Below are 55,900 nucleotides of genomic sequence, written 5' to 3' on the forward strand. Positions count from 1 at the left end.
GATCTACACACCTTCCGGTTCGTCGGCAGCGTCAGATGTGTATAAGAGACAGCCCGCCGCCGCGCCCGCGCCGGCCGCCGAGGAAAAGACCTACGTGCTGCCGACCACCGGCGCCGAGGGCCAGATCATCGACGTCATCAACCGCGTCTGCAAACCGCTCGTGAAGGGCGGAGACTTCAAGGCCCTGGCCGGCGGCATGGCCGGCTACAAGCTGAACAAGCGCGAGGGAACCTATGTCGGGACCCTGGTCGAGAAGCCCTACACCCTCACCATCTGGCCGCAGGGCTCCAACAAGGACGTCTGCCGCCTGACCCTCAGCTATCCGATCGACGGCGAGAAGCCGATCATCGTCGGCCTCAACATCTTCTCGTTCCTGCACAAGCCCGAGCTGGTCCAGCAGCGCAACGACTTCGTGCCGGCCACCGATTTCAAGCGCATCACCAACTCGTGGGAATACTACACCGACAAGGAATCGATCGGTCTGGTGTTCCTGCAGCTGAAGAAGCCGGACGGCACGCCGGCCGGCAAGAACGCCGACCTGGCTGAAGTGCTGTACTCGGAACGCAAGTTCTAGCATCCGGCCGGCGCCCTCCAGGGGCGCGGTGGTCTGTTGCAAGGGCGCGGGAGCTTCTCCCGCGCCCTTTGTCGTCTTGGCCGCAAGAGCGGCGGCGATCGGACGTTGACGGGCAGCGGCGGGCGCCGCCAGGGTCGTCCCAAACCTCGACTGTTTGGAGTACCCCCGATGACGACGCGCGCCCTGCTGCTTGGCACCGTCCTCGCCTTCGCCTGCGCCGCCGCGGCCCCGGCCGCAGAGCCGGCCAAGCGCCAGTCCGGCCAGATCGTCTACGACAACGTGCCTGAGACCCCCGCAGCGCTGAAGGCGGCGATCGCGCCCTACTACAACGCCCGTTCGGCGGTGTTCGAGGATTGGTTGGACGACGGCTCTATCCTGATCGCCACCCGCTTCGGCGACGTGAACCAGATCCACCGCGTGGCCGCGCCCGGCGCGGCGCGCACCCAGCTGACGTTCTTCGCCGAGCCGGTGAACAGCGCCAAGGGGCAGCCCGGCGAGGCCCGCTTCGTCTATCCGCGCGACGTCGGCGGGGCCGAGTACTACCAGGGCTATATCCGCGGCCTGACCGGCCCGGAGGTGCAGCTGACCGCGCCGAAGACCCGCAATTCCAGCTTCACCTTCTCAGGCGACGGCAAGCTGGTGGCCTGGAGCCAGGTGACCCCGGGCGATCCCAACTACGACATCATGCTGGCCGATCCGGCTCAGCCCGAAGGCCGCCGCGTCGTCCACGAGGGCACGGGGGCGATGGCGGTGCTGGACTTCTCGCCGGACGGCGGGCGCCTGCTGCTCAGCCGCTACAACTCGGCGGCGTCGACCGATCTCTTCGTGCTCGACATCGCCAGCGGGGCGTTGACGCCGGTCGGCCCGACCGGCCGCCCGATCGCCTATGTCGGCGGGGCTTTCGCGGCCGACGGCGCACATGTCGTGGTCCTGTCCGACGACAAGTCCGACATGGCCCGGCCCGTGGTGATCGACATCGCCAGCGGCGCGGTCCGCGACCTGGAGCCCGGCGCCAAGTGGCCGGCCGAGGGCTTCGACCTGTCGGCGGACGGGACGCTGATCGCCTACCTGGTCAATGAAGAGGGCTATTCGAAGATCGTCGTGAAGGAGGTCGCGAGCGGCAAGACCCTGCCGACCCCCGCCCTGCCGCTGGGCGTGCTGACCGGCCTCGGCTTCTCGCCCGATGGCAAGCAGCTGGGCTTCAGCCTGTCGACCTCGACCTCGTCGGGCGACGTCTGGAGCTTCGCCCTGGCCGACGGCAAGCTGGTGCGCTGGACGCAGAGCGAGCTTGGCGGCCTCGACCCGGCCAAGCTGGTCGAGCCGACCCTGTTCCGCTACCCGACCTTCGACAAGCGCTCGATCCCGGCCTTCATCTACAAGCCGGCGGCCGAGGCCGGCGAGAAGCTGCCCGTGGTGATCCAGATCCACGGCGGGCCCGAGGGCCAGGAGCAGCCGAGCTTTAATCCGCGCCGCCAGTCGTGGGTGAACGAGGTCGGCGCGGCGGTGATCATCCCGAACGTCCGCGGCTCCAGCGGCTACGGCAAGACCTATATCGGCCTCGACAACGCCGAGAAGCGCGAGGACTCGGTCAAGGACATCGGCGCGCTGCTCGACTGGATCGCCAAGCAGCCGGACCTGGACGCCAGCCGCGTGGCGGTCGTCGGCCAGTCCTATGGCGGCTACATGTCGCTGGCGGTGGCCGCCCACTACAACGACCGCATCGCCGGGGCGATCGACCTCTACGGCATCTCCAACTGGAAGACGTTCCTCGCCAACACCGAGGGCTACCGCCGCGATCTGCGCCGGGCCGAATACGGCGACGAGCGCGACCCGAAGATGGCCGCGGTGTTCGACAAGATCTCGCCGCTCAACATGAGCGCCAAGATGAAGAAGCCGATGATGATCTATCAGGGCGCCAACGATCCCCGGGTGCCGCAGTCGGAATCCGAGCAGATGGTCGCGACGCTGCGGGCCCAGGGCTCCGAGGTCTGGTACGTGCTGGCCCTCGACGAAGGCCACGGGGTCGCCAAGAAGGCCAACGCCGAGGCGGTCCGCGCCAGCGAGATCGTGTTCCTGAAGAAGGTGCTGGGGACGAAGTAGCCCGCGGTAGGGGGCGGCCTACTCGGCCGCCGCCCGCTCGGCGAGCACCTCGGCCTGCGGGGCCTTGAGCGCCATGACGCTAGCGGCCAGACCGGCCGCGACCACGAACAGGGCGATATCGACGATCCAGGCCATCGGATCGCTGAAGTCGCCCAGATTCAGCGCCAGGTGCAGCGCCCCGACGCACGCCAGCACGCCCGCGGTGGCGAGCCGTAGCCGCCGGGAGAGGGCTTGCGGGGGCCAGTACCGGCTGGCGGCGAGGCTCGCGGCGGTCGCCAGCGCCCAGACGGCCAAACCCGGCCAGGGCCCAATCAACGACGCCAGGGCGGCGACGGCGAAGGCGAATGGCTGGCTCCAGACCGTGGCGATCCAGATCCGTTCCCAGCCGGGCGCCGGACGGCCTTTGGCGCGCCGCCGGGCCAGCCAGATCGCCACGCCGCTGGAAGTCACCGCGGTCAGACCCAGGCCGAGCACGGCGTAGACGATCTTGACCAGGCCGCCGCCGAACCAGCCGAAGTGGATGGCGCCGAGGACGTTGATGATCTTCTGGCCGAGGTTGTTCTCGTCGAATCGCGAGGCGCTGACCATCTTGCCCTCGCGGTCGAAGGTGAAGCTGTCGCCGCGGGACAGGGTGTCGGGCCTGATTGCGTTGATCAGCAGGCCTGCGCCGCGCTCGCCGGGATGCTCGACCGCGATGAAGGTCGGCGTCATGCCGGGCGCGGTCGCCTTGAGGCTGGTCAAGGCGGCGGCCAGATCGGGCAGCGGGGCTGGACGGGGATCGTCGATCGGATGCGGCGGCAGGAACAGCGCATAGGCCTTTTCGGTGTCGCCCTTGAACACCGCCAACGCCAGGATGCCGACAATGATGGTTGTGAGGCCGAGCAACGCGCCAGTCAGCGAGATCGCGACGTGGAAGGGCAGCGCCCAGACGCCGATACGGTTGTGCAAATCGGCTTCCTGCAGGCGCTTGGAGCCGCCCCAGCGCAGGTGGAAGGCGTCCTTGAACACCCGCGGGTGGGCCAGGACGCCGGAGATAAGCGAGGACAGCAGCGCCACGCCGGTCAGGCCGACGACGAAGATGCCCCAGGTCTGCGGCAGGTGCAGGTTGATGTGCAGCCGGGTCATGAACTCGGTCCACGGCGTCTCGGCGCGGCCGACGATCTGGCCGCTGGCGTCGGCGGCCCATTCGCTATCGCCGCTCTTGGGGTGATCGACATAGGCGATCAGCGTCGGCGAGGCCGGTTGCGGGGCGTAGATGTAGACGTGCTCGGCGCCGGGCGCCTTGGCCATCGCCTGCGTCAACAGGGTCTGGATCGCCTGCGGAGAGGCCTCCCTCATCTGCGGCGCAGCGGGACGCTCCCAGCGGTGGAATTCCTCGGCGAATACCGCCACCGAGCCGGAGAAGCAGACCAGGTAGATCAAGGCGGCGAAGGCCAGGCCCAGGGCCGAGTGTCCGGCCAGGACGGCGCGGACGAAACCGGACGGGACCTTCGGCCAGATCGGCTTGCTCATGAGAACCCCTTCAGGGCCGATGCGGTGAAGGTCGCCACGGTCACGCCGAGCAGCACCGCGGTGGCGCGTAGGATCTTGTTGTCGGAGAGCGTCCAGGCCATGCCGCCCGCCCACAGCAACGGCGCCAGCAGGCCGCCGATCACCATCCGGGTCTGCGGCTCGCCCGGCATCCAGACCGTGTAGGCGAGGCCCACGCCCATGGCCGCGATGCCGCCCAGCGGCCCGGCCAGGATGCCGCGCAGCCAGCCGCGCCAGGCCTTGGACGGCCGGTCCGACGGCTCGAGGGCCAGCTCGCGCGGCGGCCGCTTCTTCGGATCTCGGATCTGAATGGTGGCGGCGATCAGCGCCAGCACCGCGAACGGAACCAGGGCGACGGCGAGAAAAGGGCCGCGCGCCGCGCCCAGCGTAACGGCCGCCGTCGCGACCGCCGCGGCGACCAGCGCCCAGCCGCCTAGGATCAGCCAGGGCCGCTGGGCGTTGCGCGTGCGCCAGGCGCGGCGCAGGACCACGCCGGCGGCCAGTCCGATGGCCAGGACGACGGCGCAGCCGGAGAGGGTCCCGGTCACCAGCGGGTTTCCAGGATGACGCCCAGCACCCGCGGGTCGCCAAGCATGGCGCGGCTTAGGCTCGGCTGGTTGTACTGGACGTATTCTTCGTTCAGCAGGTTCTTGCCGTAGGCGAAGACGCCCCAGCGGTCCGTCTCGTAGCCGATCTTGCCGTTGACCAGGGTGCGCGCCTTGATCTTGGCGTCGGCCTGCTGCGCGCCGACCTCGCTGTAGGCGTCGCTGCGATAGCCGGCGTTGAGATTGGCGACGAAGCCGTTCCCCCAACGCCAGTCCGCTCCGGCCGCGAAGGTCCAGTGCGGGGCGAAGGCGAACTCAGTACCCGATAGGTCAAGGCTCAGCGCGCCGAGCTCGACGTCGAAGTCCTCGAACTCGGTCTTGGTGTGGCCGAGCGAGGCGTACCAGCTGAATTGGTTGGTCGGCGCGTGATTGATTTCGATCTCGAAACCGTAGAGGTGCGAGCTGCCGGCGTTCTCGGTCTGGTAGTCGTAGAGGTTGAGGCCGAGGTTCACCGTCACCTGCTGGTCCGACCAGTCGACGTAGTAGGCGTTGGCGTTGACGAGCAGGGTCCCATCCAGCCACTCGGAGCGGAGCGAGGCTTCGTAGTTCCAGGTGAATTCCGGATCGTAGGCCACGACGTTGGACCGGGCGATGTTCACCGTCGATCCGCCCGAACGATAGCCGCGCTGGACCACGAAGCTGGCCGAGATGTCGTCGTTGAAGTCGTACTTCACGCCGAGCTTGGGCAGGAAGGCCTCGAAGTCGCGGGTGGTGGTCGGCGCGGAGGCGTTGGCCTGACCGACGAAGCCCAGCACGACCTGGTTCAGACCGCCGATCACCGGAGCCAGCGGGCCGAACGCGGCCGGGTTCGGCAGCGTTCCGGCGAAGGTCGCCGTCTGGTCGTTGGTCAGGGTGTTCTGCTCGCGGTCGTACCGGAAGCCGGCCAGCAGCGAGAGCTTGTCGGTGAGCTGGTAGCGGCCGTCGGCGAACAGGGCCACGGTCTCGATCTCCTCGGGCGTGACGCTGTGGAAGTCGACCAGGATGGCGGGCAGGGCCGCGGCGTAGGTGTCGGCCGCGAAGGTGGCGGTGGGGAGGTTCAGACCGAACAGCGGGCTGGTCATCAGGGCGATGAGCGTCGGCTTGGGTGTCTCGACGGTGGCCAGGCTGGTCAGCTCGTAGTCGCGGTCGCGCTTGGAGTACCAGAAGCCGACCAGGCCGCTGAGCCGCTCGCCCTGATAGTTCAGGCGCAGTTCCTGCGACAGCGTCTTGGAGACCTCGTCCTGTATGCCGAAGGCCAGCGGCTGGGCGGTGTCGTCGGCGTCGTACTTGCTGACGTTGTCGACCCTGATCCAGGAGGTGACGCTGGAGAGATTCAGCCGGTCGGACAGGTCGTAGTCAGCCTCGACCGTCAGGATGTCGGTGGTGGTGTCCGAGAGGTTCGGCGCGTCGCCTTCGCTGATCCGGTCGTCGTAGATGTCGGGAACGTCGGTCCGCGAGTAGGTGAAGACGTAGCCGCCCTCGCGCTTGTCATGCAGCCAGACCGTACGGACGGTCAGGTCAGGCAGGGCGCTTGGCGTGAACAGCAACTTGCCGCGGATGGTCGTGGCGTCCACCGCGCCTGCGTCTTCCTTGCGGGTCACATTGTAGACGAAGCCGTCGGCGCGACGGGTCTCGGCGGCCAGGCGGAAGGCCAGCTGGTCCTCGACGATCGGCCCGGTGAGCACCGCGGCCAGCGAGCGGTCGTCGGCGTCCGAGACCAGGCCGCGCACCCGGCCGCCGAAGGTGAAGGACGGTTCGGCCGAGCGGATGACGACCGCGCCGGCCAGGGCGTTGCGGCCCTGAAGCGTCGATTGCGGGCCACGCAGGATCTCGACCTGGCCGATGTCCCACATGTCCAGCGGGCCGCCATTGAGGCCGCGCTCGGGGATCGCCGCGCCGTCGACATAGACGGTCGCGAGGCCGCCGGCGCCGCCGCCGGAGACGTTGGTGTTGCTGATGCCGCGGATCGTAAAGCCGGACGGGCCATAGGTCTCGCTGACATTGGCCGTGCGCTGGACGATGTCGAAGAAGTTCACGACGTTCTCGCGCTCGATCTTCTCGGCGGTTGTCACGGCGACGCTCGTAGTCGTCTCCTGCAGCGACCGGGCCGCTTTCTCGCCCGTGACGACGATGCCCTCGACCTCGGTAGCGTCGGCCGCCGCGACCTCGGCCTTCGCTGCGCGCGCGCCGCCCAAAGTCAGCAAGGTGACGAGACTCACCGACGCGAAGAGCATGGCAGACCGCATACAAACCCCCATTGTTGCGAGGCGTTCGCAGTATTGTTGATGCGCTTGCGAGTCAATCGCAATTTTGGGGCGGCTAGCGGTCTGCGGAGTCGCCCGTTCAGCCCATGGCGGCGAGGGGCTCGTCCAGCCAGCCCTGGGCGATCTCGGCGATTTCACGCCAGCCGGGCTCGGCCACCAGCCAGTGGCTCATGCCGGGCGCCTCGATGAACGTCGCGCCCAGCCGCGCGGCGGTCTGGCGGACCGTGGCGGGCGGATGGACGACGTCGCGCTCGCCGCCGATCACCAGGGTGGGGACGCGCAGGGGGCCGACGCTGGTGGTCATGAACGGGTCGAGCCACCAGTTCAGGGTCTCCCAGAGAGCGCGGCCGCTCTCGGGCCGCATGCGGGCGGCGACGGCCTCGCGCTCGGCGCGGTCCATGCGGTCGAGGCTGTAGCGGCGCGCCAGACTGCGGTCGGGGGCCACCGCCTGCGCCCAGAACGGGCCGAGCGCATGCAGGCCGAAGGCGGTGACCGCCTCCTCCATCGACGAGGCCGCCACGCCCCAGGGGGCGGTCGGGGCCAGCAGCACCATCGCCCGCACCGGGGTGCGGCCGGCGGCCAGGGCGCAGACCAGCCCGCCCATCGAGTGGCCGACCAGGATCGGCGCCTCGTCGAGGCCGGCGCAGAGCCGGGCGATGTCACGGGCGTAGTCGGCGACCGAAACGCCGAGCACGGCGTGGGGGGCGTCGGCGTCCGCGTGGCCGCGCAGATCGGGCGTCTGGACGAAGTGGCCGGCCGCCTCGAAGGGGCCGCGCAGGCGCTCGAACGCCCAGCCGCCGCAGAAGGCGCCATGCACCATGACGATCGGCGGCGGGGCGATGCTCATCGGCAGGTCAGGCCGCGCGGCCGGGCAGGCCCGTAAACACGTGGAAGGCGCGGGCCACGGTTTCGTAGATCGCCCTCTTGAACGGCACCACCAAGCCGGGCGCCTCGTGGAGGCTGCCCCAGCGCCAGGCGTCGAACTCCGGGTGTCCGTCGCCGGAAAGATCGATCTCGCTCTCCTGGCCGTCGAAGCGCAGGGCGAACCAGACCTGGCGCTGGCCCTTCCAGCCCTTGGCGATCTTCGAGCCGTTGTGGCCGGGCGGGAAGTCGTAGGCCAGCCAGCCGTCGGTGCGGCCGAGCAGGGTGGTGGTGACGACCCCGGTCTCCTCGGCCAGCTCACGACAGGCGGCCAGATAAAGGTCTTCGCCGGCGTCGACGCCGCCCTGCGGGAACTGCCAGTTGTAGGGCTCGGAGGTCTGGAAGCGGCGGCCCAGCCACACCCGGCCATCGGGGTGGAACAGCACCACTCCCACGTTCGGGCGGTAGGCGGACAGGTCAGTCATCTCAAACCATTTAGCGACGCGAGGCCAAAGCGGAAGCCGGCGCCAGTTGATAGCCTCTAGATTCAACCGATTCAGCCCACTTTGCGACCTGCGACAGGGTCACAGGGTAGGCGAAGCCCGAGCCCAGCGCCTGGCCGTGCTGCAGGGCTCCGGCCTCGATCGCCAGCAGCTGCTGGTCGATGGCTTGGCCCGAGAGCTGCTCGTCGATGATGCGGGCCGCCGAGGCGCGCATCGGGCCGGTGCGGCGGGCGGCCTGGCCGTCGTCGATGAACGCCAGGCCGCGGCCGCGCAGGGCGGTCTGGAAGGCGTTCATGCCGGTGTCCGAGGTCATGAACCGCGAACCGAGATAGTTGGTGACGCCGAAATAGCCAGTCGCGCGCGACAGCACCCATTCCAGCTTCTTGACCGTCTCCGAGCCAGGCGAATCGGCCAGCAGGGTGTAGGGGCCAGGGTCGTTGTCCGGATAGTCGCTGGGCTCCATCGGGGTCTCCAGCAGCACCTCGTGGCCGGCGGCGCGGGCCAGGTCGATCCAGCCCTGCAGGCCCTCGGCATAGGGCACGAACGACAGGGTGATCTCTGGGGGCAGGGTGTCGATCGCTTGGCGGGTGGCCGCCGCGTTCAGCCCCAGGCCGCCGATCACCAGGGCGACCTTGGGCCGGCCGTTCGGGGTGAAGGGGCGGGCATAAGCCTCGGCCGGGGTCTTGCCGTTGGCGGCGATGATCGGCAGCGGGCCGCTCGGCCCCTGCGAATGGAAGCCGGCCAGCGGCGCCTGGGGCAGCGGATCGGCGGCGTGGAAGGCGCCGCCCTCGAGCGTGATGGTGGCCTCGCCCAGCGCCGCATCGGCGCCGATCGGGGTCTCGGAAAGGCGGAAGATGTCCTCGGTGACGGTCGGCTGGCCGCCGCCGCGGACCATCGCCTCACGCCAGCCGTCGGGCGCAGCCTCGCCGCCGATCTTGGCCAGTGACAGCCGCACCACGGGTGAACTGGCCTTTGGGTCGCCGATCAGGGCGACCAGGGTCAGCAGCACGAGGATGAACAGGGCTGCGGCGGCGCTGGCCCCGACATAGGGGTTGGCCAAGGCGCGGAGCGCGGTTTCGGAGATCGGCGGGGCCGGCGCGGGGGCGGCGATCGCGGGGGCGAGGTGCTTCTTCGAAAACATCACATGATCACGGAACGTTCCGGCATTGGAGCGTCCGCGAATATGGTTAACAAACGACTTATACAGTGAACGCCGGCGCGATTTCCGTTAACTTTCAATTAACTAATCGCGCCGGCGTTTTGGCCGTCTATTTCTTGTCCGGAGAGGCCTTCTCGAGCGCCGGCGCGCCCTTCGGCGAGATCACCGCAGCCATCTTCGGTTCGGGCTTCGGCATCTTGGGCGTGGCGGCCACCGAACCGTACTTCAGCACGTCCATGGCGCGGGCCAGCTGGAAGTCGCCCTTGTCCTCGTCGAAGCCGCTGGGCGGGGCTTCGGCCGGGATGTGAGCGCCGCGGCGGGCCTTGCCTTCCTCGGCGTTCAGCGCGTTGCGGAACGAGGCTTCCGAGAACTGGAAGGCGCGGTTGGCGATGCGCTGGGCCTGGTCACGGGTCTCTGCGACCTCGAGGTCCGGCTCGATGCCGGTCTTCTGGATCGAGCGTCCGGCCGGGGTGTAGTAGCGCGCGGTGGTCAGCTTCAGCGCGCCGTCCATGCCGCCGCGCAGCGGGATCACGGTCTGCACCGAGCCCTTGCCGAAGGTCGTCAGGCCGACCACTTCGGCCCGCTTGCGGTCCTGCAGGGCGCCGGCCACGATCTCGGCCGCGGAGGCTGAGCCGGAGTTGACCAGCACGACCATGGGCAGGCCGCCGGTCACGTCGCCGGCGCGGGCGTTGTAGCGCTCGATGTCGCGCGGATCGCGGCCGCGCTGGGAGACGATCTCGCCGCCTTCCAGGAACATGTCGGAGATGCCGACCGCCTGGTCGAGCAGCCCGCCCGGATTGTTGCGCAGGTCGAGGACCAGGCCCTTCATCTTCGGGTTCTTGGCTTTCAGATCGGCCAGGGCCGCCTCGGCCTCGTCGGTGGTCTTCTCGTTGAAGCCGGAGACGCGCAGATAGCCGTAGTCGCCTTCCATCTTCGCGGTGGCGGACTTGGGCTTGATCACCTCGCGAACGATCTTCACGTCGAACGGGTCGGACTTCTCGCGGGCGATGGTCAGGGTGACCGCCTCGCCCGGCTTGCCGCGCATCTGCTTGACCGCCTCGTTGACCGACAGGCCGAGCACGCTCTCGCCGTTGACCGCGGTGATGAAGTCGCCGGGCTTCACGCCGGCCTTGAAGGCGGGCGTGCCGTCCATCGGCGAGATGACCTTGACCACGCCTTCTTCGCTGGTGACCTCAAGCCCGAGACCGCCGTACTCGCCGCGCGTCTGGTCGCGCATGTCGTCGAAGGAGTCGGGGTTCAGATAGCCCGAATGCGGATCGAGCGAGGTCAGCATGCCGTCGATGGCCGCCTCGATCAGTTTCTGATCGTCGACCTCGGTGACGTATTGGCGCTCGACGGTGTCGAGCACGTCGCCGAACAGCTCGAGCATCTTGTAGGTCTTCACGTTCGGCGCCTGGGCCGAGGCGAGGGCCTGCTGGCTCACATAAGCCATGGAGCCGGCGCCGAGCACGAAGGCCGAAGCCCCGATCAGAAAGTACTTACGCATATCAGGCCTTGAAGCCTCCCTTTGCGACGGGACGGCGCCGCACCGGAAATTCCTAAACCAATGTTCCGCGAAGAATCCGGCGGAAATGGTTCGTATCGTCAGCCTACCCCGTCCAGCCATCTGGCGGGGTCGACCGGGACGCCGCGTTCGCGGACCTCCAGATAGAGTTCAGATGGGGAGTTTCGTCCATCCGTCATCCACCCGACAGGCGCGCCCGCCGCGACTGATTGACCAACCCCGACGCTCGTTCGGTCAAGGCCAGCCAACACCAGATGGTACCCCCCGGCCAGCCGCAAGATCAAAATAGTCCCCCACCCCTTAACGGGGCCTACAAACTGGACGAGCCCGGCGTCGGGCGCGGCGACCTGGGCGCCGTGCCCGGCCGCGAGGGTGACGCCGGAGGCCTCGCCGCCCCCGGCCAGGGCCGCGCCATAACGCTGGACCAGCTTGCCCTCCACGGGGGCCAGCAGGCGGATCGGCGGGGTGATCGGGCCGCTCTCGACCGGGGCCGCGCCGGGCGGGGTGGCCTCCAGTTGTTCGCGGCGCTCGGCCAGTTCGGAGTCGGAGGTGAACAGCGCCTCGCTGGCCACCGCCGCCAGCCGGCGCTGGCGGGCGATCTCGCCGGCCTCGGCGGCGTAGACCTTGGCGCGCTTCTGCAACTCGGGGGTGATGGCTTTGACCAGGATCGCCGCGCGCACCGCGTCGGTGGCGTCCCCCGGGCTGACCAGCAGGGCCGGCGGCGGGTCGCGGCGGAACTGGGCCAGCGCCGTCAGCAGCCGGGCCATGCGGTTGAGGTTACGGCCCTGTTCGGCGCTGAGCACCGTCTCGCGGACGTTGAGACGCTCCAGCCGCGCCTGGCTCTCGGTGGCCGCATAGGCGATCGCGCCGGCCGCCAGGGTCGCGGCGACGGCGCAGGTGCTGGTCAGGAGGACGCCGCGGCGCATCATCGCACCAGGGATAAACTGAGCGCTTCGCACCCTCAATCGCGATGATAGGGGCTGCCGGCCAGGATGGTGACGGCGCGATAGACCTGCTCGGCCAGCATGGCGCGGGCCATGGCGTGGGGCCAGGTCTGCGGTCCGAACGCCAGCTTGCCGTGGGCGGCGGACAGCAACGAGGGATCCAGGCCGTCGGCCCCGCCGATCACGAACACCAGCCGCCGGGCGCCGTCGTCACGCAGGCGTGCGATCTCGCCGGCGAAGGCGCGTGAGGCCCTGGCCGTTCCGTGCTCGTCGCAGGCGATGACGTGGGCGCCTTCGAGGTGGGGCCGCAGCACTTCGGCTTCAGGCCCCTTGCCCGGCTTGCGCGACTCGACCTCGATGACCTCGACCGGACCGAGGCCGAGCGAACGGCCGGCCGCGGTCGCGCGGTCGACATAGAGCTTCACCAGCTCGACTTCCGGCGAGCGCGGCAGGCGTCCGACGGCGAGGATCGTGATTTTCATGCGGTCCTTTCCTCTCCCATCGTGATGGGAGAGGGAGGAAAGATCAGCTCGACGGAGTCCGGTGCGCGGAGTCGACCGACCAGATCTTCTCGATGTTGTAGAACTGGCGCACTTCCGGACGGAACAGGTGAATGATCACGTCGCCGGTGTCGATCAGCACCCAGTCGCAGTGCGGCAGGCCTTCGACCCGGGCCTTGCCCAGGCCTTCTTCCTTGAGCGCGCGCAGCAGGTGGTCGGCCATCGCGCCGACATGACGGTGCGAACGCCCTGACGCCACGATCAACGCGTCGGCGACGGCGCTCTTGCCTTTCAGGTCGATGAAGACGACGTCCTGCGCCTTGTCATCGTCCAGGCGCTGCAGGATCAGTTCACCGAGGGCGGTGATCTTCGCCTCGGGGTTGGAAGAAGCGCCGGAAACCGGGGCTTCGTGCGCTCTAGGCGCAGGGTCAGGGCTCAGCGGGGTCGCTCCTTTGTTGCCTCGCTGGGAGAGCCTTAGCACGGATTGGGGGCGTTGGTCAGCCCAGCGTCACGAGTCTTCAAGCCGACAGCGATGCGAACGTTCCCGCACCGGCCGCAAAGTGACCTGCGGCTATTTAGCCTGGCGGGCGCGCAGGGCCGTCGAGGACTGGAAATTCAGCGGTCCGGTGAGGAAAACCCAGCGCGGCGGCTTGGCGCCGGGCAGCAGCTTGGCCTCCAGCAGCGAGACCCGGGCGCTGCCGAAACGCCGCGCCGCGGGCGAGGAGCGGCTCTTCAGCGAAATCCACGGCCGCGAGACCACGGCCACCGGCACCTGCGCCATGATCTGGGTCCAGCCACGCCAGCGGTGGAAGCTCGCCAGGCTGTCGGCGCCCATGATCCAGACGAAGTCGACGCCGGGAAAGCGGGCCTTCAGGGCCTGGATGGTGTCGATGGTGTACTGCGAGCCGAGCCGGGTCTCGGCGTCGCTGACGATCATGCTGCGGCCGCGGGCGATGGCGCGGGCGGCGGCCAGGCGCGTCTCCAGCGGCGCGGTCTCGTGCGCGGCCTTCAGCGGGTTCTGCGGCGAGACCAGCCAGATCACCCGGTCGAGCTGCAGACGCCGGCGCGCGGTCTCGGCGACGTGGGCATGGCCTTCGTGGGCCGGATTGAACGAGCCGCCATAGAGGCCGACGCGCATCCCCGGCTTCAGGTCGAAGCCGAGCCGCAGGGCTCCGGGACGCCCCGCATCAGGCCGGCGCCTAGCGGGCCCGGCGAACCACATGGACGTCCCCGGATCTCAAAGCGTCTTCGCCGTGGCCGGATTGCGGTCGAGGTTGGGATCGCTCTGGCGGACCCGGGCGCGGACGGTGAACACGCCGTCGCCCGACAGCACCCCGCCGCGGGCGAACAGGCGGCCGTGCTCCCAGTTGGAAAGGCCAAGCTCGGGCCGGTCCAGGGCGAACTGGCCGTCGACCCAGCGGGTGAAGCCGTCGCCGATGAAGGGGGCGTTGACGGCGCTGTAGAAGCGCTCGTGCGCGGCGGCGTCCTGCGAGATCAGGCTGGCGGCGAACTGCGGGCTGTAGCGGTTGAAGAGGGCGGCGGCGGCCTCGACGCTGTCGACCAGCACCAGGGTCAGTTCCGGGGTCTCCTCCCACTCCCATTCGCGGGCCAGGTCGCGTTCGGCTAGCAGCTCGACCTTGGGCTCCTCGACGGCGCCCTCGGCGCGGCCGACGGTGACGCGGGCCGCTCGCCAGGCGGCGGGCAGGGCGCTTTCCGAGCCCTCGACCACGTGCAGCTTCACATTGCGGCGGCGCTCGCCGGCCAGATCCAGGGCCTCGAGGAAGGCCGGGACCAGGACGCCGGCGGCCTCGCGGACGATGGCGCAGACGTTGAGCGTGTTGCAGACCTTGCGGTCGAGCGAGTGGTAGACGGCGGCCTTGAACCGGGCCGGGTCGGCGTCGGCGGCGGCCACCATCCAGGCGCCGCCCGTGCCGTGCAGGCTGACTGGCGCGCCGGCCTGGCGGGCGATGGCGCCCAGCTGGGCCACGGCCGGGCCGGAGCCGCGGGCGACCGCCAGGGCCAGGCGGGGATCGGAGAACATCGCCCATCCGGCGGCGTGCTCGGGACTATCGACGAGCGCGGCCGCGCCAGGCGGCAGGCCGGCGGCCTGCAGCGCCGGGTCCAGCGCGTGCTCGACGATGGCGCGGGCGGTGCCCAGCGCGTCGGAGCCGATGCGGAAGACCACGGTGTTGCCGGTGCGCAGCACGCCGGTGGCGTCGGCGAAGACATTGGGGCGGCCCTCGAAGATGAAGCCGACCACGCCCAGCGGGGCGGCGACCTGCTCGACGCTCCAGCCGGGATGCTCGACCCGCTCGACCAGCCGGCCGCGGCCGACCTTGGCGTCGCGCCACACGTGCAGGCCGGCGATCATGTCGGCGCGCATCGCCTCGTTGACCGCCAAGCGGGTGGTGGAGCGGCCCCTTGCTTGGGCGCGGGCGACGTCCTCGGCGTTGGCCTTGGCGATCGCGCCCCAGGCGCCGTCATCGGCCAGGTTGTCCGCAAAGGCTGCGAAGAAGGCGGTGATGGCGTCGTCGCCGACCTGGGCGAGCTGGCCGAACGCGTCGTGGGCGCGGCCCACGGCGCCGGCGGCGATCGCCTGGACGGACGCCGGCACATGCAGCAGGTCGCCGGTCTCCTGGACCACCACCAGCCGGTCGCCCGGCTTGAATGCGGCCGCGAGCTTGTCGGAGACATAGGCCACGCGGTCGCCGCCGAACGGAATCGGCATGCCGGCGACCAGCGCCTCCAGCTTGCCCGTCCGGGCTCCCGTCTCGGCCTTGGTGCTCGCCGCCGCGTCGTCCATTACGCGCCCTAATGCTCAGTTTGAGGTTTAGTAGGCTCCTTTGGAGCCCGTCGCAAATCCGTCGTGGGGGTCAGGCCGGGGTCCGCGCCGCCAGCGCCAGGTCGTCGGCGTGGATCATCGGGCCGTAGCTGAAGCCCAGCACGCCCTCGATGGCGTCGGACTTCAGGCCGCGGATGCGCCCGGCGTCCTCGGAGTCGTAGCGGGCCAGGCCGCGGCCGATCTCGCGCCCGGCTTCGTCGACCACGGCCACGGCGTCGCCCTTGCCGAACCGGCCCTCGACCGCGAGCATCCCGGCGGCCAGCAGGCTCTTGCCGGTGGCCAGGGCCCTGGCCGCCCCGTCGTCGACGATCACCGCGCCGGAGGTGGCCAGCGAGCCGGCGATCCAGGCCTTGTAGGCGGCCGCGACCGACACCGACGGCTCGATCACCGTCGCCTTTTCGCCGGCCTCGATCGCCGCGAGCGGCGCGGGGCGGCGGCCGAGGGTGATGATGGTGGCGCAGCCGGCCGACTGGGCGATGCGGGCGGCCATGATCTTGGTGGCCATGCCGCCGGTGCCGACCCCGGCGCCGGCGTTGGCCCCGCCGGCCATGGCCTCGATTTCCGGCGTCAGCTGGCTGATGCGCGGCAGATGCTCGGCGGCCGGATTGTCGCGCGGGTCGGCGGTGTAGAACCCGTCGATGTCCGACAGCAGGACCAGGGCCTCGGCGCGGATCATCTGGGCCACGCGCGCGGCCAGCCGGTCGTTGTCGCCGTAGCGGATTTCTTCGGTGACCACGGTGTCGTTCTCGTTGACCACCGGGATCACGCCCAGGCCCAGCAGGGTGGAGAGCGTGGCGTGGGCGTTCAGCCAGCGGCTGCGGATCTCGGTGTCGTCGCGGGTGATCAGCACCTGGGCGGCGACCAGGCCGTGCGGCACCAGCGCCTCTTCCCAGGCCCGCATCAATTCCGACTGGCCGGCGGCGGCGCAGGCCTGCTTTTCGGGCAGGGTCAGCTTGCGCCCGCCCATGGAAAGACGGCGGCGGCCCAGCGCCACCGCGCCCGACGAGACCACCAGCACCTGTTGGCCGCGGGCCCGCAGCCGCGCCAAGTCGGCGGCGAAGGCCGACAGCCAAGCCGAATCGGGGCCGGTCTCGCCCGCCACCAGCGCCGAGCCGACCTTGACGACGACTCGCTTGGCCTCCCCGAGGCGGCTCACGGAGTCCAGCCTCCGCCGCCGGACTGTTCGGCCTCTTCCTCGGCGATCTGCGCCTTGCGGGCGCGGACCATGCCGTAGGCCTCGCGCAGCAGTTCGGTCACGCCCTTGCCAGAGACCCCGGAGACCAGCCGCACCTTGCCGCCGATCGCCTCTTCCAGGGCCTCCCGCTGCATGGCGATGACGCTATCGTCGAGGGCGTCGATCTTGCTGAGCGCGACGATCTCGGTCTTGTCGCCGAGATCCTCGCCATAAGCCTCGAGCTCGCCGCGGACGGTGCGCCAGGCTTCGGCGACGTCGGTCTGGGTGGCGTCGACCAGGTGGATCAGCACCGCCGTGCGCTCCACGTGGCCGAGGAAGCGGGTGCCGAGGCCAGCGCCTTCCGAGGCGCCTTCGATCAGTCCGGGAATGTCGGCCAGCACGAAACGCTCGCTGGGCGAGAGGTCGACCATGCCGAGATTGGGCGCGAGCGTGGTGAACGGATAGTCGGCGATCTTCGGCTTGGCGGCGCTGGCCGCGGCCAGGAAGGTCGACTTGCCGGCGTTGGGCAGGCCGACCAGGCCGACGTCGGCGATCAGCTTCAGCCGCAGCCAGATCCAGCGTTCCTCGCCCTCCTGGCCGGGATTGGCGTGGCGCGGGGCCTGATTGATCGGGCCCTTGAAACGGTCATTGCCCCAGCCGCCGTTGCCGCCCTTGAGCAGCAGGATACGCTTGCCGGGCGTATCCATGTCGGCGATCAGGGTCTCCTTGTCCTCGTCGAGGACTTCGGTGCCCACCGGGACCTTGAGGACCACGTCGTCGCCGGCCGCGCCGTGGCGGTTGCGGCCCATGCCGTGCACGCCGGTGCCGGCCTTGAAGTGCTGGGTGTAGCGGTAGTCGATCAGGGTGTTGAGGCCCTCGACCGCCTCGATCCAGACGTCGCCGCCGCTGCCGCCGTCCCCGCCGTCGGGACCGCCGTACTCGATGTACTTCTCGCGCCGGAACGACACAGCGCCGCCGCCGCCGTTGCCGGAGCGGACATAGATTTTGCACTGGTCGAGAAACTTCATCGGGGCCTTTTGTAGCACAGAGGAGCGAAGGTCGAGGGCGGAGTGGGTTTTTCCTCCCCCATCATGGTGGGGGAGGAAAAGCTCAAGCCAGCCAAACCATCATCCGGGTCGGGGTGGCCCGGCCGCCGCGGGCGATCGACGGGCGCAGCTCGACATCGCCGGTGTAGAGGAAGCCGGCGTTGCACAGCACCTGGCCCGACGCCGGATTGTCGGCGAAGTGACCGGCATGCATGTAGCGCCGGCCCCAGGTGCGGTGCGCCCAGATCAGCGCTCCGCTGGCCGCTTCAGTGGCGTAGCCCTGGCCCCAATAGGGGCGGCCGATCCAGTAGCCGATCTCGCGCTCGCCGCCCTCGCGGGTGTCGAAACCCAGCACGCCGATGGCGCCGAGCTCCGGGTGATCGACGACGAACACCGCCTCGCGGGCGGGATCGGCCTCGCTGGCCTTCTCCAGGAAGCCTTCGGCGTGCTCGACCCCATAGGGATAGGGCATGCCCGTGGTCATGCGGGCCACGTCGAAGTCGTTGGCGTAGGTCGCCAGGCGGGCTGCGTCGGCCTTGCGGGCCTTACGCAGCCGCAGCCGCTGCGTCGTGATGACGGGCTCCAGTTCGATCGCGCACATTGGTCTACCTCCCGGCCCTCTGTCGGGGCCCCAGAACGCAAAGAGGGGGAGTCCGGCGGTCCGGACTCCCCCTCGGAAGCACTCTGCCCGGTCCGCCTTACGGCGAACCCGGTTTCAAGAGGTTCGCCTGATTATTCAGCCGCTTGGGCCACAACCACGTTCACGTAGGTGCGGTCGTCGCGCTTGGTCACGAATTTCACGGCGCCGGCGGCGGTCGCGAAGAGGGTGTGGTCCTTGCCGATGCCGACATTGTCGCCCGGGAAGAACTTCGTGCCGCGCTGGCGCACGATGATGTTGCCGCCGACGACAGCTTCACCACCGAACTTCTTGACGCCAAGGCGGCGGCCAGCCGAGTCGCGACCGTTGCGCGAAGAGCCGCCAGATTTCTTGTGAGCCATAGCTCTCTCCTAACTCTCTAGTGCGCGCTTATTCGGCGGCGTCGTCAGACTTCTTGGCGGCGGCCTTCTTAGGCGCAGCCTTCTTGGCCGGAGCTTCGGCCTTGGCCGGAGCGGCCGCAGCTTCCAGTTCGGCGACCACGTTCTTCAGGTTGCGGGCGCGAGCATCCAGCAGGGCCTTCGAGGTCAGGTCGACCTTGCCGTCCCACTTGGCCGACTTGCCGGCGCCGTCGATCGCGGTGACGCGCAGGACGGTTTCCGACTGGCGGTGACCGCGGGTGCGGCGATAGCCCTGGCGGCGGATCTTCTTGAAGATCTTCACCTTCTCGCCCTTGCGGGTTTCGATCAGGGTGGCCGAGACCTTCGCACCGTCAACCAGCGGGGCGCCGACGGTCACGGCTTCGCCGTCACCGACCATGAGGACGTCGCCGAACGCGACTTCCGCACCGGGTTCACCGTCGAGCTTTTCGACGACCAGCAGGTCACCGGCTTGAACCCGGTACTGCTTTCCGCCGGTTTTGATCACCGCGTACATCGTTGGCGCCTTGGACTATAGCAAAATGGATTGCGCCCGCGAGATAGCCCGCGGGCGAGAGGCGCGGACTTATACAGAGGGACCGTTGAGAGTCAACGCGCCTGGCGTGTTTCTACGGTCACGTGGCTCAGACCCGGCAAGCCGGCGAGCCGCGCGCGATAGATTTCGGCCGGCTGGGCGTCCCGCGACTCGACCACGACAATGGCGGCGTGGTGGCCGGGACCGAGGCGCCAGAGGTGCAGATCGAGCAGCCGTTCGCCGCCGGCTTCCATCCGCCGGCGGATCTCGGCGGTCAGTTCGGGCGAGGGATTGACGTCGAGCAGCACCGCGCCGGTGCGGACCATCAGCCGCCAGGCGAAGTGCGCCAGCAACACCGCGCCGGCCAGGCCGGCCAGGGCGTCGGCCCAGGCCCAGCCGAACAGGCGGCCGAGCCCAAGCCCGGCGATGGCCAGCGCCGACACCGCCGCGTCCCCCGCCAGGTGCAGGTGCGCGGCCGACAGGTTGAGGTCGCCGTCGCGGTCATTGGCGTGAGCGTGCGCCGGCCGCAGCAACCACATGCAGACCAGATTGACCGCCAGCGCCGCCCCCGCCAGGGCCAGGGCCCCGTCATAGGCCACCGGCGAAGGCGACAGCACGCGATGGCTGCTCTCCACGGCGACCAGCACGGCGCTGACCGCCAGCACGGCGGCGTTGGCGAACCCGGCCAGATAACCGAGTTTGCCGGTGCCGAAGGAGAAGCGTGGATCCTGGGCGTAGCGGCGGGCCATCCGATAGGCGCCCGCGGCCACCACCAGGGCGGCGACGTGGGCGGCCATGTGCACGCCGTTGGCGATCAGGGCCATGGAATTGAAGACCAGTCCGCCGACGATCTGGCCGGCCAGGGTCAGCAGGCAGATCGCCGCCACCAGCCAGGTCCGCCGCTCGTTGCGGGCGTGGTCGGCGCCCAGATAGACGCGATCGCCCCGAAAGGCGTCCATCTGTCCTTGGCGTTCGGGGGCGGAGGCGGTCACGGTGGCCCTTATATAGAGCGGCGCTCGGAGAGCGCGGTGTTATTCGATAACACCTATGCGATGGTCAAGCGGTCGAAGGCCGCAGCCTGTTCCCTTCGCCTCGATCAATGACTAGATGACGTCCATGACCGACAAGACCCCCGTCACCGTCCTCACCGGCTATCTCGGCGCCGGCAAGACCACGCTCTTGAACCGCATCCTCACCGAGGATCACGGCAAGAAGTACGCCGTCATCGTCAACGAGTTCGGCGAGGTGGGGATCGACAACGACCTCATCGTCGGCGCGGACGAAGAAGTGTTCGAGATGAACAACGGCTGCGTCTGCTGCACCGTGCGCGGCGACCTGATCCGCGTGCTGTCCGGCCTGATGAAGCGCAAGGGCAAGTTCGACGCCATCGTGGTCGAGACCACCGGCCTGGCCGATCCGGGCCCGGTCGCCCAGACCTTCTTCGTCGACGACGACGTGAAGGCCAAGACCCAGCTCGACAGCGTCACCACCGTGGTCGACGCCAAGCACCTGCCGCTGCGGCTGGCGGACTCCAAGGAAGCGGTCGAGCAGATCGCCTTCGCCGACCAGATCGTGCTGAACAAGACCGATCTCGTCACCGAGGACGAGTTGCGCAGCGTCGAGGCGGCGATCCGCCGGCTGAACCCGCTGGCGCCGATCCACCGCACCCAACGTTCGCAAGTGCCGCTCGAGGCGATTCTCGGCCGCGGCAGCTTCGACCTGGCCCGCATCACCGAGGTGCAGCCGGAGTTCCTCAATCCCGCCCATGGCGAACCGGGCCACGTTCACGACGAGCACTGCGACCATGATCACGACCATCATCATCACCACGGCGATCATGACCACGGTCACCACGACCATGATCATGCGGACCATGCGGCGGCAGCGGGCATTCGCGGCATCTCGCTCACGCTCGACAGGCCGATCCACGGGCAACGGGTGACCAACTGGCTGAACCAGGTGCTGCAGGATCAAGGTCCTGACATCCTGCGCGCCAAGGGCATCCTCGATGTCCAGGGCGAGGACCGCCGCCTGGTGTTCCAGGCCGTGCACATGATCCTTGAGGGCGACTTCCAGGGGCAGTGGAAGGACGGCGACAAGCGCTATAGCCGGCTGGTGTTCATCGGCCGCAATCTCGACGAGGCCAAGCTGCGCGAAGGCTTCGAGGCCTGCGCGGCGTAGAGGGCGAGTGTCATCCCGGTTTGCGAAGCAAGGCCGGGATCCATTCACGCCGGAGTTCGACGCGCCGGCGCGGAACGATCCGCATCTTGAGCCATCAGGTGTTCATGGATCCCGGACAGCCGCTGCGCGGCATTCGGGATGACACTTGGAGCCCAAAAGAAAAGGCCCGCCCGGGTTTCCCTGGGCGGGCCTTTCTATTCGCGTCCGAAGATCTGCTTAGAGTTCTTCGTTGATCAGGGCGACTTGGAAGAAGCCGTTGCCCTGCAGGGTGTTCATCACCGCCATGAAGTCGCCGTAGCGAACGGTCCGGTCGGCGCGGATGTAGACGCGCTCTTCGGTCGGTTCCGGCTTGTTCAGGATGCGGGTCAGATCCGCCGGCAGCGTGTCCAGCGAGGTCGGGACGTCGCCGATGAACAGCTTGCCGCCTTGCTGAACGTTGATCAGCGTCGGCTCTTCGACCTTCGCGCCCGGAGGCGGCGGAACCGCCGGCGGCAGGTCGAGCTTAATCGACACCGTCGCCGCGGGGATCGACACCATGAAGATGATGAGGAGCACCAGCATCACGTCCACGAAGGGCGTGACGTTGATGTCGCTGTTTTGGCCGAGGTCGAACTTGCCGCCGCCTCCGCCTCCCAGCTTCGCACCCATATGAATTTCCTTCCCTAGGGCCCCTACACTGGGGCCGCCGCACAGTCAGCGACACCCTTCGCTAATCAAAATGCGCTTGTAAAGCCCGAACCTGCGAACTTGGGTTCATCAGACGGCCTGCTCTGCTCGGCGCCTGTTTGCCGGGCGTGATTCCGAGCGATTCCGCCTCTCGCCAAGACCAATGTTAGGCAGGTAAGACCGCGCCATGACTTTCCAGTTCGACGCCTATGTCACCGCCGCCCTGTTCGGAAAGGACGGAAAGGCCCTGTTCGCCCTCGGCGACGGCACCGTCCGATTCGAGTCGGGCGAGCAGGTCGAAGCCCACGACGGGGCGATTCTCTGCGCCTGCCTGCACCCGAGCGGCGAGGGCCTGATCACCGGCGGCGACGACGGACGCGTCGTCTGGTCGCGGGTTTCCGGCGCGACCGAGCTCGCCAAGATCCCCGGCCGCTGGATCGACTCGGTCGACGCTTCGCCGGAATCCAAGCTGATCGCCTTCTCGGCCGGCAAGGAGCTGCATGTCCGCGACAGCGCCGATCCGGCCTTCGCCCGCACCTTCATCCACGAGAAGTCGGTGGCGGCCGTCGTGTTCGACCCCAAGGGCCGCCGCATCGCCGCGGCGACCTATGGCGGCGCCTGGCTCTGGTACGCCAAGATCGCCGAGCAGAAGCCCTATGTCCTGAAGTGGGCCGGCAGCCATGTGGGCCTGGCCTTCAGCCCCGACGGCAAGTTCCTGATGTCGGCCATGCAGGAGAACGCCCTGCACGGCTGGCGCGTCGCCGACGAGAAGAACCTGCGGATGGGCGGCTATCCGGTGAAGGTCAAAAGCATGTCCTTCGTCGCCAAGGGCCAGCTGCTGATCACCTCCGGCGCCAACGGCCTGGTGGCCTGGCCCTTCGCCGGGGCGACCGGCCCGATGGGCAAGCAGGCGGCCGAGGTCGGCTTCGACGAGAGCGCCATGGTCGTGCGGGTCGACGGTATGCCGGGCGGGCAATGGGTCTGCGCCGGGCTCGACGACGGCCGGGTCTGGGCCTGCGACCTGGCCGGCCAGAAGATCGTCCCCCTCAAGGCCGAGAAGGGCGCGGCGATCGCGGCCCTGGCCATGAGCAAGGACGGGACCCGGGTCGCCTGGGGCGACGAGGACGGCGCCGCGGGCGTGGCGAGCGTCTAAGCGAAGCTACTCAAACCCCTTCAGCTCCCCCCAGACCTCGAACGGGTCGCGGGTGGAACGGAAGGTGTTGATCGGCGCGGCCTCGTCGCGCCAGCCCAGCGCCATGCCCGAGAACACCATGTGGTCGGCCGGCAGGCCCACCGCCTGGGCCACGCTCCGCGGATAGCGGGCCCAGTACTCCTGGGCGCAGGTGTCCAGGCCGCGCTCGGTGGCCAGCAGCATCACCGTCTGCATGTACATGCCGACGTCCGACCACTGCGGCGGGCCGACCTTGCGGTCGAGGCAGAAGAACAGCCCGACCGGCGCGCCGAACAGCTCGCCGTTGCGTGCGAACTGCCGCAGGCGAGCGGGCTTGTCCTCGCGCGGGATGCCGACCGAGGCGTACAGCTCCTCGCCGTTCTTGAAGCGCCGGGTGCGGAGCGGCTCCCATAGGTCCGGCGGATAGACGTCGTACTCCATCGGCTCGCCCATCGGGTTGGCGGCCACCTGGGCCTTCAACTGCGCCAGCGGCTCGCCGGCCAGGGCGTAGACCCGCCACGGCTGCAGATTGCCGCCGGAGGGCGCGCGGGCGGCCGCCTCCAGGATCTCGCGCACCACGGCGGCGGAAGGGACGTCCGGCTTGAAGGCGCGGATCGACTGGCGGGCGGCGACGGCGTCGGAAACGTTCAACAGATTGCGTCCTTGCGGCGGCTTGACCGGAAACCCCGGCCCGAGCATCGCTAACATCTGGAGCGTGACAGCCGGAAGTGGATACCGGTTCCGCGGCCGTCACGCTCCACACCCTAAATGAATATCCACTCTTCGAGGCTAGCCTCGAAGAGTGGTGGCCGTGGGGTAAGGGCAAGAGACTTGGCTAGGGCGTCTAAGGGGTTGTTCGGGCGGCTGATCGGCGGCCTGTTCGTGCTGGTGCTGATCTTCGGCCTGATCGGCCCGGTCATGGTCACGGCCATCTACCGGTTCGTGCCGCCGCCGATCACTTGGCTAATGGTCCAGCGGGTGACAGAGGGCCAGGGATTCGACCGCCGCTGGAAGCCGCTGAACGAAATCTCGCCGCGCCTGGTGCGCGCGGTGATCGCCGCCGAGGACGCCAAGTTCTGCGACCACAACGGCTTCGACTTCGACGCCATCGAGAAGGCCTACGAGGCCAACGCCAAGGGCAAGAAGCTGCGCGGCGGCTCCACGATCAGCCAGCAGACCGCCAAGAACGTCTTCCTGTGGCCGGGCCGCTCTTATGTCCGCAAGGGGCTGGAGGCCTACTTCACGGTGCTGATCGAGGTGATCTGGGGCAAGCCGCGGATCATGGAGGTCTATCTCAACTCCATCGAGTGGGGCCCGGGCGTCTACGGCGCCGAGGCCGCCGCCCAGAAGAATTTCGGGGTCAGCGCCGACAAGCTCACCCCGGCCCAGGCCGCGCGGCTGGCGGCCATCCTGCCCAGTCCGCTGAAATGGCGCGCGGCCAAGCCGGGTCCCTACGTGAAGCGCCGCTCGGGCAAGATCGGCAAGGCGGCCGGGACCATCAACCGCGAGGGCATGGCCGCCTGCGTGCTGGGTTGACCGCGCGCCGATAAGCCATCCAACTCCGCTGGGGGCCAAACCTGGACGGAGGCGGCTGCATGAAGGTCGGCGTTCCCAGCGAGATCAAGCCGAACGAGCATCGGGTGGGCCTGACGCCCACCGCCGTCCGCGAATATGTCGAGCGCGGCCACGAGGTGGCGGTGCAGGCCGGGGCCGGAACCGGAGCCGGCTATGCCGACGAGGCCTATCGCCGGGCCGGCGCGGCCATTGTCGCCGACGCCGAGGCGATCTTCGCCGCCAGCAAGCTGATCGTGAAGGTCAAGGAACCGCAGCCGAGCGAGTGGGTGCGACTGAACCAGGACCACATTCTCTTCACCTATCTGCACCTCGCCCCCGATCCCGACCAGGCCGACGGGCTGCTGGCCTCGGGCTGCGCAGGGATCGCCTACGAGACGGTGACCGACGCCGCCGGCGGGTTGCCGCTGCTGGCCCCGATGTCGGAGGTGGCCGGGCGGATCGCGGTGTTCTCGGCCGGCGAGACCCTGCTCAAGCACAACGGCGGCATGGGGCTCTTGATCTCCGGCGTGCCGGGCGTGCCGCCGGCGCGGGTCTGCGTGCTCGGCGGCGGGGTGGTGGGCATCAACGCCGCGCGCATGGCCGCCGGCCTCGGGGCCGAGGTGGTGGTGCTGGAACGCTCCATCCCGCGCATGCGCCAGATCGACGACCTCTATCAGGGCCGCATCCTGACCCGCTACTCGACCCTGGACGCGGTCGAGGAGGAGGTGCTGAAAGCCGACGTGGTGATCGGCGCGGTGCTGACCCCGGGGGCCTCGGCGCCGAAGCTGGTCCGCCGCGAGCACCTGAAAAGGATGAAGACCGGCTCGGTGCTGGTCGACGTCTCGATCGACCAGGGCGGCTGTTTCGAAACCTCGCACCCGACCACTCACGCCGAGCCGACCTATGTGGTCGACGGCGTCGTGCACTACTGCGTGGCCAACATGCCGGGCGCCGCGCCGCGCACCTCGTCGGAGGCGCTGGTCCACGCCACCTTGCCGTTCGGCCTGGCGCTGGCCGACCGCGGGCTGGAGGCGCTGCGGGACAATCCGCACCTGGCCAAGGGGCTGAACGTGCTGAAAGGCGCCGTCACCCACCCGGCGGTGGCCCAAGCGCTCGGCAAGGATTTCGTCGACCCGTTCGGGGTCTGGGCCAAGCGCTAGGCCGCAGCCCAGGCGCGGGGGTCGAGGGCGATCGGGTCGTCGATCGCCATCTCGTCCCAGTCGAGATCAGGCGGCGGGCTGGACGCAGCGGCGATCACCGCCGACAGCTCGGCCGGGGAGGTGACGCCGACCAGCACGGTGGCGGCTTCGACGCGCGAGAGCGCAAAGCCCAAAGCGGCCTGCAGCGGGTCCGAGCGGCCCTCGGCGATCAGCCGGCGAGCGCGCGAGATGCGGCTGGCGGCGGCCTTCAGGTGGGTCGGCGCGCGGTCCGGCGGCAGGAACAGCAGGCCGTTCAGGAAGATCGAGCGCAGGTGCACCTCGATCCCCAGCCCGGCCAGGGCGGCCAGGGTGCCGTCGATCAGCAGCCGCTGGTCGAGCAGCGAGGCCGGGGCCTGGACGATGTCGGGGCGGAAGCGGCGGGCGACGCCCAGCGGGTCGTCGGAGGCGAACACCGACACCCCGATCTTGCGGGTCAGGCCGGCGTCCTTCATCGCCCGCAGGCGGTTCCACAGGGCCATGCCGTGCGGGCCGAACAGATCGGCGGCGCAAGGCACCAGGATGGCGTCGGCCTGCTCCACGCCCAGACGGCGCAGGGTGGCGCGGGCCTCGGCCTCGACATAGTCGGGGCCGCGGTCGGGACGCACGGTCGAGATCGAGACGCGGAACGGCGTCGGGCGCGGCAGCACTTCGCCCAGCGCCGCCACGGCGACGCCGGAATGACTGTCCACGTCCAGCACCGGCAGTTGCGCACGCGCGGCGATGTCCAGGATGTCCCGGGCTTCGGCCTTGGGCGCGCGGCCGCGCACCAGCGTGGTCTGGTCCAGACCGAACTGTGCGGAGCCGAGGCCGAGCTTGGAGAGCGGTGAGATCATGAAGCCGGTGACGCTGGATACGGAAGCGAGGAAGCGCCATCTTCACGGCAATGCCTAAAGAACCGGTGTCTAGGACCTTTCCAGGGAGTTAAAGTCGAGCCATGCGAGAGCCGCTCCCCGAATGGCCGACGTTCGGCATGGCCGACGACGTCCGGCCCGCGCTATCCCAAGCCCAGCAACGGAATCTTCCGGTGGCCCTGGCGACCCTGACCTCGGTCGAGGGCGGCGGCCCGCGCCCGCCCGGGACCCAGATGGCGTTCGCCCATGGCATCGTCTCCGGTTACTTTTCCGGCGGCTGCGTGGAGAGCGACGTGGCCGACCACGCCTTCGCCTGCCTGGAGGATGGCGCGCCCCGCAGGCTGGTCTACGGGGCCGGCAGTCCCTGGCCCGACATCCAGCTGCTCTGCGGCGCGCGGATCGAGATCTTCGTCGAGCGGGTGGCGCCCGACGATCCGGCCCTGCTCGAACTGCTCGCCGCCCATCAGGCCCGCCGGCCGGTGGTCTGGGTCAGCGACGGGACGCGCCGCGAATGCGCAGCCGCGCCGACGCCGTGGGACGGCGCCATCGTCCAGGCCTATGAGCCGACCCCGCGGCTGGTGGTGTTCGGGGCCGACCCGACCGCGCTCGCTATCGCCCAGCTCGGCGCCCAGGCGGGCATGGAGACGACCCTGGTGCGGCCCAAGGGGCCGCAGAGCCCGCCGCCGATCACTGGGATCGCCTATCGCCGCGACGCGCCGGAGGCGGCGCTGGCGGCGATCGGGACCGACGCCTGGACCGCCATCGCCATCGCCACCCACAATCTCGACCTGGACCGCGAAGCCCTGGCCGCCGCCCTGCCGTCGGACGCCGGCTATGTCGGCCTGCTGGGCGCGCGCAAGCGGCTGCCCGAGCGGCTGGCTCCGCTGCGCGCGGCCGGCTTTTCCGAAGCTCGCCTGCAGCAGCTGCATGCCCCCATCGGCCTCGACATCGGCGGCAAGGCCCCGTGGGAGGTGGCGCTGTCGGTGATCGGCGAAATCACCGCCCTGCGCCATGCGCGCCTGGCCGAGGAGCCGCGCAAGGCGACGCCGAAGCGGGTGACGGCGGTCCCCTAAGCTGTCATTCGCCGGCGCGGCGCGAATGGGTCCCGGTCCTGCTGCGCAAACCGGGATAACACTCGGTTGCGCTACCCCCGCGCCAGCGGCAGCACCTCAACCAGGTCGCCGGCGGCCAGCGCCGGAGCGTTCGCGGGGCGGCGCAGCAGCGCGTCGGCGGCGGCGAAGACGCTGACCAGCGAGCTATCCTGGTCGCGATAGGGCTCGGCGATCAGGGCGGCGTCCACATGGCTCAGCTTGGCGCGCATCCAGTGCTCGCGCGAGCCGTTGGCGGCCATCGGCACGGCCAGTTTCGCGCTCGCCATCGACAGGTTTTCGGCCCCGCCCTGCAGCTTCATGACGATGGGCTTGAGGAACAGCTCGGCGCAGACGAAGGCCGAAGCCGGGTTGCCGGGCAGGCCGAGCAATTTGCGCCCGTCGCCGAGCACCCCGAAGAAGGTCGGCTTGCCGGGGCGGACATTGACGCTGGCGACCTTGAGCGACAGGCCGAGCGCCTGCGCGGCGGCGCGGACCAGGTCGTGGTCGCCGACCGAGGCCCCGCCGACGGTGACGATCAGCTCGGCGTCGGCCTCGCGCAGCGCGGCGATCACGGCGTCGAGCTCGTCGCGGACGGGCTTGCATTTGAACGCCTGGCCGCCCCAGCCCTCGACCATGGCGGCAAGGGCCGGCGCGCCGGAATCGTAGATCTGGTAGGGGCCCGGCGCGGCCGGCGCCTCGACGATCTCCTCGCCGGTGGACACGATGGCCACCCGCGGCCGGGCGTGGACGAGGACTTCGGCGCGCCCGGCGGAGGCCGCCAGGGACAACCGCCAGGGATCGATGCGGGTTCCGGCGCGCAGCAGCGCCTGGCCGGCCCGGAAGTCGCCCCCGGCGGGGCGCAGATTGGCCCCGGGCGCGGAGGCCGGGACCGTGACGGTCTCGCCCTCGCGGGTCGCGTCTTCCTGGATGACGATGGTGTCGGCGCCGGCCGGCATCGCCGCGCCGGTGAAGATCCGCACCGCCTGGCCAGGTTTCAGTTCGCCTTCATAGCCGTGGCCGGCGGCGCTCTCGCCGATGATGGTCAGGGTTCCGGGGGCGTCGGCGCTGCGCAGCGCCCAGCCGTCCATGGCCGAGGCGGCGAACGGCGGCTGGTCGCGGACCGCGGCGACGTCCTGGGCCAGCACCCGGCCGATGGCGGCCTTCAGGGCGATGGTCTCGCCGGCCAGGGGCGCGACTTCAGCCAGCATCGCGGCGCGGGCGTCCTCGACCGGCATGAGCTTCATGCGCGGGCCCAGTCGCCGGACTTGCCGCCGCTCTTGGTCAGCAGCCGCACGGTCTCGATGGTCATGCCTTTGTCGGCCGCCTTCAGCATGTCGTAGATCGTCAGGCAGGCGACCGAGACGGCGGTCAGCGCCTCCATCTCGACGCCGGTCTGACCCGCTGTCTTCACCCGCGCCGTCACCGCCAGGCCGCCGTCGGCCGGCGCGACGCGGACCTCGACTTTGCTCAGGGCCAGCGGGTGGCACAGCGGGATCAGGTCGGACGTCTTCTTGGCGGCCATGATCCCGGCGATCTCGGCGGTGGCGCGCACGTCGCCCTTCTTGGCGTCGCCCGACAGCGCCAGGGCGAGCGTCGCGGCATCCATGCGCACGAAACCCTCGGCGGTCGCCTCGCGGGAGGTCACCGCCTTGCCCGAGACATCGACCATATGGGCGCGGCCGGTCTCGTCGATGTGGGTGAGCTTGCTCACCTACTGTTCCAGCAGGCGGGGCATGAGCTCGACCATGTTGCAGGGGCCATGGCGGCTGTCGAGCTGGGCCGAGATCACCTTGTCCCAGCCGTCCTTCACCGCGCCGTTCGAGCCCGGCAGGCAGAACACGAACACCCCGTCGATGATCCCGGCGGTCGCCCGGCTCTGCAGGGTCGACAGGCCGACCGACTGGTAGCTGACCAGATGGAAGATCACCGAGAAGCCGTCGATCTTCTTGTCGAACAGCGGCTCGACCGCCTCCGGCGTCACGTCGCGGCCGGTGATGCCGGTGCCGCCGGTGGTGATGATCGCATCGACGCTGCCCGAGGCGACCCAGGCTTTGATCTGCTCGCGGATCTGGGCGACGTCGTCCTTGACGATGCCCTTGTCGGCCAGTTCGTGGCCGGCGGTCTTGATCCGCTCGGCCAGCACGTGGCCGGAGGTGTCGCTTTCCTCGTCGCGGGTGTCGGAGATGGTCAGCACCGCGATGCGGACCGGCTTGATCGCCTGGTTCTCGTCGATGCGGCCGCCGGGGGTGAAGGCGTTCATGGCTTGGTGCTCTCCCATCGGGCGATGTCGGCGTGGTCCTGGTCGCGCGGCTCGATCCAGCGCGCGCCGTCGGGGCCGGTCTCCTTCTTCCAGAAGGGGGCGCGGCTCTTCAAGTAGTCCATCAGGAAATCGCAGGCCTCGAAGGCCGCGCGGCGGTGGGTGGCGGCGGTGGCCACGAAGACGATGGCCTCGCCAGGCGCGATCTTTCCGACCCGGTGGACGATCTGGAAGTCGTCGAGCGAAAAGCGGGTCTTGGCCTCGTCCGCGATCTTGCCGATCGCCGCTTCCGTGAAGCCCGGGTAGGCCTCCAGCTCCAGGCTCGTGGTGGCGCCGCGTTCGGCGCGGGCCAGGCCGGTGAAGGTGGCGATGGCCCCGGTCTCGTCGCGGCCCCGGCTGAAGGCGGTCAGCAGCGCGCCGGGCTCGAACGGCTGGTCGGTCAGGCTGATCATCCGCCGCTCATCGGCGGCAGATAGGCGACCTCGGAGGCCGCGGTCAGCACCGCATCGCCGCGCACGATCTCCTGGTCGAGGGCGACCTGGACGCCGGGCCGGGCCAGGGCTTCGGCGAGGTCCGCGTCCTCGTCCGACAACAGGGCGGTGAGGCCGGCGATCGAGTCGGCGTCCAGCTCGCGCGAACGCCAGCCGGCGACGTCGCTCAGGCGACCGAACAACAGCACGCGCGCCATAATCTCAGCCCCCGGTCGTCGACATGTGGCGGGCCACCGCCGGGGCGGCGGCGCGCGCGATCTGGAAGTCGTGGCCCTGCGGCTTGGCGTCGATCGCCAGGCGGATGGCGTGGACCAGGCCTGCGTCGTCGGCCCCGGCGCGGATCACCGCGCGCAGGTCGCTGGCGTCTTCGCGGCCCAGACAGGTGTGCAAGGTGCCGGTGCAGGTCAGCCGCACGCGGTTGCAGCTCTCGCAGAAATTATGGCTGAGCGGGGTGATGAACCCCAGCCGCCCGCCGGTCTCCTCGACCCGGACATACCGGGCCGGGCCGCCGGTGCGGTGGGCGATTTCGCTTAAGGTCCAGAAGCTCTCGAGACTTCGCCGGACGTCTTTCAGCGACATGAACTGGTCGGTGCGGTCGACCTCGATCTCGCCCAGCGGCATGGCCTCGATCAGGGTCATGTCGCAGCCGCGGGCGTGGGCCCAGGCGATCAGGTCGGGCAGTTCGGCGGCGTTGTCGTCCTTCAGCGCCACGGCGTTGATCTTGACCGACAGGCCGGCGGCCAGGGCCGCGTCGATACCGGCCATGACCTTGGGCAGCTGGCCGCCGCGGGTCAGGACGCGGAACTTGGCCGGGTCGAGCGTGTCCATCGAAACGTTCACCCGCCGCACGCCCAGCCGCGCCAGGTCGCTGGCGAATTCCTCCAGCCGCGTGCCGTTGGTGGTCAGGGTCAGCTCGTCCAGCGCCCCGGACTTCAGGTGACGCGACAGGTTCTCGAACAGGCCCATCACGCCCTTGCGAACTAGCGGCTCGCCGCCGGTGATCCGCAGCTTGCGCGTGCCCAGAGCCACGAACGCCGAGGCGATGCGGTCCAGTTCCTCCAGCGTCAGCACCTCGGCCTTCGGGAGGAAGGTCATGTGCTCGGACATGCAGTAGACGCAGCGCAGGTCGCAGCGGTCAGTGACCGAGACCCGCAGATAGCTCACCGTGCGGCCGAAGCCGTCGATCAACGGCTGGGCCGAAGCCACTTGCGGCGATGCGGCGTCATAGGGCGTCATGGCGACCATAAGATAGAGGGGAACGCGGTTTGGCGACAGGGGCGCCCGAATTCGAGGCTGTCGTCCTGGCCGCCGGCGCGGGCCGGCGGTTCGGCGGCGGCAAGCTGCTCGCGCCGTGGGCAGGAGGCGCCTTGCTGGACGGCGCCCTGGCCGCCGCCTTCGCCGCGCCCGTCCGCCGGGTGATCGTGGTCACCGGAACGGCGGCGGCGGAGGTCGAGGCCGCGGCGCGCGACTTTGCCGCGCGTTCGGGCGCCGTCTCGCGCCTGCTGGTGGTGCACGCCGCCGACCACGACGAGGGCATGGGCGCGTCGCTGCGCCGCGCCGCCGCCGTGCTGCCCTCCGATTGTGCAGGCGCGTTCGTCTTCCTCGGCGATATGCCGCGCGTGCCCCACGCGGTGCTTGGAAAGCTCGCCGCGGCGGTGCGCGGCGGCGCGCCGGCCGCCGCCCCGGTGTTCGAGGGGCAGCGCGGTCATCCGGCGCTGATCGGCGCGGCCCTATTGCCGGAGCTGCTGCGCCTCCGCGGCGACGCCGGCGCGCGGGCGATCCTCAAGGGATTGGGCGACCGCCTGGCCCTGGTCGAAGCGCCCGACGACGGCGTGCTGTTCGACGTCGACGAGCCCGGCGACCTGCCGCGTTAGGCGCCTATTTTACAGTCAAGCTTCATTAAACAAGTTTCGTCAAAAAGCCTCAACCGCGATCCATCCGGGCCAGCAGAAGCGCGCCCACGCGGAAAGTTGAATGAAGAAATCAGCGGTCCGGCCGAGCGCCGCCGCCAAAGGGGTCTGGGGCTTTAGTCTTGTTGAATTCGAGTGTTGAGCGTGCGGCGGTCGCCGCACGGATGGTTTCGTGCGGCCTGCGTTCCGGCCGAGTTTCAAAGAGCCGGTGGTCGCGCCTCGCGCTGCTCGCCATGGCCGGGACGGCGCTGAGTTCGCCGATGGCCGCGGCGGCGCCGCTAGATCACCTGATCCTCAGCGGCGACTACATCAAGGTCGGCATCAACGACTACGGCACGCTGGGTAAGCGCGGCAACCAGAGCCCCGGCATCCTGTACGACGGAACCGGCAAGGGGAGCTTCAACCCGGCCTATGACTATCTCACTCCGGGTTGGGCCTTCGAAGGCTTCACGCTTTCCGGAATGGGCAGTTCGGCGTTCTCGTCGACGAACAACAACCATGGTCCTGCAATCAGCCTGACCGGAGAGCTACATTCCTACAATGGTGTGGCGTACACGGACGGCACGACGTTCGCTCAGCGTGCGGTGTGGGTGGGCACGGCCGCCGGCCTGTTTACGATCACTCACGATTATCACTTCAACGCCGACGGCCAGCAGCTCAACATCGTGACCACGGTCGAAGCGCTGACAAGCCTTACCGGCCTGACATTCGCGCGCTTCACCGACCCGGATGCGCAGGCCGCTGCCGGTGATGCTAGCGCGACGAACAATTTCATTGGCGCGACCGGCGTCGACGGCAAGGACATCGTCTATGCCGAGGCCTTGGCGTCGAAGTATGTGATCGGCCTCTTCACCAAGGAGGCGCTGACGCACAACGCGGCGGTCACCAGCTGGACCACGGACACGGCCTCCTACCTGTCCGGCATCAACATCGGTGACGGCGACAACACCATCGGCCTCGGCTTCAATCTCGGCGACCTTCTGAACGTCGGCGACAAGATCACCTTCAAGTACCAGTACATATTCGGCACCGACATCGCCGCGGCGATCGGCGCCAATGGCGGCGGCGGGGGTTCGACCAACGTGCCGGACATCGGCGTGGGCGGTTCCTTCTCGCCGGACGACGTGCTGGGCGGACGGGTCAACCCGGTGTTCGACGGCGGGTCGCTGAGCTTGAACGCTCCCGGTTCGGTCAGCAGCGACTTCCTTGTTCGCGCAGCCGGCGGCACGGTGAACACCGGCGGCCACGACGTCACGCTGTCCGGAACCCTGTCGGGCGAGGGCGCGCTGCGCAAGGAAGGCGAGGGCACGCTGACCCTCACCGGAACCAACACCCAGAACGGCCTCAACGTCCAGGGCGGCGTGGTGGCCTTCAACGGCGGCGGCGCGCTCGGTGCTCCGAGCGGGCTGGTGACACTGGGCGGCGGCGGATCGCTGCAGGCCTTGGGCGACGCCAGCATCCTCAATCCCCTGCATCTGCTGCTTGGCGCGCAGGGCGGCTTCAACACCGGCGGCCACAACGTCATCCTGGCAGGCTCGATCACCGGACCCGGTGAGCTTGAAAAGCGCGGGGGCGGAACGCTGATCCTGACGGGCGCCAACACCTTCGGCTCGCTCGACATCCAGGGCGGCACGGTGGTGGCCGGCTCGCAGCAGGCGCTGGGCGCGCCCGGCGGGCAGATCATCCTCGGGAACGGCGCGGGACTGGTCGCCGGTTCGGGTATGGTCATCAGCCAGAACCTGAACGTCCAGGGCGAGAACGCGCGCTTCGACACCGGCGGCAACGACGTCGCCCTGAACGGCGTGCTCACCGGTCGAAACTGCTTCATCAAGGCCGGCGCCGGACGTCTCAGCCTCAACGCCGCCGGCTCCAACGAGATCGGCGCCTGCGTCCAGCAAGGCCAGCTGGCCTTCAATAACGTCTTCTCGGGCCAGGTCTGGGTCGACGGCGACGGGACGATGAGCGGTTCGGGCCGCGTCAACGGCGATGTCGAGGTCGATGGCGTCCTGTCGCCCGGCAATTCGCCCGGCGTCCTCGTGGTCGCAGGCAGCGTCACCCAGGCGTCGGGATCGGTCCTCGAGCTCGACATCGACGGCCCGACGGCCGGCAACGGCGCGGGCCACCACGACCAACTGGTCCTGGCCGGCGCGAACAGCGTCTACACCGCCGGCGGCACGATCGCCCCGATCACTCGCGGCATCACCGGCTCGGCCAACAACAACTACACCCCGCAGATCGGCGACAGCTTCCAGGTCGTCAGCGCCGAGGGCGGCGTCACCGGCGCCTTCGCGACGCTGCTGCAGCCGACCTCGGGCCTGGCGGAGAACACCCGCTTCGACGTGCTCTACCTGCCCAAGGCGGTGGTTCTGGCGGTGACGCCGAACAGCTACAGCGCCCTGGCGGCGCGCGCCGGCAAGCTGAACGCCCAGGCCGTCGGCGCCGTGGTCGACGCCGCGCGCCTGGCGCCCGGTCAGCGTGACGCGGGCGTGGCCGGCGGTCTCGTCGGCCTCAAGCAGCCGCAACTGCTCGACGCTCTGCAGCAGGCCGCCGGCGAAATCCACGCCGACGGCATGGAAGCGGTGCTGGCCTCCGGTCGCGCCACCCGCCTGGAGGTCACCGACCGTCTGGAGACGGCCTTCGGCGCCCGCAAGGTCTGGGGCCTGGCCGGCGCCGACACCTGGGAGATCGACGGCGACCGCGCGGCCAACGGCTATCGCACCGACCGCGGCTCGATGATCTTCGGCGTCGATCAGCCGCTGTCGGACGACCTGCTGATCGGCGCCGCGGTCAGCTACGCCCAGACCGAGGTCGACGGCCGCGGCATGGGGACGGCCCGCACCAACAGCTATCAGCTGCACGGTTACGGCGCCTGGCGCTCGGGCGAGACCTACGTCAACGGCGTGGTGGCCGCCGGGCTCGACGACTACAAGCTGACCCGCTCGGTCACCCTGGCCAATGGCGCGCGCGCCTATCTGGGCAAGGCGGACGGAACCTCGCTGTCGGCCGATCTCGAGGCGGGCCGCCGCTTCGCCATGGGCCGCACCGACCTGGTGCTGGCCGCGGGCCTCGCCGCCGACCGCGCCGAACGTGACGCGGTCAGCGAAGACGGCGAGGCTACCGGCGCCCTGCGCTTCGCCAGCGAAACCCGCACCGCGGTCCAGGGCCGCGTCGGCGGCAAGATCAGCACCGACACCCAGGCCGGCGCGATCAAGCTGCGCCCGTTCGCGTCGCTGTTCGTGACCCAGGAGTTCGGCGACGACTCCACCATCCTCGGCGCGCGTCTGGGCCAAAGCAGCTTCGACGTTGCGGCGGCCTCGGCCGGCGAGACGGCGGTGAAGCTGTCGACTCAGCTCGACGCGGCGATCAGCGACCGCACCCGCGTCAGCCTCGGCTATCGCTACGGCTGGACCGACGCCTCGGACAGCCATGCGATCCGCGCGGCGGCTTCGATCAGCTGGTGATGATCGGCGCCCCCCTCGGGCCTTCGGGTCCGGGGGGGAGCCTTCCTACGCCTTGACGAACGGCTGGCTCAGGGTCGGCTGGCCGCTGATGGCCAGCAGGGCGTTGGCCACCGCCGGGCCGATCACCGGGGTTCCCGGCTCGCCCACCCCGCTCGGCGCGTTGCCGGACGGGACGATGTAGGTCTCCACCGTCGGGGCCTCGGAATTGCGCAGCACGCGGTAGGTGTCGAAGTTGCCCTGTTCGACCACGCCGTCCTTCAGGGTGACCTGGCCGAACAGCGCCGCCGACAGCCCGTAGCAGGTGCCGCCCTCCATCTGGGCGGCGATCTGGTCGGGGGCGATGGCGGTCCCACAGTCGATGGCCGTGACCACGCGGCCGACCTTCGGAACCCCGCCGTCCAGCTTCACCTCGGCGACCTGGGCCACGACCGAGCCGAAGCTCTCATGCACCGCCACGCCGCGGGTCCAGCCGGCCGGCGCCGGGGTCGTCCAGCCGGCCTTTTCCGCGGCCAGGTTCAGCACCGCCAAGTGCCGGGTCGCGCCGGCCTTGGTGTAGAGCGCGCGGCGATACTCGACCGGGTCCTTGCCGGCCTTGCGGGCCAGCTGGTCGATGGTGTGCTCCATCACATAGGCGGTGTGCGTCGCCCCGACCGAGCGCCACCACAGCACCGGCACGCCGGAGTCGGGCTGTATCAGCTGGGCGTCGACGATCGGCGTCGCCTTCAGGTAGGGCGAGCCGAGGGTTCCCTCGACCGCGGTCTCGTCCAGCTTGGGCTGGCCCATGGGCGAGCCCTTCATCAGGGTCTGGGTGACCACCCGCTGGCGCCAGCTGGCCGGATAGCCGTCCTTGTCCAGGGTGACGCGCACGGTGTGGTGGGCGATCGGCCGGAAATAGCCGGCCGCCATGTCGTCCTCGCGGGTCCAGACCAGCTTCACCGGCCGGTCCTTGCCGACCTTCTTGGCGATCTCAACGCACTCGGCGACGTAGTCGGACTGGAAGTTCGCCCGCCGCCCGAACGAGCCGCCGGCGAACAGGGTCTCGATCTCCACCGCGCCGGGCAGCATGGTCATGATCTTGGCGGTGTTGAGCTGGTCGACGGTCGGGATCTGCGAGCCGAAGGTCAGCTTGGCCTTGCCGCCGCCGACCTGGGCCACGCAGTTCATCGGCTCCATGGTCGCATGGGCCAGGTACGGGAAGTCGTAGGCCGCCTCGAACGCCTCGCCCTTCACCGTCGCGATGTCGCCCTTGCTCTCGAAGGCCTGCCACTTCTCCTTGTCGGCCGGCTGCGCCTTGCCGGAGGCCAGGTCCTTGTAGCGGGCCAGGATGGCGTCGGAGGACCGCTTCTCGGCCGCGTCCTCGTTCCAGGTGACCTTCAGCGCGTCGCGGCCCTGCTTGGCGGCCCAGGTGGTCTCGGCGACCACGGCCACGCCGCTGGGGATCTCGTAGACCTCGACCACGCCCGGGACCTTCTTGGCCTCGGCGGCGTCGAACGAGGCGACCTTGGCCCCGAACTTGGGCGCATGGGCGACCATGGCGATCAGCATGTTCGGCAGCTGGACGTCCTGGGTGAACCGGGCCGTGCCGTCGGACTTGGCCTGGGCGTCCTTGCGGCGCACGCGGTCGGTGCCGATCAGGGTGAAGGTCTTGGGGTCCTTCAGCACCGGCGTGGCCGGAGGCGTGGCCTTGGCCGCGTCGGCGACCAGTTCGCCGAAGGCCGCGCTCTTGCCCGAGCCGGCATGGGAGAGGACGCCGTCCTTCACTGCGATCTCGCCGGCCGGCACGCTCCACTTGTTGGCGGCGGCCTCGACGAACATCGCCCGCGCCGAGGCGCCGGCCTTGCGCAGCTGGTCCCAGGAGTTGGAGATCGCCGACGAGCCGCCGGTGCCCTGCACGCCCATGCCGGTGTTGGCGTAGACCTTGGCGATGGCCGGAGCCTGCTCGACCCTGACCTTGGACCAGTCGGCGTCGAGCTCCTCGGCGACGATGGCCGCCAGGCCCGCATGGTTGCCCTGGCCGAATTCGATGTGCTTGGAGACCACGGTCACCGCGCCGTCGGGGGCGATCTTGATGAAGGGGCCGAAGGCGCCGAAGTCCTCCTTGGCGCCGATCGAGAGCAGGTCGCCGGGCGAGCAGGCCCCGACCACCAGCGCGCCGCCGACCACGGCGGCGCCGATCACCAGGTCGCGGCGCGTGGCGCCGGCGATGTCGGTCTTGTTCACGGGAGCGTTCATCTGGGCGTCTCCCTTCAGGCCTTGGCCGGCGCCGCGGCGGCGGCCGGAGCGGGGGCGGGCATGGTCGCGGCGTCCTTGATGGCGGCGCGGACCCGCTGATAGGTCCCGCAGCGACAGATGTTGCCGTCCATCGCCGCGTCGATGTCGGCGTCGGTCGGCTTCGGATTGGCGCCCAGCAGCGCGGCGGCCGACATGATCTGGCCCGACTGGCAGTAGCCGCACTGCGGCACGTCGTGTTTCACCCAGGCCTGCTGCAGCGGGTGCTGTCCGCCCAGGCCTTCGATGGTGGTGATCTTGCCGGCGGCGACCGCCTCGATAGGGGTGACGCACGAGCGGACCGCCTGGCCGTCGACCATCACCGTGCAGGCCCCGCACTGGGCCATGCCGCAGCCGTACTTGGTGCCGGTCAGCTGCAGCTCGTCGCGCAGCACCCACAGCAGCGGCGTGTCGGGCGCGGCCTTGACGGCCAGGGGCTTGCCGTTGACGTCCAGAGTCATGGCCATGGATATCCCTCCCGCAATGTGAGCGTTCGCTCATTCTAACGGCGTTCAGCGTCGCCGGTAAAGTGGCTGCGTTTCGGAGCGACCACGGCTAGGCTGCGGGCCGGACAGTCAGGGGACCTGGATGCGAAGGGTGATGTTCGCCATCGGCGCGGCGCTGGTTCTGGCCGGTTGCGCCAGCGTGGCGCCGATGGACGCGACCGACACGCCCCAGACCTATGCCTGTGCTGGGGGCCGCGCGTTCACCGCCGCCTATGACCTGGCCGGCGACAAGGCGCTGGTCCGGGCCGGGGAGCGCACCTACAGCCTGCCGCATGTTCCGTCGGCGTCGGGCGCCAAATACGCTCGCGGCGGGGTCGAGCTGTTCAGCAAGGGCGACGAGGCGATGCTGACCGGCGTTCCCGGCGCACCCTATCGCGATTGCAAGACCGGCTAGGTGGACGCCTTTCCCGCCTTCTTTCCGCTCAGCGGCCGCACGGTGGTGGTCGCCGGCTCGGGCGAGCCGGCGCAGGCCAAGCTGCGCCTGCTGGCTGGGTCGCCGGCCCGCATCGTCCACCTGCAGGGGGCGGACGCGGCCGATCCCGCCGCCTATGCCGGCGCTGCGCTCGCCTTCGTGGCCAGCGCCGACGAAGACTTCGCCCAGGCCGCCGCCGCCGCCGCCCGCGCCGCCCACGTGCCGGTCAATGTCGTCGACCGCCCACAACTCTGCGACTTCACCACCCCGGCGGTGATCGACCGCGGCGAGGTGGTGGCCGCCATCGGCACCGGCGGCGCCTCGCCGATGCTGGCGACCATGCTGCGCGCCGACATCGAGCAACGCGTGCCCGAGGGCGCCGGGCGGGTCGCGGCCCTGTTCCGCCAGATGCAGGACGAGGTCCGCGCCGCCCTGCCGCAACTGCATGAACGCCGCGCCTTCCTGCGCGAGGCGCTGGCCGGGCCTGCCGCCTCGGCGGCCATGGTCGGCGACATGCAGGGTGCGGCCAAGCTGCTGCGCGAGGCCCTGGCCGGCGGATTCGCCGCCCAGGGGCGCCTGCGGATCGTGGTCGCAAGCGGCCCGGTCGACCTCTTGACCCTGCGCGCAGTCCGGGCCCTGGCCGCCGCCGACCTGCTGGTCGCCGAGCCCGGCGCCGATCCGGCGATCATCTCGCTGGCCCGCCGCGACGCCGAGCGCCTGGCGCCGGCCGAGGCTAGTCCCGAGCGCCTCGCCGCCCTGAGCGCCGCCGGGCAGGTTGTGGTCTGGGTCATGACCGCGCCCCTGGGCGGCGAGCACCTCGCGGCGCTGGCCGGCGCCGGGGTGGCGGTCGAGATCCTGCCGACGGCCGCGCCGTGAGCAGCCTGACTCCCGACGACCTCGCCGCGGTGATGCTGTCGCTGAGGGTGGCCGGCGCGGCGACCCTTGTGGCGCTGCCGATCGCGGTGCTGGTGGCGCTGGCCCAGGCGCGCGGCCGCTTCGCCCTGCGGGTGGTGCTGGACGCCGCTGTCACCCTGCCGCTGGTGCTGCCGCCGGTGGCGACCGGCTATGTGCTGCTGTTGCTGTTCGGACGGCGCGGCGCGGTCGGCCAGGCGCTCGAGAAGGTCGGCGTGGTCTTCGCCTTCGACTGGACCGGCGCGGCCCTGGCCGCCGGGGTCATGGCCTTTCCGCTGATGGTGCGGCCGATCCGGCTCGCCATCGAGGCCGTCGATCGCGAGGTGGACGAGGTCGCCCGCACCCTGGGGGCCGGGCGGCTGGTCCGCTTCTTCCGCATCACCCTGCCGCTGGCCCTGCCCGGGGTGGCGGCCGGGGCGATCCTTGGGTTCGCCAAGGCGCTGGGCGAGTTCGGCGCGACCATCACCTTCGTCGCCGCCATCCCGGGAGAGACCCTGACCCTGCCGGCGGCGATCTATGGCGCGACTCAGTCGCCGGGCGACGAGGCGCGGGCTGCAGCCCTGTGCCTGGTCGCGGCGGTGATCGCGGTCGCTGCGGTGCTGGTCTCCGACGCGGTCAGCCGCTGGGCGGCGCGGGCCGCCCGCGGCGATCGGGGATAATTACCCGGATAATATTGACGCCAATTAATATCCGGGTAAAAGGCGGCCTCCCTATCGGAGGACGCGCCATGGCGCTCGACTTTCCACCTGCCGTGCGCGCCGCGCTCGCCCGCGGCCTGACTGAAGCCTTCGGCGTCGCCGAGCCGGACTCCATCGTCGCCCTCGGCGGCGGGCTCTCGGGCGCGGGCGTGTTCCGCATTCGGGTGGGCGGCATCGCCTACCTGCTGCGCCTGGATCAGGCCCGCGACGGCTTCCGCGATCCGGCCCGCAGCTACGCCTGCATGCGCATCGCCGCCGCCGGCCTGCTGGCCCCGCGGGTCCGCTACGCCGACGCCGAGGGCGGGGTGGCGATCATGGACTTCATCGACGAGCGGCCGCTCTCGCTGGAGTACCGCGGCACGCCCGAGCAGCTGGTGGTCGAGGCCGCCCAGACCGTGCGCGCCCTGCACGCCGGCCCGCCGTTCCCGCCGCTGGTCGACTATCTCGATGGCATCGACGCCCTGGTCGCCCAGTTCCAGGCCCGCGGCCTGGTGGCGCCGGCCGCCATGGCTGAGCTGCTCGACCGGTACAAGGGCCTGCGCGAGCGCTATCGCACCGATCCGGCCGACCTGGTGGCCAGCCACAACGACCTCAACCCGCGCAACATCCTCTATGACGGCGCGCGCCTGTGGCTCATCGACTGGGAGTCGGCGTTCCTCGCCGACCGCTATGTCGACCTCGCCTGCATCGCCAACCTCTTCGCGCGCACGCCGGCGCACGAGGACCTGCTGCTGGCCACCTACTTCGGGGCGGTGGACGAGACCCGCCGCGCGCGGCTGCGGGTCATGCGGCAGGTGAACCATCTGTTCTACGGCCTGGTGATGGCGAACGCGGTCGGCGACCAGCGGCCGGCGAGCGACCTGTCGGGACGCTCGCTCGACCAACTGCACGAGGCGCTGACCCTGGGCGAACCGGTGCTGGACAGTGAGGCGGGGCGCTTCAGCTACGTGAAGGCGCGGCTGTCCGCGGCGCTCGAGGGCCTGCGCACGCCGCAGTTCGCTGAGGCGCTGGCGCTGATTTCCCTCTCCCCCGCGGGGGAGAGGGAAGCTTGATCGCCGGCTTGGGAGAGAGGGCGCCCTACTGATCCAGCGGCCGGCCGCGGGTCTCAGGCAGCAGTAGCAGGCAGACCACGACCGAGATCAGGGTGAACACGAACGGGTACCAGAGCCCGGAATAGACGTGGCCGGTCGCCGCCACGATGGCGAAGGCGGTGAACGGGGTGAAGCCGCCGACCCAGCCGGTGCCGATGTGGTAGGGCAGGGACATGGCGGTGTAGCGGATGCGGGTCGGGAACAGCTCGACCAGGCAGGCGGCGATCGGGCCGTAGAGCGCGGTGGCGGCGATTACGAACACCAGCAGCACCGTGAACGCGCCGGGCAGGTTCATGCGCTCCGGGTCGGCCTGCGACGGATAGCCGGCATAGGCGAGGGCGGCCTTGATCTCCCCCTCGACCTTGGCCTTGGCGGCCTTGGCGGTGTTTCCGACCAGGCCGACGGCGCTGGCCGAGTGCACGGTGGTGGAGCCGATCCGCACCATCGCCGGCGCGCCCGCGGCCCCGACCTCGTTGTCATAGGAGACGCCGGCCCCGGCCAGCACGCTCTTGGCGATGTCGCACGAGGACAGGAACGCGGCCTTGCCGACCGGATCGAACTGCAGCGAGCAGTCGTTGGGATCGGCGACCACGATCACCGGCGTGCGGGCCTGGGCCTCCGACAGCGCCGGGTTCAGCGTCTGGGTCAACATCTGGAAGCCGGGGAAGTAGGCGCCCAGCATCAAGGCCATGCCGAACAGCATCACCGGCTTGCGGCCGATCTTGTCGGACAGCCATCCGAAGGCGACATAGCCGACCGCGCTGACCGCGGTCGCCGACAGCATCAGCAGGTTGATGGTCTCGGGCGGGACCTTCAGGAACCGCTCCATGAACGTCTGCACGTAGAAGAACGCCGTGTACCAGACCGCCCCTTGCGCGAACATCACCGCCACCAGGGCCAGCAGCACGATCTTGAGGTTGCGCCACTGGCCGAAGGCCTCGGCGAACGGGGCTTTGGAAGCGGTCCCCTCGGCCTTCATCTTGGCGAAGGCGGGGCTTTCCGACAGCTTCAGCCGCATCCAGATCGAGATCGCCAGCAGCCCGGCCGAGACCAGGAACGGAATCCGCCAGCCCCACGCGTCGAAGGCTTCGGGACCGAAGAACTTCCCCAGGACGACGCGGGTGACCAGGATCACCGTCAGCGCCCCGAACAGGCCGAGCGCGGCCGAGGTCTGCACCCAGCCGGTCGCCTGGCCGCGGCCGTCGGCCGGCGCATGCTCGGCGACGTAGATCGCCGCCCCGCCGTACTCGCCGCCCAGCGCAAAGCCCTGGATGATCCGCATCAGCACCAGCAGCGCCGGGGCCAGCAGGCCGATCTGGGCGTAGGTGGGCAAGAGGCCGATGGCGAAGGTCGCCGCGCCCATCAACACCACGGTGACCAGGAACGCCCCCTTGCGCCCGGCCTTGTCGCCGATTCGCCCGAACACCAGCGCCCCCAGCGGGCGGAACAGGAAGCCGGCGCCGAACAGGGCCAGGGCGGCGATGTAGCCGACGGTGTCGGGCAAGCCCGAGAAGAAGGTCTTGGAGATGACCTGGGTCAGGCTGCCGAAGACGAAGAAGTCGTACCACTCGAAGGCGGTGCCGGCCGACGAGGCGGCCACCACGGTGCGCAACGACGCAGGCTTCTTGGCTGCTTCCACGGCGACGTCCGCCATCCCTGGTCTCCCCCGAAACTGACCAGAGGTCTAACTCGGAGAACGCCGGTGTGGGAAGCGGCGATCGCCGCCCTGACGACGCGTCAGGCCACCGCGGTGGAGGTTTCGCCGGACGTCTCGCCACCTTCGCGTTCGGCCAGCCGGGCGATCTCGGCGAGCAGGGCGGCCGGGGAGATCGGCTTGCCGACCACGCCGTCCATGCCGGCTTCCAGATAGGCGGCGCGCTGGTGCGCCAGGACGTTGGCGGTGAGGGCGACGATCGGGGTGGCGGCAACCGGGCCGCCGATCGCGCGAATGCGGCGCGCGGCCTCCAGCCCGTCGATGCCGGGCATCTGCACGTCCATCAGGATCAGGTCGAAGGCCCTGCGGCCGGCCGCCTCGACGCCGAGATAGCCGTCGGCGGCGGTTTCGACCACCGCGCCCAATTTCTCGAGCAGCTTGGTGGCGATCATGCGGTTGGTCGGGTTGTCCTCGACCACCAGCACCCGCAGGCCGTTGAGCCAGTCGTGGCTGCTATCCTCGGCGGCGACTGCGGCCTCGGAGGGCGCGGCCGAAATCTCCAGCCAGAACACCGAGCCGACCCCCTCGGTCGAGGCGAAGCCGACCCCGCCGCCCATCATCTGAGCCAGCTTCTGGGTGATCGACAGGCCCAGGCCCGAGCCGCCGAACTTGCGGGTGGTCGAGGCGTCGCCCTGGTCGAAACGCTGGAAGATCCGCGGCTGCACGGCCTCAGGGATGCCGACGCCGGTGTCGGCGATCTCTAGCCGCAGCATCTGGGTGACCGGCCCCGGCCGCAGGCGGGCGCGGATCGTGATCTGGCCCTTCAGGGTGAACTTCACCGCGTTGCCGACCAGGTTGAACAGCGCCTGGCGCAGCCGCACCGGATCGGACACCACCCAGCCGACCGCCGGATCGACGTCGACCACCAGCTTCAGGTGCTTGGCCTCGGCCTGGGGCCGCAGCAGTCGCGCCACGCCCTCGATCAGGGCGCGGGGGTCGAGCGCCTCGGGCGACATCTCCAGCCGTCCGGCCTCGATCTTCGAGAAGTCGATGACGTCGTTGAGCAGCTCGGCCAACATCTGGCCGCAGGACAGCGCCTCCTCCAGCATTCGCCGGCCCTCGTCGGAGAGGGTCTCGGATTTCAGCAGGTGCAGCACGCCCATGACGCCGTTCATCGGCGTGCGGATCTCGTGACTCATATTGGCCAGGAAGGCGGCCTTGGCCTCGCCGGCCGCCTGGGCGGCGCGCTGTGCGGCGATCAGGTCCAGCTCCTGGCGCTTGCGCTGGTCGAAGTCCTGGACCAGGCCCACGCCCTTCAGCCTGCGGCCCTGGCGATCGGTCGACAGTTGGTGGAAGACGCGGATCCAGCGCGCCTCGCCCGACGGGCCGATGGCGCGGGCCTCGAATGCTTCGCCCGGCGCCCTGTCGCCGTCGCGGATGTCGCGGAACGCCTTGCGGACATGGTCCAGGTCGTCCGGGTGGAAGCGTGGGAACTGCAGGGTCTGGGCTTCTTCGTAGCCCTTGATGCCCTTGCCCAGCATCCGCTCGAACTCGGGGCTGGCCCAGAATGTCTTCTGGACGTGGTCGATCTCATAGACACCGGCGTCGGCGGCGTTCAGCGCCAGCTTCAGGCGCCGGGCGTTGACCTCGGCCTCGCGGCGCGCCTGGGCCAGCGGGGTGATGTCGTCGACATAGCAGACCACGCCCTGCACCCGGCCCTTGGCGTCGCGCCAGGGCCGCGTCTGCCAGCGAACCCAGCGGCGCGCGCCGTCGATGTCGTTGATCCGGTCTTCGTTACGGCTGGTCACGTCGCCGTCCAGGGCGCGCTGCATGGCGCTCACCAGGCGCTTGGGCGCGCGCGGGAAGGACTGGGCCAGGGTCAGCCCGATCTGCTCCTTGCCTTGGCGGGTGAACATTTCGCGCCAGGCGCCGCTCATCACCAGATAGCGCAGCCGGCGGTCGAACATCGCCACCGCGAAGGGCGAGCTCTCGATCAGCTGCAGCATCTGCTGCTGGCCACGGACGGCGCCGTCGCGGGCCTGCACCAGCTCGGTGATGTCCTGCATCACCCCGCGCAGGGCGTGTTCGCCGCCCGGACGCGGCTCGGTGCGGAAGGTGTTGCGCCAGTGCGACCAGCCGCCCGTCTTGTCCTTCAGGCGGTGCTCAAGCGATCCGGCCTTGCCGTAGAGAATGCCCTCCATGACGGCGGTGCGGATGGCGGCGGCCTCGTCGGGGTGCAGCACGGCTCCGACCTTGTCGATGTCGTCGATCTCGTCGTCGCGATAGCCGGTGAGATTGAGGATGTCCTGCGACCATTCGATCCGGTCGTGCTCAGGCTCGTAGGACCAGGTGCCGATGCCGGCCGCCTGCGACAGCAGCTGGCCGGTGCGTTCGGCGGCGACCAGGCGCGCGTCCCGCTCGCGCTCACGGGTGGCGTTGTGCACGACCCCGATCATCTCGCCGTTGGGCAGCAGCTGGGCGCGGCCCTCGAACCAACGCCAGCCGCCGTCCTTGGCGCGAATGCGCGAGGCGTGGTCGCTGAAGCCGTGCTCCTTCAGGCGCTGCAGGTGCGACTCGACGCTGGCGTTCTCGCCGGGATGGATGAAGTCGCGCGCGTACTGGCCGACGACCTCGGCCTCAGCCCAGCCGGTCTCCCGCTCGAAGGTGGGATTGACCAGCTTGAACCTCTTGTCCGCGCCGATGACGAACATCACCTCGCGGCTGTTCTCGAACAGCCACTCGATGATCGCCGCCGATTCCTGCGGTGTCCGCCTTGCGGCCATCGCCCCCGCCCCTTTGTTCGGCTGGCAAGGTAACGCAGGTCGGTAAACGTAACGTTTGGACCTGCATTTTTTAAACGCGACGGTTGTGGGGTGAAACTCCGGCGCGAAAAACTAGAAGGCGTTCTCGCCAGTGATCGCCCGGCCGAGGATCAGGGCGTGGACGTCGTGGGCGCCTTCGTAGGTGTTCACGGTCTCCAGGTTCGCGGCGTGGCGCATCACGTGATAGTCGCCGGAAATGCCGTTGCCGCCGTGGATGTCGCGGGCCTCGCGGGCGATGGCCAGGGCCTTGCCGCAGTTGTTGCGCTTCATCAGGCTGATGGCTTCCGGGACCCAGGCGCCCTGGTCGAGCAGGCGGCCGAGCGCCAGCGCGCCCTCGAAGCCCAGCGCGATCTCGGTCTGCATGTCGGCCAGTTTCTTCTGGACCAGTTGGCGGGCGGCCAGCGGCTTGCCGAACACCTTGCGGGTCAGGGTGTATTCTCTGGAGGCGTGCAGGCAGAACTCGGCCGCGCCCATCGCGCCCCAGCTGATGCCGTAGCGGGCCTTGTTCAGGCACGAGAACGGACCACGCAGGCCGCTGACATTGGGCAGCATCTGATCTTCCGGCACGAACACGTCCGAAAGCGAGATCTCGCCGGTGATCGAGGCGCGCAGCGACAGCTTGTTGAGGATCTTCGGGGTCTCGAGACCCTTGGAGCCGCGGTCGACCAGGAAGCCGCGGATCACGCCGTCCAGCTTCGCCCAGACCAGGCAGACGTCGCTGATCGGGGCGTTGGTGATCCACATCTTGGCGCCGTTCAGCACGTAGCCGCCGTCGACCTTCTTCGCCACCGTGCGCATCGAGGCCGGGTCGGAGCCGCCGTCGGCCTCGGTCAGGCCGAAGCAGCCGACGATCTCGCCGCGGGCCATGCCGGGCAGGTACTTCATCTTCTGCTCTTCCGAGCCGAAGGCGTAGATCGGGTACATGACCAGCGAGGACTGCACGCTCATCGCCGAGCGGTAGCCGGAGTCGATCGCCTCGATCTCGCGGGCGATCAGGCCGTAGGCGACGTGGCTGACGCCGGCGCCGCCATACTGCTCGGGCAGGGTCGCGCCGAGGAAGCCCAGCGCCCCCATCTCGGTCATGATTTCGCGGTCGAAGCGCTCCTCGGCGAAGGCCGAGACCACGCGCGGCAGCAGCTTTTCGCGGGCGTAGGCGCGGGCGCTCTCCCACACCATCCGCTCGTCCTCGGTGAGGCGCGAGGCCAGGTCCAGCGGATCTTCCCAGTTGAAGGTCTTTTGCTGGTCGCTGGTGTCGAGGGCCATGGCGCGGTCTCCCAATGGAACTGTTGCGCGCCTTATGGCCTCATTTTACGTGCCCGTGTAGACGCCTTTGCGCTTCTCGCGGAACGAGGCAGCCGACTCCTTGACGTCGTTCACGGCGCGGCGGGCGTGGGCCAGGCCGACGGACTCGTACTTCACGGCGCTGACGAAGTCGGACTCCATGTTGGTTTGCAGCACGCGCTTGGCCATCCGGATGGCCAGGGGCGGCCACTGGGCCATCTGTTCCCCGTAGGCGATCGCCTCGTCCAGCAGCGTATCGTGCGCCGTGAGGCGGTTGAGCAGGCCGAGCTTCAGCGCTTCGTCGGCCAGCACCATGCGGCTGGTGAAGATCAGGTCGGCGGCGCTGGCATAGCCGACGATCCTCGGCAGCAGGAACGACAGGCCGGAGTCCGGCGAGATCGCCCGCTCGGCGAAGGTGGTCTTGAACCGCGCGTGCTCCGAGCCGATGCGCACGTCGCAGGCCAGGGCCCAGGCCATGCCGGCTCCGGCGCAGACGCCGTTGATCGCGCCGATCAGCGGCTTGTCGAAGTCGCGCAGCAGGCGCGCCCAACGCCCCATCCAGGCCTCTTCGTCCAGCCGCTCGCTCTGCGACGGCGGCCCGTCGCGCTCAGGAGCCGGCCCGGTCAGGTCGGCGCCTGAACAGAAGCCGCGCCCGGCCCCGGTCAGCACCAGGGCGCGGACGGCGTCGTCGCCCTGCGCCGCGACCAACCCCGCCTCAAGGTCGCGCCGCAGCTCGGCCGAGATGGCGTTGAGTTTGTCGGGACGGTTTAGGGTGAGAATCCCGATCTGGCCGCGGGTCTCGTAGGTGATCGTCTCGTAGGCCATTGGGGCTCCCTCCATGCGGAGCGCACCTTCCCGGCGGCTCACGGCAAAGGCAAGTCCTCAGACCTCCGCCCACATCCGCAGCAGGTTGTGATAGGTCCCGGTCAGCGAGACCAGCTCGGGTGCGCCGGCCCCGACCTTCAGCGACAGCTGCTGGATGGCGATGTCCATCTGGAACAGCAGCGCGCGGCGCGCGTCGTCGCGGATCATGCTCTGGATCCAGAAGAAGCTTGAGGTCCGCGCCCCGCGGGTGACCGGGGTCACCTGATGCAGGCTGGAGGCCGGATAGAGGATCATGTCGCCGGCCGGCAGCTTCACCTCATGGACGCCGTAGGTGTCCTCGACCAGCAGTTCGCCGCCGTCATAGTCCTCAGGCTCGGTCAGAAAGAGCGTCGCCGACAGGTCGCTGCGGATGCGCACGCTCCCGTCGCGGCTCTGGCGGATCGAGTTGTCGATGTGGGTGGCGAAGGTCTGGCCGCCGCCATAGCGGTTGAACAGCGGCGGAAACACGGTCTGGGGCAGGGCGGCGGTGACGAACAGCGGACTGCGCGACAGGGCGTCGAGGATCTTCTCCCCGGCGTAGCGGGCGGCTTCCGAACCTTCGGGCAGTTGCTCGTTGCGCTTGGCCAGGGCCGACTGCGTGCCGGAGGTGGCGTTGCCGTCCACCCAGTCGCCGGCGTCGATCACGCGGCGCAGCTCGGCCACCTGCGCCTTGGTCAGCACCTCGGGGATATGCAGCATCATCGCGCGGGACCTTAAGTCGGTATGGCCGGAAGATAAAAGGCCCCGCCGGATGGGCGGGGCCTTTTGGCGTCCGATCTCTGGTGGAGAGACTAGAAGCGGTAGTTGAGCGTCAGGATCGCCTGGCGGCCCGGACCGTAGTCGGCATGGTGCACGCCGTTGGTCTGGGCGATGTACTCCTCGTCGCCGACGTTCTTGATGTTCAGCTGCAGGTCCAGGTTCTCGCGGACGCGATAGGCCGCATAGAGGTCGAACTTCCAGTAGGCCGGGGCGTAGACGCGGTTGCCGCCGCCGCCCGCGCCGCCCTGGTTGCCGCCGAAGCTGTCGGAGACGTAGTAGGCGCCGCCGCCGAAGCTGAAGGACTCGTTGAGGTCATAGGTGGTGAACAGGCTGAAGGTGTGTTCCGGCGTATTGGCCAGCTGGTCGCCCTGGTTGACGCCGTTGTACGCGCCGCGGACCAGCTCGCTGTCCATGTAGGTGTAGCCGCCGAACACCATCCAGGCCGGGGTGACGCGGCCGGTGACGCCGAGCTCCAGGCCCTGGACCATGGTTTCGCCGACCTGGGCGTAGACGCCGTTGGCGATCAGTATCTGGGCGTTTTCGCGGGTCATGTGGAAGATCGCCGCCGAGGCCGACAGGCGCTCCTTGAAGAACGCCCACTTCACGCCGGCTTCGGCCGAGGCGATCTCCTCCGGATCGAGCAGCACGTTGGCCAGGTTGCCCATGCCGTTGCCGGTGCCGGTGTTCTGGTCGCCGCCCTGGATGGTCGGCGGGGTCGAGGAGGTGCCGTACGAGACATAGAGGCTGCCGTTCGTCACCGGCTTGTAGACCAGGCCCACCTGATAGTTGGTGAACTGCCAGTCGCCCTTGCGCGGGGTGATGGTCGTGCCGGTGATCACGCCGGCGGCGCTGGTCGCGCTCACGTCGCGGCCCTTCACCGAGTAGTCGTCGAAACGGACGCCGACATTGAGCAGCCACTTGTCGCCGAACGACATGGTGTCGAAGGCGTAGACGCCGATGGTGTTGGTGTAGTTCACCGACGGGGTCGGGCGGGCGATGATCCCCTGCCAGGGGTCGCTCGGGTTCGGCGCGTAGACGCGGGTGCAGTCGCCGACGCCGGCGGCGGTGGCATTGTTGGTGAAGCCGGTCGGACAGGCCGACCCGGCGGTGGTGTAGATCACGTAGGACGCGTTCTTGTTGGTCTCGCGCGACAGCTCCAGGCCGACGTCGTAGCTGTGCTCGATGCCGCCGGTTTGGAACTTGCCGTAGAAGTCGGTGACGTTGGCGACGGTGAACGTCTCGTTCCAGCGCGACTTGGTGCCGCGCTTCATCCACCACTCGCCGGCCACGAACTGGGCGGCGCCGCCGTCGCCGGGGTTGGTGACCACGTAGTCGTTCAGGGTCTTGCCGACGCGGAAGGCGTTGCGGAAGGTGATCGCCTCGTTGACGTCGTGTTCGGCGATCAGGGTAACGATATCGGCTTCCGTCTTCTGGAAGTCGCGCGCCTTCAGGCCGTAGAAGGCGTCGCGCGGCACGTCGAGCACGCCGCTGGCGTTCGGCCGCGGCGCGGTGGCGCCGCCCAGCTTGGTGTACAGCGGCACGCCGTAGTCGGGCATGTCGTTGCGGGTCAGGTGATAGTAGCTGGCCGTCAGGCGGGTGTCGGTCCCCAGGCCCACGGCGCCGCTGATCGCCGCGCCCCAGGCGTCGAAGTCGACGCTGTCGCGGCCGGGGACGTCGCCCTGGGCGCCCATCAGGTTGAAGCGGACCGCGCTGGTCTCGCCCACCGGCAGGTTGGCGTCGACGACGCCGCGCAGATAGCCGTCGGTGCCGACCGCGGCGCTGGCGGCGATGTTCTCTTCGAGCCGCGGGCGCTTGGTGGTCAGGTTGATCGAGCCGCCGCCCGAGCCGCGGCCGTTATAGGCGCTGTCCGGCCCCTTGATGACCTCGACCTGCTCCAGGTTGAAGACCTCGCGGACCTGGCCGCCGCTATCGCGGATGCCGTCGACGAAGATGTTGTTGCCCGAGGCCTGGCCGCGAATGAAGGGGCGGTCGGCCAGCGGCTGGCCGCCTTCGCCGGCGCCGAAGGTGATCCCCGGCGAGGTGCGCAGCAGGTCGGTCAGCGAGGTGGCGGCGGTCTGGGTGATGACCGCCTGCGGGATCACCGTGACGCTGCGCGGGGTGTCGAGCACCTGGGCGGTGTACTTGGGCGACATCGGGCGCGGGGCCTGGTGGGCCTCGACCTGCACGCCCGAGACCTCGGTGGCGTTGTCCGCGGCTTCGTCGGCGAAGGCCAGTTGCGGGGCCAGGGCCAGGCCGGCGACGCCGGCGACAGCGGCAGGAGTGAGCGCCTTGCGCGCATAGGCGCGAACGCCGTTAGTCCGTCGATTGGTCACCGAATGCCCCTCGGCCGTGTGTGCGAATGATACTGCGAGGCGCTATTAGTTAGGGGCGGGCTCCCTGGCAATGCGAATTATTCGCAAAACGTACAGGTGTGTCGTCGGCGCCGCATTCGGCGCTTGGTCGGTGGTTCGGCGAACTTTGTCGCGCGAGGCTCGCAACCGCCCGCCCATTCGGCTGTTCCACCCACGTGGGTCTCGACAGGAACATCCAGTGACCGAACTCAGCGTCTACCAGATCGTCCGGCCGTACGCCTGGATCGCCGCGGCGGCGTTTGCGGTCGGCTTCGCCGGCTATGTGGCGATCGGCCAGCACCACGACGATCCCTATGGCCGGCTTCCGGTCTCGGCCGTGGTCAGCGCCGCGCCGGCCCAGCCGGCCTGATCGAGGCCAAGGGCAGCGACTCCGTTCGGGCCGGTCCTGGCCCCGTTGTTCGCGGCCCGGGGCTAGCCCTTGGCCACGAACCAGCCGTTGCGGAATCCGGCCTCGGCCTTGCCATAGGCGACGTCCTCGCCCTCCGGAGTCTTCACTTGGCCGCCGGCTGCGGCCAGCACCGCGTGGCCCGCGGCGATGTCCCACTCCATGGTCGGCCCGTGGCGCGGGTAGATGTCGGCCGAGCCCTCGGCGATGCGGCAGAACTTGATCGACGAATCCATCGGCTCGCGCAGGTCGAAGCCGTACTCCTCGGCCAGCTTCTGGGCGGTCTCTTCCTTCATGGTGTGGCTGATCAGGGCGACGGCCGCGCCCTGCGGCCAGGGCCGGGTGCGCACCGCGTGCGGCGCTGCGCCGGCGGTGCGCTTCATCGCCGCACCCGCCCGGGTGAACCAGGTCTCGCCGGTCGCCGGGGCGTTGACCGCGCCCGCCACCGGGCGGCCGTTTTCGATCAGGCCGATGTTGACCGTGAAGTTCGGGTCGCCGCGCACGAACGCCTTGGTGCCGTCCACCGGATCGACGAGGAAAAAGCGCGGGCCGATCGCGTCGGGCGTGCCGAACTCGCTGGCGTCTTCTTCCGAAATCACCGGAATGTCGGGAAAGGCGGCCGACAGTCGCTCCAGGATCAGCGCCTCGCCGCGTCGGTCGGCCTCGGTCACCGGGCTTTCGTCCGCCTTTGAGAAGACGGTCAGTTCGGATTTCCAAAGCGGCAGGATGATGGTCGCGGCTTCCTCGCAGATATCGGCCAGCACTTCGCCGATGTCGCGTCCGCCGCTCATCGGGCGCCTCGCGGGTCGTCGCTCACGAACGTCAGGGCGATCACTTCGCTGTCGATCACCTGTTTACCCGCATGCTCGAAATTCACCGTCACCTTGCGTCCCGCGACCGATTGCACCTGGCCCAGACCCCAGTCCTCGCGGGTCGGGTGCATGACCAGCACGCCGGGCTCGAGGAAGGGATCGGGACCGCCCATGGGCGGTTCCTTAGAGTGCGGCGGCGCGTTTGCCAAAGCGCCAAATCAGGACAAGTTCGCGAGCGTAATGATGGACGGCGTAGACACCCCCCGATCGAACCCCGAAACCGCGCCGGAAGCCAAGGCTCCGCCGCGCACCGCCGAAGTGGCCGCCTACCTGGCCGCGCGGATGTGTCACGACTTCATCAGCCCTGCGAGCGCCATCGTTTCGGGCCTGGATCTGCTGGACGATCCCAGCGCCCAGGACATGAAGGACGACGCGATGAACCTGATCTCGGGTTCAGCGCGCAAGCTGGCCGACCTGCTGTCCTTCACTCGCGTGGCCTTCGGCGCCTCGGCCTCGGCCGAGACCTTCGATCCGCGCGAGCTGGAAAAGCTGGCCCAGGGCGTCTTCAACCACATGCGCGCCACGCTCGACTGGCAGGTCGAGGCGCCGGCCGTGAACAAGCCGGCCGCCCGCGCGCTGATGAACCTGGCCCAGATGGCCGGCGCGGCGCTGCCGATGGGCGGGATCGCCAAGGTCCGGGCCGTGGCCCAGGACGCCACCATCGCCATCGCCGTCGAAGCGGTAGGAGCCCGCGCCCGTCTGCGTCCAGAGGTGCTGGCGGGCCTGCGCGGCGAAGGGCTGGGCGACGGCCTGCACGGCCACTGGGTCCAGGCCTACTACGTCCATCTGTTCATGGGCGACGCGGGCGGCCGGGTGTTCGCCGATGTGGGCGAGGAAAAGGTCACCTTCGTGGCGACGGTTCCGGCCTGACCGGGCTTGTCGCGGCGCCTCGGCGTCCACACCTCAGAGGGCCCAACTGGAGGGCTCTCCTCGATGTTCGACCATCTCTCCGTCGGCGTGCGCGATCTTGGCGCGGCGCGGATGTTCTATGACGCATTCTTCGCGCCGCTCGGCTGCGCCAACGCCTGGGCGGCCGAGCGCGAGCTGGCCTATGGCCCTGGCGGCGAAAGCCGGCTGTTCTGGCTCTATCCGGTAGAGGGCGAGCAGGTCGCCGGCCTGGCGACGCACATCGCCTTCACCGCGCCCACCCGGCTCGCGGTGGACGAGGCTTACGCCGCGGCGCTGGCCGGCGGGGCGACCAGCGTGCGGGCCGCGGGCCTGCACCCGGACATCTCGCCGGACTACTACGGGGCGGTGCTGCTCGATCCCGACGGCAACAAGCTGGAGATCGTCGCCGGGACCATGCACTAGCCGAAAGGCGTCCGGCGAGGCTCGCGCCCCGCCGGTTCGCCGATCAGGCCGCCGCGGCCGAGACTCGTCCCTTCGGATCGGGGCCGTACTTGTTGGGGCCCGGCGTGCCGTCCAGCAGGTAGAAGACGATCAGCACCAGCGCGCCCAGGAACGGGATCAGTCCGATCAGGATCCACCAGCCGCTGCGGTTGGTGTCGTGCAGCCGGCGGATCGACACCGCCAGGCTCGGGATCAGCAGTCCGAGCATGATAAGGCCGTAGATGGCCCAGAGGCCCATCGCCGGTCCGCTCATCGCCGCCAGGCCGACGCTGGGGTCGCTGAGCGCCATCATCGAGCCGCCGACCATCCCGATGAGGACCGAGAACACGATCTCGATTCCGATCAGCAGCAGCCAGAAAAGCCAGAACTCCATCCGGCGCGCGCGGCCGGTAAAATCCGCGTACTTGCGGAGCGGTTGGAACATCAAGTCCATCGTGCCCTCCGAAGCTAAGCTAGGGTGACCCTAGCCTAACTTCGGAAGGTGACAACTCCCGCGCGTGCGGGCGCAGCTCTCGCCTAGTTCGGCGGGAACGGCGCGCGCTGGCCGCCCGCCCAGGCGACTGCGCCGCGGTGCATGACGAAGGTCGGGTGCTCCAGCTGGGTGACGTCGGCCAGCGGGCTCTTGGCCACGGCGATGATGTCCGCGTCCTTGCCGGCTTCCAGGGTGCCGATGCTGGCCGAGCGGCCCAGCAGGTCGGCGGCGTTGACGGTGGCGGCCTTGATCGCCTCGGCCGGGCTCATCCCGACGCTGACCATCAGGGCGAACTCCTTGCCGTTGTCGCCGTGGGCGGAGACGCCGGTGTCGGTGCCGAAGGCGATCTTCACGCCGTTGGCGATGGCCCGCTTGTGGTTGTCCATCGCCGCCTTGGCCGCGATCTCGGCCTTTTCCAGCGAGGCCTTCGAACGGGCGCCGGCGCGGGCCTGGTCGAGGGCGGTCTTCGGGGCCAGCATGGTCGGCACGAAATAGGCGCCGGTCTTCTTGAACAGCGCATCGGTCTGGGCGTTGCCGAAGGTGCCATGCTCGATCGAGTCGACCCCGGCGTTCAGCGCCCCGACCATGCCGTCCGTGCCGTGGGCGTGGGCGGCGACCTTGCGGCCGAACATGTGGGCGGTGTCGACGATCGCCTTCATCTCGTCGTCGAACATCTGGGCGCCGAGCCCGCCGGCGACGTTCGACAGCACCCCGCCGGTGGCGGTGAACTTGATCACGTCGGCGCCCTGGCTGATCTGGGCGCGCACCGCGCGGCGGCAGTCGTCGACGCCGTTGCAGACGTTGTCGCCCTCGCGATGGGCGACCTCGGTCAGGTCGCGGTTGAGGTTGTTGGAGCCGTCGCCGTGGCCGCCGGTGACGGCGATCGGGCGGCCGGCGGCCAGGATCGTCGGGCCGGTCAGCAGGCCCTCGTTGATCCCGTCGCGCAGGGCGGTGACGCTGCGGATGTCGCTGCCGACGTCGCGGATGGTGGTGAAGCCGGCCTCCAGGGTGCGGCGGGCGTTGTCGACGCCGATCACCATCTCATCCTCGAGATCGCGGTTGGCCGCCTGCATGCGCGCCCTGACCTTGTCGTCGTCGCTGAAGATGTGGACGTGGCTGTCGATCAGGCCCGGCAGCACGAACTGGTCGCGCAGGTCGACGACCTTGGCGCCGGCCTCGGGTTCGACGAAGCCGT

At 69.6% G+C, this 55,900-nt stretch carries 55 protein-coding genes (1 of these 55 cut by a window edge); 16 read left to right on the forward strand and 39 right to left on the reverse strand.

The window, feature by feature from the left end:
* Positions 1–37: 37 nt before the first annotated feature.
* Both OUA97_RS14795 and OUA97_RS14800 read left to right on the forward strand, forming a co-directional pair.
* On the forward strand, positions 38–574 hold the full coding sequence (locus OUA97_RS14795) for a hypothetical protein (RefSeq protein ID WP_267232740.1): 537 nt from the start codon (positions 38–40) through the stop codon (positions 572–574).
* Between the two features lie 168 nt (positions 575–742).
* Positions 743–2,674 (forward strand): S9 family peptidase, encoded by a 1,932-nt coding sequence (locus tag OUA97_RS14800; RefSeq protein WP_267232741.1) that lies wholly within the window; start codon positions 743–745, stop codon positions 2,672–2,674.
* Between the two features lie 18 nt (positions 2,675–2,692).
* Here OUA97_RS14800 and OUA97_RS14805 read toward each other — a convergent pair whose 3' ends face one another.
* The 18 genes from OUA97_RS14805 to dmeF all read right to left on the reverse strand — a co-directional run bounded on the left by OUA97_RS14805 (position 2,693) and on the right by dmeF (position 20,147).
* Positions 2,693–4,186, reverse strand: a complete 1,494-nt coding sequence (locus OUA97_RS14805) for a PepSY-associated TM helix domain-containing protein (RefSeq protein WP_267232742.1) — start codon at positions 4,184–4,186, stop codon at positions 2,693–2,695.
* Positions 4,183–4,752, reverse strand: a complete 570-nt coding sequence (locus OUA97_RS14810) for a hypothetical protein (RefSeq protein ID WP_267232743.1) — start codon at positions 4,750–4,752, stop codon at positions 4,183–4,185. Before OUA97_RS14810 ends, OUA97_RS14805 begins: the two co-directional genes overlap by 4 nt.
* The gene (locus tag OUA97_RS14815; RefSeq protein WP_267232744.1) at positions 4,749–7,022 is read right to left on the reverse strand and encodes a TonB-dependent receptor; all 2,274 of its coding nucleotides are present in this window, start codon (positions 7,020–7,022) and stop codon (positions 4,749–4,751) included. Before OUA97_RS14815 ends, OUA97_RS14810 begins: the two co-directional genes overlap by 4 nt.
* A 109-nt stretch (positions 7,023–7,131) precedes the next feature.
* Positions 7,132–7,899 carry an alpha/beta fold hydrolase gene (locus OUA97_RS14820; RefSeq protein ID WP_267232745.1) on the reverse strand — a complete coding sequence of 256 codons (768 nt, stop codon included), beginning with the start codon at positions 7,897–7,899 and terminating at the stop codon, positions 7,132–7,134.
* Positions 7,900–7,906: 7 nt separating this feature from the next.
* Positions 7,907–8,398, reverse strand: a complete 492-nt coding sequence (locus tag OUA97_RS14825; RefSeq protein ID WP_267232746.1) for an RNA pyrophosphohydrolase — start codon at positions 8,396–8,398, stop codon at positions 7,907–7,909.
* A gap of 10 nt (positions 8,399–8,408) precedes the next feature.
* Positions 8,409–9,557, reverse strand: a complete 1,149-nt coding sequence (locus OUA97_RS14830) for a divergent polysaccharide deacetylase family protein (RefSeq protein ID WP_267232747.1) — start codon at positions 9,555–9,557, stop codon at positions 8,409–8,411.
* Between the two features lie 127 nt (positions 9,558–9,684).
* Complete coding sequence (locus tag OUA97_RS14835) at positions 9,685–11,082, reverse strand: S41 family peptidase (protein ID WP_267232748.1); 1,398 nt, start codon at positions 11,080–11,082, stop codon at positions 9,685–9,687.
* A 98-nt stretch (positions 11,083–11,180) separates the two neighbouring features.
* Entirely contained in the window at positions 11,181–12,026 is an 846-nt protein-coding gene (locus OUA97_RS14840; protein WP_267232750.1) for a murein hydrolase activator EnvC family protein, read from the reverse strand.
* Positions 12,027–12,061: 35 nt separating this feature from the next.
* On the reverse strand, positions 12,062–12,526 hold the full coding sequence (rlmH, locus tag OUA97_RS14845) for a 23S rRNA (pseudouridine(1915)-N(3))-methyltransferase RlmH (RefSeq protein ID WP_267232751.1): 465 nt from the start codon (positions 12,524–12,526) through the stop codon (positions 12,062–12,064).
* A 43-nt stretch (positions 12,527–12,569) separates the two neighbouring features.
* Positions 12,570–13,025: a ribosome silencing factor gene (rsfS, locus tag OUA97_RS14850; protein ID WP_267232753.1), complete on the reverse strand. Its 456-nt coding sequence runs from the start codon at positions 13,023–13,025 to the stop codon at positions 12,570–12,572.
* Between the two features lie 90 nt (positions 13,026–13,115).
* Entirely contained in the window at positions 13,116–13,766 is a 651-nt protein-coding gene (locus tag OUA97_RS14855) for a nicotinate-nucleotide adenylyltransferase (RefSeq protein WP_267232754.1), read from the reverse strand.
* A gap of 15 nt (positions 13,767–13,781) precedes the next feature.
* The gene (locus OUA97_RS14860) at positions 13,782–15,347 is read right to left on the reverse strand and encodes an aldehyde dehydrogenase family protein (RefSeq protein WP_267232755.1); all 1,566 of its coding nucleotides are present in this window, start codon (positions 15,345–15,347) and stop codon (positions 13,782–13,784) included.
* Between the two features lie 70 nt (positions 15,348–15,417).
* On the reverse strand, positions 15,418–16,551 hold the full coding sequence (gene proB, locus OUA97_RS14865) for a glutamate 5-kinase (protein ID WP_416362436.1): 1,134 nt from the start codon (positions 16,549–16,551) through the stop codon (positions 15,418–15,420).
* Entirely contained in the window at positions 16,539–17,588 is a 1,050-nt protein-coding gene (gene obgE, locus OUA97_RS14870) for a GTPase ObgE (protein WP_267232757.1), read from the reverse strand. The genes proB and obgE overlap by 13 nt, the downstream gene beginning before the upstream one ends.
* An 82-nt stretch (positions 17,589–17,670) precedes the next feature.
* Complete coding sequence (locus tag OUA97_RS14875; RefSeq protein WP_267232758.1) at positions 17,671–18,207, reverse strand: GNAT family N-acetyltransferase; 537 nt, start codon at positions 18,205–18,207, stop codon at positions 17,671–17,673.
* 131 nt (positions 18,208–18,338) lie between these two features.
* The gene (gene rpmA, locus OUA97_RS14880; protein ID WP_183771267.1) at positions 18,339–18,605 is read right to left on the reverse strand and encodes a 50S ribosomal protein L27; all 267 of its coding nucleotides are present in this window, start codon (positions 18,603–18,605) and stop codon (positions 18,339–18,341) included.
* 28 nt (positions 18,606–18,633) lie between these two features.
* Positions 18,634–19,137 (reverse strand): 50S ribosomal protein L21, encoded by a 504-nt coding sequence (rplU, locus tag OUA97_RS14885; protein WP_267232760.1) that lies wholly within the window; start codon positions 19,135–19,137, stop codon positions 18,634–18,636.
* Positions 19,138–19,229: 92 nt separating this feature from the next.
* Positions 19,230–20,147 carry a CDF family Co(II)/Ni(II) efflux transporter DmeF gene (gene dmeF / locus OUA97_RS14890; RefSeq protein ID WP_267232761.1) on the reverse strand — a complete coding sequence of 306 codons (918 nt, stop codon included), beginning with the start codon at positions 20,145–20,147 and terminating at the stop codon, positions 19,230–19,232.
* A 115-nt stretch (positions 20,148–20,262) separates the two neighbouring features.
* Between dmeF and OUA97_RS14895 the strand changes: the two genes are divergently transcribed.
* The gene (locus OUA97_RS14895) at positions 20,263–21,336 is read left to right on the forward strand and encodes a CobW family GTP-binding protein (RefSeq protein WP_267232762.1); all 1,074 of its coding nucleotides are present in this window, start codon (positions 20,263–20,265) and stop codon (positions 21,334–21,336) included.
* 216 nt (positions 21,337–21,552) lie between these two features.
* On the opposite strand, the gene OUA97_RS14900 is transcribed toward OUA97_RS14895, so the two are convergent.
* Positions 21,553–21,984, reverse strand: coding sequence for a biopolymer transporter ExbD (locus tag OUA97_RS14900; RefSeq protein ID WP_267232763.1), 432 nt, complete (start codon positions 21,982–21,984; stop codon positions 21,553–21,555).
* A gap of 205 nt (positions 21,985–22,189) precedes the next feature.
* Between OUA97_RS14900 and OUA97_RS14905 the strand changes: the two genes are divergently transcribed.
* On the forward strand, positions 22,190–23,155 hold the full coding sequence (locus tag OUA97_RS14905; protein ID WP_267232764.1) for a WD40 repeat domain-containing protein: 966 nt from the start codon (positions 22,190–22,192) through the stop codon (positions 23,153–23,155).
* A 6-nt stretch (positions 23,156–23,161) separates the two neighbouring features.
* On the opposite strand, the gene OUA97_RS14910 is transcribed toward OUA97_RS14905, so the two are convergent.
* Entirely contained in the window at positions 23,162–23,824 is a 663-nt protein-coding gene (locus OUA97_RS14910) for a nitroreductase (RefSeq protein ID WP_267232765.1), read from the reverse strand.
* A 180-nt stretch (positions 23,825–24,004) separates the two neighbouring features.
* On the opposite strand from OUA97_RS14910, the gene mtgA reads away from it, so the two are divergent.
* Both mtgA and ald read left to right on the forward strand, forming a co-directional pair.
* On the forward strand, positions 24,005–24,709 hold the full coding sequence (mtgA, locus tag OUA97_RS14915) for a monofunctional biosynthetic peptidoglycan transglycosylase (protein WP_416362433.1): 705 nt from the start codon (positions 24,005–24,007) through the stop codon (positions 24,707–24,709).
* A gap of 59 nt (positions 24,710–24,768) precedes the next feature.
* The gene (gene ald / locus OUA97_RS14920) at positions 24,769–25,887 is read left to right on the forward strand and encodes an alanine dehydrogenase (RefSeq protein WP_267232766.1); all 1,119 of its coding nucleotides are present in this window, start codon (positions 24,769–24,771) and stop codon (positions 25,885–25,887) included.
* On the opposite strand, the gene OUA97_RS14925 is transcribed toward ald, so the two are convergent.
* Complete coding sequence (locus OUA97_RS14925; protein WP_267232767.1) at positions 25,884–26,759, reverse strand: bifunctional regulator KidO; 876 nt, start codon at positions 26,757–26,759, stop codon at positions 25,884–25,886. The two genes, ald and OUA97_RS14925, sit on opposite strands and share 4 nt — an antisense overlap.
* A gap of 101 nt (positions 26,760–26,860) precedes the next feature.
* On the opposite strand from OUA97_RS14925, the gene OUA97_RS14930 reads away from it, so the two are divergent.
* On the forward strand, positions 26,861–27,850 hold the full coding sequence (locus tag OUA97_RS14930; RefSeq protein WP_267232768.1) for an XdhC family protein: 990 nt from the start codon (positions 26,861–26,863) through the stop codon (positions 27,848–27,850).
* A 71-nt stretch (positions 27,851–27,921) separates the two neighbouring features.
* Here OUA97_RS14930 and glp read toward each other — a convergent pair whose 3' ends face one another.
* From glp to moaA, 6 genes are read right to left on the reverse strand one after another with little or no spacing between them, the layout of a single operon-like run.
* Positions 27,922–29,112, reverse strand: coding sequence for a gephyrin-like molybdotransferase Glp (gene glp, locus OUA97_RS14935; RefSeq protein WP_267232769.1), 1,191 nt, complete (start codon positions 29,110–29,112; stop codon positions 27,922–27,924).
* A complete protein-coding gene (gene moaC, locus OUA97_RS14940) occupies positions 29,109–29,579 on the reverse strand; it encodes a cyclic pyranopterin monophosphate synthase MoaC (protein WP_267232770.1) in 471 nt (156 codons plus the stop codon). The genes glp and moaC overlap by 4 nt, the downstream gene beginning before the upstream one ends.
* Positions 29,580–30,128: a molybdenum cofactor biosynthesis protein B gene (gene moaB, locus OUA97_RS14945; RefSeq protein WP_267232771.1), complete on the reverse strand. Its 549-nt coding sequence runs from the start codon at positions 30,126–30,128 to the stop codon at positions 29,580–29,582.
* Positions 30,125–30,577, reverse strand: coding sequence for a molybdenum cofactor biosynthesis protein MoaE (locus OUA97_RS14950; protein ID WP_267232772.1), 453 nt, complete (start codon positions 30,575–30,577; stop codon positions 30,125–30,127). The genes moaB and OUA97_RS14950 overlap by 4 nt, the downstream gene beginning before the upstream one ends.
* Positions 30,574–30,813 (reverse strand): MoaD/ThiS family protein, encoded by a 240-nt coding sequence (locus OUA97_RS14955; RefSeq protein ID WP_267232773.1) that lies wholly within the window; start codon positions 30,811–30,813, stop codon positions 30,574–30,576. The genes OUA97_RS14950 and OUA97_RS14955 overlap by 4 nt, the downstream gene beginning before the upstream one ends.
* A gap of 4 nt (positions 30,814–30,817) precedes the next feature.
* Complete coding sequence (gene moaA / locus OUA97_RS14960) at positions 30,818–31,852, reverse strand: GTP 3',8-cyclase MoaA (protein WP_416362434.1); 1,035 nt, start codon at positions 31,850–31,852, stop codon at positions 30,818–30,820.
* 29 nt (positions 31,853–31,881) lie between these two features.
* Here moaA and OUA97_RS14965 point away from each other — a divergent pair, with 29 nt between their 5' ends.
* Both OUA97_RS14965 and OUA97_RS14970 read left to right on the forward strand, forming a co-directional pair.
* The gene (locus OUA97_RS14965; RefSeq protein WP_267232775.1) at positions 31,882–32,490 is read left to right on the forward strand and encodes a nucleotidyltransferase family protein; all 609 of its coding nucleotides are present in this window, start codon (positions 31,882–31,884) and stop codon (positions 32,488–32,490) included.
* Between the two features lie 269 nt (positions 32,491–32,759).
* Positions 32,760–35,987, forward strand: coding sequence for an autotransporter domain-containing protein (locus OUA97_RS14970; RefSeq protein WP_267232777.1), 3,228 nt, complete (start codon positions 32,760–32,762; stop codon positions 35,985–35,987).
* A 45-nt stretch (positions 35,988–36,032) separates the two neighbouring features.
* Here the strand turns inward: OUA97_RS14970 and OUA97_RS14975 are convergent, their stop codons facing one another.
* Both OUA97_RS14975 and OUA97_RS14980 read right to left on the reverse strand, forming a co-directional pair.
* Positions 36,033–38,219, reverse strand: a complete 2,187-nt coding sequence (locus tag OUA97_RS14975; protein ID WP_267232778.1) for a xanthine dehydrogenase family protein molybdopterin-binding subunit — start codon at positions 38,217–38,219, stop codon at positions 36,033–36,035.
* A gap of 14 nt (positions 38,220–38,233) precedes the next feature.
* Positions 38,234–38,722 (reverse strand): (2Fe-2S)-binding protein, encoded by a 489-nt coding sequence (locus OUA97_RS14980; RefSeq protein WP_267232779.1) that lies wholly within the window; start codon positions 38,720–38,722, stop codon positions 38,234–38,236.
* A 121-nt stretch (positions 38,723–38,843) separates the two neighbouring features.
* Between OUA97_RS14980 and OUA97_RS14985 the strand changes: the two genes are divergently transcribed.
* From OUA97_RS14985 to OUA97_RS15000, 4 genes are all read left to right on the forward strand, one after another.
* Entirely contained in the window at positions 38,844–39,155 is a 312-nt protein-coding gene (locus tag OUA97_RS14985) for an MliC family protein (protein WP_267232780.1), read from the forward strand.
* Positions 39,156–40,049, forward strand: a complete 894-nt coding sequence (locus tag OUA97_RS14990; RefSeq protein WP_267232781.1) for a precorrin-2 dehydrogenase/sirohydrochlorin ferrochelatase family protein — start codon at positions 39,156–39,158, stop codon at positions 40,047–40,049.
* Positions 40,046–40,744, forward strand: a complete 699-nt coding sequence (modB, locus tag OUA97_RS14995; protein ID WP_267232782.1) for a molybdate ABC transporter permease subunit — start codon at positions 40,046–40,048, stop codon at positions 40,742–40,744. Before OUA97_RS14990 ends, modB begins: the two co-directional genes overlap by 4 nt.
* A 68-nt stretch (positions 40,745–40,812) precedes the next feature.
* A complete protein-coding gene (locus OUA97_RS15000) occupies positions 40,813–41,835 on the forward strand; it encodes a phosphotransferase (protein WP_267232783.1) in 1,023 nt (340 codons plus the stop codon).
* A 25-nt stretch (positions 41,836–41,860) separates the two neighbouring features.
* Here the strand turns inward: OUA97_RS15000 and OUA97_RS15005 are convergent, their stop codons facing one another.
* The 6 genes from OUA97_RS15005 to OUA97_RS15030 all read right to left on the reverse strand — a co-directional run bounded on the left by OUA97_RS15005 (position 41,861) and on the right by OUA97_RS15030 (position 51,587).
* Positions 41,861–43,528: an MFS transporter gene (locus OUA97_RS15005; protein ID WP_267232784.1), complete on the reverse strand. Its 1,668-nt coding sequence runs from the start codon at positions 43,526–43,528 to the stop codon at positions 41,861–41,863.
* Between the two features lie 83 nt (positions 43,529–43,611).
* Positions 43,612–46,311 (reverse strand): PAS domain S-box protein, encoded by a 2,700-nt coding sequence (locus OUA97_RS15010; RefSeq protein WP_267232785.1) that lies wholly within the window; start codon positions 46,309–46,311, stop codon positions 43,612–43,614.
* A 111-nt stretch (positions 46,312–46,422) separates the two neighbouring features.
* Positions 46,423–47,613: an acyl-CoA dehydrogenase gene (locus tag OUA97_RS15015; RefSeq protein WP_267232786.1), complete on the reverse strand. Its 1,191-nt coding sequence runs from the start codon at positions 47,611–47,613 to the stop codon at positions 46,423–46,425.
* Between the two features lie 45 nt (positions 47,614–47,658).
* Positions 47,659–48,456 carry an enoyl-CoA hydratase/isomerase family protein gene (locus OUA97_RS15020; protein WP_267232787.1) on the reverse strand — a complete coding sequence of 266 codons (798 nt, stop codon included), beginning with the start codon at positions 48,454–48,456 and terminating at the stop codon, positions 47,659–47,661.
* 57 nt (positions 48,457–48,513) lie between these two features.
* On the reverse strand, positions 48,514–49,197 hold the full coding sequence (locus OUA97_RS15025) for a Fe2+-dependent dioxygenase (RefSeq protein ID WP_267232788.1): 684 nt from the start codon (positions 49,195–49,197) through the stop codon (positions 48,514–48,516).
* A gap of 89 nt (positions 49,198–49,286) precedes the next feature.
* Positions 49,287–51,587 (reverse strand): TonB-dependent receptor, encoded by a 2,301-nt coding sequence (locus tag OUA97_RS15030; RefSeq protein WP_267232789.1) that lies wholly within the window; start codon positions 51,585–51,587, stop codon positions 49,287–49,289.
* Positions 51,588–51,804: 217 nt separating this feature from the next.
* Here OUA97_RS15030 and OUA97_RS15035 point away from each other — a divergent pair, with 217 nt between their 5' ends.
* Positions 51,805–51,975 carry a hypothetical protein gene (locus OUA97_RS15035; protein ID WP_267232790.1) on the forward strand — a complete coding sequence of 57 codons (171 nt, stop codon included), beginning with the start codon at positions 51,805–51,807 and terminating at the stop codon, positions 51,973–51,975.
* Between the two features lie 62 nt (positions 51,976–52,037).
* Here the strand turns inward: OUA97_RS15035 and cysQ are convergent, their stop codons facing one another.
* Positions 52,038–52,802 (reverse strand): 3'(2'),5'-bisphosphate nucleotidase CysQ, encoded by a 765-nt coding sequence (gene cysQ, locus OUA97_RS15040; protein ID WP_267232791.1) that lies wholly within the window; start codon positions 52,800–52,802, stop codon positions 52,038–52,040.
* Positions 52,799–52,996, reverse strand: coding sequence for a DUF3553 domain-containing protein (locus tag OUA97_RS15045; RefSeq protein WP_267232792.1), 198 nt, complete (start codon positions 52,994–52,996; stop codon positions 52,799–52,801). Before OUA97_RS15045 ends, cysQ begins: the two co-directional genes overlap by 4 nt.
* 67 nt (positions 52,997–53,063) lie before the next feature.
* Between OUA97_RS15045 and chpT the strand changes: the two genes are divergently transcribed.
* Both chpT and OUA97_RS15055 read left to right on the forward strand, forming a co-directional pair.
* Positions 53,064–53,753 carry a histidine phosphotransferase ChpT gene (chpT, locus tag OUA97_RS15050; RefSeq protein ID WP_267232793.1) on the forward strand — a complete coding sequence of 230 codons (690 nt, stop codon included), beginning with the start codon at positions 53,064–53,066 and terminating at the stop codon, positions 53,751–53,753.
* Positions 53,754–53,816: 63 nt separating this feature from the next.
* Entirely contained in the window at positions 53,817–54,194 is a 378-nt protein-coding gene (locus OUA97_RS15055) for a VOC family protein (protein ID WP_267232795.1), read from the forward strand.
* A gap of 43 nt (positions 54,195–54,237) precedes the next feature.
* Here the strand turns inward: OUA97_RS15055 and OUA97_RS15060 are convergent, their stop codons facing one another.
* Positions 54,238–54,666 (reverse strand): DUF805 domain-containing protein, encoded by a 429-nt coding sequence (locus OUA97_RS15060; RefSeq protein WP_416362435.1) that lies wholly within the window; start codon positions 54,664–54,666, stop codon positions 54,238–54,240.
* Between the two features lie 83 nt (positions 54,667–54,749).
* The coding region annotated (locus tag OUA97_RS15065; RefSeq protein ID WP_267232798.1) for a metal-dependent hydrolase family protein crosses the window boundary (this coding region is incomplete at its 5' end): on the reverse strand, positions 54,750–55,900 show 1,151 of its 1,347 nt. Its footprint extends 196 nt past the window's final position.

Origin of the sequence: Phenylobacterium sp. 58.2.17 (assembly GCF_026411515.1) — a bacterium.
Classification (GTDB): domain Bacteria; phylum Pseudomonadota; class Alphaproteobacteria; order Caulobacterales; family Caulobacteraceae; genus Phenylobacterium.

Coding starts and splice junctions, on each gene's coding strand:
- OUA97_RS14860 (WP_267232755.1), bottom strand. CDS start 15,347: ATGGACGACGCGGCGGCGAGCACCAAGGCCGAGACGGGAGCCCGGACG.
- rplU (WP_267232760.1), bottom strand. CDS start 19,137: ATGTACGCGGTGATCAAAACCGGCGGAAAGCAGTACCGGGTTCAAGCC.
- OUA97_RS14900 (WP_267232763.1), bottom strand. CDS start 21,984: ATGGGTGCGAAGCTGGGAGGCGGAGGCGGCGGCAAGTTCGACCTCGGC.
- OUA97_RS14970 (WP_267232777.1), top strand. CDS start 32,760: ATGGCCGGGACGGCGCTGAGTTCGCCGATGGCCGCGGCGGCGCCGCTA.
- OUA97_RS14840 (WP_267232750.1), bottom strand. CDS start 12,026: ATGCGCCGCGGCGTCCTCCTGACCAGCACCTGCGCCGTCGCCGCGACC.
- OUA97_RS14835 (WP_267232748.1), bottom strand. CDS start 11,082: ATGCGTAAGTACTTTCTGATCGGGGCTTCGGCCTTCGTGCTCGGCGCC.
- glp (WP_267232769.1), bottom strand. CDS start 29,112: ATGAAGCTCATGCCGGTCGAGGACGCCCGCGCCGCGATGCTGGCTGAA.
- OUA97_RS15045 (WP_267232792.1), bottom strand. CDS start 52,996: ATGGGCGGTCCCGATCCCTTCCTCGAGCCCGGCGTGCTGGTCATGCAC.
- OUA97_RS14875 (WP_267232758.1), bottom strand. CDS start 18,207: ATGTGCGCGATCGAACTGGAGCCCGTCATCACGACGCAGCGGCTGCGG.
- OUA97_RS15020 (WP_267232787.1), bottom strand. CDS start 48,456: ATGGCCTACGAGACGATCACCTACGAGACCCGCGGCCAGATCGGGATT.
- OUA97_RS15055 (WP_267232795.1), top strand. CDS start 53,817: ATGTTCGACCATCTCTCCGTCGGCGTGCGCGATCTTGGCGCGGCGCGG.
- OUA97_RS15015 (WP_267232786.1), bottom strand. CDS start 47,613: ATGGCCCTCGACACCAGCGACCAGCAAAAGACCTTCAACTGGGAAGAT.
- ald (WP_267232766.1), top strand. CDS start 24,769: ATGAAGGTCGGCGTTCCCAGCGAGATCAAGCCGAACGAGCATCGGGTG.
- obgE (WP_267232757.1), bottom strand. CDS start 17,588: ATGAAGTTTCTCGACCAGTGCAAAATCTATGTCCGCTCCGGCAACGGC.
- OUA97_RS14800 (WP_267232741.1), top strand. CDS start 743: ATGACGACGCGCGCCCTGCTGCTTGGCACCGTCCTCGCCTTCGCCTGC.
- rpmA (WP_183771267.1), bottom strand. CDS start 18,605: ATGGCTCACAAGAAATCTGGCGGCTCTTCGCGCAACGGTCGCGACTCG.
- OUA97_RS14855 (WP_267232754.1), bottom strand. CDS start 13,766: ATGTGGTTCGCCGGGCCCGCTAGGCGCCGGCCTGATGCGGGGCGTCCC.
- rlmH (WP_267232751.1), bottom strand. CDS start 12,526: ATGAAAATCACGATCCTCGCCGTCGGACGCCTGCCGCGCTCGCCGGAA.
- cysQ (WP_267232791.1), bottom strand. CDS start 52,802: ATGAGCGGCGGACGCGACATCGGCGAAGTGCTGGCCGATATCTGCGAG.
- OUA97_RS15010 (WP_267232785.1), bottom strand. CDS start 46,311: ATGGCCGCAAGGCGGACACCGCAGGAATCGGCGGCGATCATCGAGTGG.
- OUA97_RS14830 (WP_267232747.1), bottom strand. CDS start 9,557: ATGTTTTCGAAGAAGCACCTCGCCCCCGCGATCGCCGCCCCCGCGCCG.
- moaB (WP_267232771.1), bottom strand. CDS start 30,128: ATGAACGCCTTCACCCCCGGCGGCCGCATCGACGAGAACCAGGCGATC.
- OUA97_RS14825 (WP_267232746.1), bottom strand. CDS start 8,398: ATGACTGACCTGTCCGCCTACCGCCCGAACGTGGGAGTGGTGCTGTTC.
- OUA97_RS14805 (WP_267232742.1), bottom strand. CDS start 4,186: ATGAGCAAGCCGATCTGGCCGAAGGTCCCGTCCGGTTTCGTCCGCGCC.
- OUA97_RS14820 (WP_267232745.1), bottom strand. CDS start 7,899: ATGAGCATCGCCCCGCCGCCGATCGTCATGGTGCATGGCGCCTTCTGC.
- OUA97_RS15005 (WP_267232784.1), bottom strand. CDS start 43,528: ATGGCGGACGTCGCCGTGGAAGCAGCCAAGAAGCCTGCGTCGTTGCGC.
- OUA97_RS14975 (WP_267232778.1), bottom strand. CDS start 38,219: ATGAACGCTCCCGTGAACAAGACCGACATCGCCGGCGCCACGCGCCGC.
- OUA97_RS14980 (WP_267232779.1), bottom strand. CDS start 38,722: ATGGCCATGACTCTGGACGTCAACGGCAAGCCCCTGGCCGTCAAGGCC.
- OUA97_RS14905 (WP_267232764.1), top strand. CDS start 22,190: ATGACTTTCCAGTTCGACGCCTATGTCACCGCCGCCCTGTTCGGAAAG.
- OUA97_RS15060 (WP_416362435.1), bottom strand. CDS start 54,666: ATGGACTTGATGTTCCAACCGCTCCGCAAGTACGCGGATTTTACCGGC.
- moaA (WP_416362434.1), bottom strand. CDS start 31,852: ATGACGCCCTATGACGCCGCATCGCCGCAAGTGGCTTCGGCCCAGCCG.
- OUA97_RS15000 (WP_267232783.1), top strand. CDS start 40,813: ATGGCGCTCGACTTTCCACCTGCCGTGCGCGCCGCGCTCGCCCGCGGC.
- OUA97_RS14930 (WP_267232768.1), top strand. CDS start 26,861: ATGCGAGAGCCGCTCCCCGAATGGCCGACGTTCGGCATGGCCGACGAC.
- OUA97_RS14925 (WP_267232767.1), bottom strand. CDS start 26,759: ATGATCTCACCGCTCTCCAAGCTCGGCCTCGGCTCCGCACAGTTCGGT.
- chpT (WP_267232793.1), top strand. CDS start 53,064: ATGATGGACGGCGTAGACACCCCCCGATCGAACCCCGAAACCGCGCCG.
- OUA97_RS15025 (WP_267232788.1), bottom strand. CDS start 49,197: ATGATGCTGCATATCCCCGAGGTGCTGACCAAGGCGCAGGTGGCCGAG.
- OUA97_RS14955 (WP_267232773.1), bottom strand. CDS start 30,813: ATGGCGCGCGTGCTGTTGTTCGGTCGCCTGAGCGACGTCGCCGGCTGG.
- OUA97_RS14815 (WP_267232744.1), bottom strand. CDS start 7,022: ATGCTCTTCGCGTCGGTGAGTCTCGTCACCTTGCTGACTTTGGGCGGC.
- OUA97_RS14985 (WP_267232780.1), top strand. CDS start 38,844: ATGCGAAGGGTGATGTTCGCCATCGGCGCGGCGCTGGTTCTGGCCGGT.
- OUA97_RS14895 (WP_267232762.1), top strand. CDS start 20,263: ATGACGTCCATGACCGACAAGACCCCCGTCACCGTCCTCACCGGCTAT.
- OUA97_RS14950 (WP_267232772.1), bottom strand. CDS start 30,577: ATGATCAGCCTGACCGACCAGCCGTTCGAGCCCGGCGCGCTGCTGACC.